Annotated in this window: 49 protein-coding genes (2 of these 49 cut by a window edge); 37 read left to right on the top strand and 12 right to left on the bottom strand. The window is 38.7% G+C overall.

Translation table 11 applies throughout. The annotated features are described in order from the left end of the window. Both INF20_RS01960 and INF20_RS01955 read left to right on the top strand, forming a co-directional pair. Positions 1-182, top strand: partial view of a 4-hydroxybutyrate dehydrogenase gene (locus INF20_RS01960; RefSeq protein ID WP_226384712.1) — the 3' end only. The gene continues 940 nt to the left of window position 1, outside the view; only the last 182 of its 1,122 coding nucleotides appear in the window; the start codon falls outside the window, past its left edge; it ends in the stop codon at positions 180-182. Between the two features lie 166 nt (positions 183-348). Beyond that, positions 349-1,920 carry a sigma-54 interaction domain-containing protein gene (locus INF20_RS01955; protein WP_226384711.1) on the top strand — a complete coding sequence of 524 codons (1,572 nt, stop codon included), beginning with the start codon at positions 349-351 and terminating at the stop codon, positions 1,918-1,920. A gap of 69 nt (positions 1,921-1,989) precedes the next feature. Here INF20_RS01955 and INF20_RS01950 read toward each other — a convergent pair whose 3' ends face one another. The 5 genes from INF20_RS01950 to INF20_RS01930 form a co-directional block, all read right to left on the bottom strand. Further along, complete coding sequence (locus INF20_RS01950; protein WP_226384710.1) at positions 1,990-3,348, bottom strand: PFL family protein; 1,359 nt, start codon at positions 3,346-3,348, stop codon at positions 1,990-1,992. Between the two features lie 18 nt (positions 3,349-3,366). Further along, positions 3,367-3,630: an ACT domain-containing protein gene (locus INF20_RS01945; RefSeq protein WP_226384709.1), complete on the bottom strand. Its 264-nt coding sequence runs from the start codon at positions 3,628-3,630 to the stop codon at positions 3,367-3,369. Positions 3,631-3,708: 78 nt separating this feature from the next. Continuing rightward, entirely contained in the window at positions 3,709-4,731 is a 1,023-nt protein-coding gene (locus INF20_RS01940; RefSeq protein WP_226384708.1) for an elongator complex protein 3, read from the bottom strand. 19 nt (positions 4,732-4,750) lie between these two features. Then, positions 4,751-5,305: a peptide-methionine (S)-S-oxide reductase MsrA gene (gene msrA / locus INF20_RS01935; protein WP_226384707.1), complete on the bottom strand. Its 555-nt coding sequence runs from the start codon at positions 5,303-5,305 to the stop codon at positions 4,751-4,753. Between the two features lie 3 nt (positions 5,306-5,308). Further along, a complete protein-coding gene (locus INF20_RS01930; protein ID WP_226384706.1) occupies positions 5,309-5,941 on the bottom strand; it encodes a DUF6873 family GME fold protein in 633 nt (210 codons plus the stop codon). An 86-nt stretch (positions 5,942-6,027) separates the two neighbouring features. Here INF20_RS01930 and INF20_RS01925 point away from each other — a divergent pair, with 86 nt between their 5' ends. After that, entirely contained in the window at positions 6,028-6,687 is a 660-nt protein-coding gene (locus INF20_RS01925) for a uracil-DNA glycosylase (protein ID WP_226384705.1), read from the top strand. Positions 6,688-6,749: 62 nt separating this feature from the next. Here INF20_RS01925 and nhaC read toward each other — a convergent pair whose 3' ends face one another. Further along, positions 6,750-8,267 carry a Na+/H+ antiporter NhaC gene (nhaC, locus tag INF20_RS01920; RefSeq protein ID WP_226384704.1) on the bottom strand — a complete coding sequence of 506 codons (1,518 nt, stop codon included), beginning with the start codon at positions 8,265-8,267 and terminating at the stop codon, positions 6,750-6,752. Positions 8,268-8,460: 193 nt separating this feature from the next. Between nhaC and INF20_RS01915 the strand changes: the two genes are divergently transcribed. After that, the gene (locus INF20_RS01915; RefSeq protein ID WP_226384703.1) at positions 8,461-9,675 is read left to right on the top strand and encodes an MFS transporter; all 1,215 of its coding nucleotides are present in this window, start codon (positions 8,461-8,463) and stop codon (positions 9,673-9,675) included. A gap of 76 nt (positions 9,676-9,751) precedes the next feature. Here INF20_RS01915 and INF20_RS01910 read toward each other — a convergent pair whose 3' ends face one another. Then, positions 9,752-10,891, bottom strand: coding sequence for a class I SAM-dependent methyltransferase (locus tag INF20_RS01910; protein ID WP_226384702.1), 1,140 nt, complete (start codon positions 10,889-10,891; stop codon positions 9,752-9,754). Between the two features lie 171 nt (positions 10,892-11,062). Here INF20_RS01910 and INF20_RS01905 point away from each other — a divergent pair, with 171 nt between their 5' ends. The 6 genes from INF20_RS01905 (at position 11,063) to INF20_RS01880 (ending at position 21,844) form a co-directional block, all read left to right on the top strand. Continuing rightward, positions 11,063-11,620: a peptidoglycan recognition protein family protein gene (locus INF20_RS01905; RefSeq protein ID WP_226384701.1), complete on the top strand. Its 558-nt coding sequence runs from the start codon at positions 11,063-11,065 to the stop codon at positions 11,618-11,620. 110 nt (positions 11,621-11,730) lie between these two features. Then, positions 11,731-13,605 carry a translational GTPase TypA gene (gene typA, locus INF20_RS01900; protein ID WP_226384700.1) on the top strand — a complete coding sequence of 625 codons (1,875 nt, stop codon included), beginning with the start codon at positions 11,731-11,733 and terminating at the stop codon, positions 13,603-13,605. Next, positions 13,598-13,861 (top strand): cysteine-rich small domain-containing protein, encoded by a 264-nt coding sequence (locus tag INF20_RS01895; protein WP_226384699.1) that lies wholly within the window; start codon positions 13,598-13,600, stop codon positions 13,859-13,861. The genes typA and INF20_RS01895 overlap by 8 nt, the downstream gene beginning before the upstream one ends. 41 nt (positions 13,862-13,902) lie before the next feature. Beyond that, the gene (locus INF20_RS01890) at positions 13,903-17,346 is read left to right on the top strand and encodes a pyruvate carboxylase (RefSeq protein WP_226384698.1); all 3,444 of its coding nucleotides are present in this window, start codon (positions 13,903-13,905) and stop codon (positions 17,344-17,346) included. A 34-nt stretch (positions 17,347-17,380) separates the two neighbouring features. Further along, complete coding sequence (locus INF20_RS01885) at positions 17,381-20,860, top strand: DNA polymerase III subunit alpha (RefSeq protein WP_226384697.1); 3,480 nt, start codon at positions 17,381-17,383, stop codon at positions 20,858-20,860. Positions 20,861-20,881: 21 nt separating this feature from the next. Further along, positions 20,882-21,844, top strand: coding sequence for an ATP-dependent 6-phosphofructokinase (locus INF20_RS01880; protein ID WP_264175457.1), 963 nt, complete (start codon positions 20,882-20,884; stop codon positions 21,842-21,844). 54 nt (positions 21,845-21,898) lie between these two features. Here the strand turns inward: INF20_RS01880 and dinB are convergent, their stop codons facing one another. Then, entirely contained in the window at positions 21,899-23,146 is a 1,248-nt protein-coding gene (dinB, locus tag INF20_RS01875) for a DNA polymerase IV (protein WP_226384696.1), read from the bottom strand. A gap of 24 nt (positions 23,147-23,170) precedes the next feature. Further along, complete coding sequence (locus tag INF20_RS01870) at positions 23,171-25,741, bottom strand: calcium-translocating P-type ATPase, PMCA-type (protein ID WP_226384695.1); 2,571 nt, start codon at positions 25,739-25,741, stop codon at positions 23,171-23,173. A 324-nt stretch (positions 25,742-26,065) separates the two neighbouring features. Here INF20_RS01870 and scfA point away from each other — a divergent pair, with 324 nt between their 5' ends. The 7 genes from scfA to INF20_RS01835 all read left to right on the top strand — a co-directional run bounded on the left by scfA (position 26,066) and on the right by INF20_RS01835 (position 32,623). Further along, positions 26,066-26,215 carry a six-cysteine ranthipeptide SCIFF gene (gene scfA, locus INF20_RS01865; RefSeq protein WP_226384694.1) on the top strand — a complete coding sequence of 50 codons (150 nt, stop codon included), beginning with the start codon at positions 26,066-26,068 and terminating at the stop codon, positions 26,213-26,215. Between the two features lie 129 nt (positions 26,216-26,344). After that, on the top strand, positions 26,345-27,712 hold the full coding sequence (gene scfB / locus INF20_RS01860; protein ID WP_226384693.1) for a thioether cross-link-forming SCIFF peptide maturase: 1,368 nt from the start codon (positions 26,345-26,347) through the stop codon (positions 27,710-27,712). Between the two features lie 64 nt (positions 27,713-27,776). Next, positions 27,777-29,195, top strand: a complete 1,419-nt coding sequence (locus tag INF20_RS01855) for a polysaccharide deacetylase family protein (protein ID WP_226384692.1) — start codon at positions 27,777-27,779, stop codon at positions 29,193-29,195. Positions 29,196-29,306: 111 nt separating this feature from the next. Continuing rightward, the gene (locus tag INF20_RS01850) at positions 29,307-29,690 is read left to right on the top strand and encodes a GntR family transcriptional regulator (protein ID WP_226384691.1); all 384 of its coding nucleotides are present in this window, start codon (positions 29,307-29,309) and stop codon (positions 29,688-29,690) included. Then, a complete protein-coding gene (locus INF20_RS01845; protein ID WP_226384690.1) occupies positions 29,687-30,580 on the top strand; it encodes an ABC transporter ATP-binding protein in 894 nt (297 codons plus the stop codon). Before INF20_RS01850 ends, INF20_RS01845 begins: the two co-directional genes overlap by 4 nt. Continuing rightward, positions 30,561-32,216: a hypothetical protein gene (locus tag INF20_RS01840; RefSeq protein ID WP_226384689.1), complete on the top strand. Its 1,656-nt coding sequence runs from the start codon at positions 30,561-30,563 to the stop codon at positions 32,214-32,216. Before INF20_RS01845 ends, INF20_RS01840 begins: the two co-directional genes overlap by 20 nt. Before the next feature lie 26 nt (positions 32,217-32,242). Further along, positions 32,243-32,623, top strand: a complete 381-nt coding sequence (locus INF20_RS01835; protein ID WP_226384688.1) for a hypothetical protein — start codon at positions 32,243-32,245, stop codon at positions 32,621-32,623. A gap of 20 nt (positions 32,624-32,643) precedes the next feature. On the opposite strand, the gene deoD is transcribed toward INF20_RS01835, so the two are convergent. Continuing rightward, positions 32,644-33,348 (bottom strand): purine-nucleoside phosphorylase, encoded by a 705-nt coding sequence (deoD, locus tag INF20_RS01830; RefSeq protein WP_226384687.1) that lies wholly within the window; start codon positions 33,346-33,348, stop codon positions 32,644-32,646. 95 nt (positions 33,349-33,443) lie between these two features. Between deoD and INF20_RS01825 the strand changes: the two genes are divergently transcribed. Then, positions 33,444-35,153, top strand: coding sequence for an AMP-dependent synthetase/ligase (locus tag INF20_RS01825; protein WP_226384686.1), 1,710 nt, complete (start codon positions 33,444-33,446; stop codon positions 35,151-35,153). A gap of 176 nt (positions 35,154-35,329) precedes the next feature. On the opposite strand, the gene rpsT is transcribed toward INF20_RS01825, so the two are convergent. Continuing rightward, positions 35,330-35,596, bottom strand: a complete 267-nt coding sequence (rpsT, locus tag INF20_RS01820; protein ID WP_226384685.1) for a 30S ribosomal protein S20 — start codon at positions 35,594-35,596, stop codon at positions 35,330-35,332. 146 nt (positions 35,597-35,742) lie between these two features. On the opposite strand from rpsT, the gene lepA reads away from it, so the two are divergent. From lepA to INF20_RS01795, 5 genes are all read left to right on the top strand, one after another. Continuing rightward, positions 35,743-37,554 (top strand): translation elongation factor 4, encoded by a 1,812-nt coding sequence (gene lepA / locus INF20_RS01815; protein WP_226384684.1) that lies wholly within the window; start codon positions 35,743-35,745, stop codon positions 37,552-37,554. Beyond that, complete coding sequence (hemW, locus tag INF20_RS01810; RefSeq protein WP_226384683.1) at positions 37,541-38,707, top strand: radical SAM family heme chaperone HemW; 1,167 nt, start codon at positions 37,541-37,543, stop codon at positions 38,705-38,707. The genes lepA and hemW overlap by 14 nt, the downstream gene beginning before the upstream one ends. A 27-nt stretch (positions 38,708-38,734) precedes the next feature. Then, the gene (gene glpK, locus INF20_RS01805; RefSeq protein WP_226384682.1) at positions 38,735-40,231 is read left to right on the top strand and encodes a glycerol kinase GlpK; all 1,497 of its coding nucleotides are present in this window, start codon (positions 38,735-38,737) and stop codon (positions 40,229-40,231) included. A 220-nt stretch (positions 40,232-40,451) separates the two neighbouring features. Further along, on the top strand, positions 40,452-41,195 hold the full coding sequence (locus INF20_RS01800) for a VUT family protein (protein ID WP_226384681.1): 744 nt from the start codon (positions 40,452-40,454) through the stop codon (positions 41,193-41,195). A 12-nt stretch (positions 41,196-41,207) separates the two neighbouring features. Further along, positions 41,208-41,867 (top strand): SDR family NAD(P)-dependent oxidoreductase, encoded by a 660-nt coding sequence (locus tag INF20_RS01795; RefSeq protein WP_226384680.1) that lies wholly within the window; start codon positions 41,208-41,210, stop codon positions 41,865-41,867. A 68-nt stretch (positions 41,868-41,935) separates the two neighbouring features. Here the strand turns inward: INF20_RS01795 and INF20_RS01790 are convergent, their stop codons facing one another. Next, entirely contained in the window at positions 41,936-43,477 is a 1,542-nt protein-coding gene (locus INF20_RS01790) for a Na+/H+ antiporter NhaC family protein (RefSeq protein ID WP_226384679.1), read from the bottom strand. Positions 43,478-43,702: 225 nt separating this feature from the next. Here INF20_RS01790 and hrcA point away from each other — a divergent pair, with 225 nt between their 5' ends. The 14 genes from hrcA to mutS all read left to right on the top strand — a co-directional run. Then, entirely contained in the window at positions 43,703-44,746 is a 1,044-nt protein-coding gene (gene hrcA / locus INF20_RS01785) for a heat-inducible transcriptional repressor HrcA (RefSeq protein WP_226384678.1), read from the top strand. Then, positions 44,736-45,326, top strand: a complete 591-nt coding sequence (gene grpE, locus INF20_RS01780) for a nucleotide exchange factor GrpE (protein WP_226384677.1) — start codon at positions 44,736-44,738, stop codon at positions 45,324-45,326. The genes hrcA and grpE overlap by 11 nt, the downstream gene beginning before the upstream one ends. Positions 45,327-45,381: 55 nt before the next feature. Continuing rightward, complete coding sequence (dnaK, locus tag INF20_RS01775) at positions 45,382-47,238, top strand: molecular chaperone DnaK (RefSeq protein ID WP_226384676.1); 1,857 nt, start codon at positions 45,382-45,384, stop codon at positions 47,236-47,238. A gap of 2 nt (positions 47,239-47,240) precedes the next feature. After that, the gene (dnaJ, locus tag INF20_RS01770; RefSeq protein ID WP_226384675.1) at positions 47,241-48,386 is read left to right on the top strand and encodes a molecular chaperone DnaJ; all 1,146 of its coding nucleotides are present in this window, start codon (positions 47,241-47,243) and stop codon (positions 48,384-48,386) included. A gap of 88 nt (positions 48,387-48,474) precedes the next feature. After that, positions 48,475-48,837, top strand: coding sequence for an Asp23/Gls24 family envelope stress response protein (locus INF20_RS01765; RefSeq protein WP_226384674.1), 363 nt, complete (start codon positions 48,475-48,477; stop codon positions 48,835-48,837). Between the two features lie 14 nt (positions 48,838-48,851). Next, positions 48,852-49,247 carry a transcription antitermination factor NusB gene (nusB, locus tag INF20_RS01760; RefSeq protein WP_226384673.1) on the top strand — a complete coding sequence of 132 codons (396 nt, stop codon included), beginning with the start codon at positions 48,852-48,854 and terminating at the stop codon, positions 49,245-49,247. Positions 49,248-49,258: 11 nt separating this feature from the next. Beyond that, positions 49,259-50,203, top strand: coding sequence for a tRNA (adenosine(37)-N6)-threonylcarbamoyltransferase complex transferase subunit TsaD (locus tag INF20_RS01755; RefSeq protein WP_226384672.1), 945 nt, complete (start codon positions 49,259-49,261; stop codon positions 50,201-50,203). Continuing rightward, positions 50,166-51,242, top strand: coding sequence for an exodeoxyribonuclease VII large subunit (xseA, locus tag INF20_RS01750; protein WP_226384671.1), 1,077 nt, complete (start codon positions 50,166-50,168; stop codon positions 51,240-51,242). Before INF20_RS01755 ends, xseA begins: the two co-directional genes overlap by 38 nt. 2 nt (positions 51,243-51,244) lie before the next feature. Continuing rightward, positions 51,245-51,445: an exodeoxyribonuclease VII small subunit gene (xseB, locus tag INF20_RS01745; RefSeq protein WP_226384670.1), complete on the top strand. Its 201-nt coding sequence runs from the start codon at positions 51,245-51,247 to the stop codon at positions 51,443-51,445. 1 nt (position 51,446) lies between these two features. Next, positions 51,447-52,337 (top strand): polyprenyl synthetase family protein, encoded by an 891-nt coding sequence (locus tag INF20_RS01740; protein ID WP_226384669.1) that lies wholly within the window; start codon positions 51,447-51,449, stop codon positions 52,335-52,337. Between the two features lie 21 nt (positions 52,338-52,358). After that, on the top strand, positions 52,359-54,224 hold the full coding sequence (gene dxs, locus INF20_RS01735) for a 1-deoxy-D-xylulose-5-phosphate synthase (protein ID WP_226384668.1): 1,866 nt from the start codon (positions 52,359-52,361) through the stop codon (positions 54,222-54,224). Then, positions 54,208-55,005, top strand: coding sequence for a TlyA family RNA methyltransferase (locus tag INF20_RS01730; protein ID WP_226384667.1), 798 nt, complete (start codon positions 54,208-54,210; stop codon positions 55,003-55,005). The genes dxs and INF20_RS01730 overlap by 17 nt, the downstream gene beginning before the upstream one ends. 43 nt (positions 55,006-55,048) lie before the next feature. Continuing rightward, a complete protein-coding gene (locus tag INF20_RS01725; RefSeq protein WP_226384666.1) occupies positions 55,049-56,239 on the top strand; it encodes a pyridoxal phosphate-dependent aminotransferase in 1,191 nt (396 codons plus the stop codon). Positions 56,240-56,283: 44 nt separating this feature from the next. After that, a protein-coding gene (gene mutS, locus INF20_RS01720; protein ID WP_226384665.1) for a DNA mismatch repair protein MutS crosses the window boundary here: on the top strand, positions 56,284-57,671 show its 5' portion. The gene runs 1,084 nt beyond the window's last position; the window shows 1,388 of its 2,472 coding nt (coding positions 1-1,388); it begins with the start codon at positions 56,284-56,286; its stop codon lies beyond the right edge, outside the window.

Genomic DNA, 57,671 nt, shown 5'->3' with positions numbered 1-57,671 from the left:
AGCTTGAAAAGCTCCTTGGTAAGCTCATTGCAAAGAAGCCGCTGAGAGAATACGGCATGACTGAAGCAAACATCGATGAGTTTACAGAATCGACAGTAAAGGAACAGCAGAGACTTCTCGTAAATAACTATGTATACCTCTCAGATGATGAAATAAGAGAAATTTTTGCTGCCCTTTATTAAATAACGATAATCATTTTATCTATATCTATCCTCCAATAATACATACATAAAATCGGCCGACTAAAAAATCGGCCGATTTGAATTATTGGACTATTCAAAAATGGAAAAATATTGTATACTCTAATCAGAAATCGTTAAATAAATAACAATATGGGGAGGTAATGGTATGAGCGTAGACAACAAAGCAGTCTGCGGTTGTATTATTACAGATGTTTCGGGTAATGTCATATTTGCTAACGAAATAATAAAGCAGCTTTCCGGAATGGGTAAAATAGACCACATTGACAGTGTAAAGGAACTTCTTGAAAGCAATAATCCTGTGTGCATAAAGACTCAGGAACATCGTATTTACTGGATAAACGATAATGAAAATGATTTCATATCAAAAACCCTCGAATCTTCCTTTGACGAAATATTTATATGCGATAAGCACGGAAGGGCAATATACTGCAATAAAACCTTTGAAAAGCATTACGGTATCACATGCAGTGAAATGATGGGAAAATATATATGGGAATTTGTAGATGACGGTGTTGTTGATAGAACATTGCTTAGAGATGTTATAGAGCAGAAAGTTCCAATGACATATGAACAGACTACAAGAGTCGGTAAGACAATTTTAAACACTACAACTCCTGTATTAGATGAAAACGATGAAATTCTCTTTATAGTTGAAAACTGCCGCGATATAACGGAAATAAATAAGCTCAAACAAGATCTTTATGACACATCAAAAAAGCTGATGAACGCACAAAAAAATCTCGATATGAGATATGGAGATAATTATAAGGAAGATATTGAGTTTACCAGCGCAAAGATGCAAGAAGTAAACAATCTTGTGGATAATATGGCAAAAAAGGATGTGACAATGCTTGTTTTGGGGAAATCTGGAACTGGCAAGAGCATGCTTGCTAAACGGATTCACGCCATGAGCAATCGCTCTGAAAAACCTTTTATATCCATAAACTGTTCAACGATACCGGAAAATCTCATGGAGTCAGAGCTGTTTGGATATGAAAAGGGCGCATTTACAGGAGCTTCGGACAAGGGTAAAAAGGGCCTTGTAGAAAATGCCGACGGCGGTACATTGTTTTTAGATGAAATAGGTGAAATTCCAATGAGTGTGCAGGCAAAGCTCCTTGAATTTATACAGGAAAAAACCTTCGTTCCTGTGGGAGGTACCCGCTCAAAGAAAATTGATGTCAGAATTATAGCTGCTACAAATCAAAATCTTCCGGATATGATCGAAAAAAAGCTGTTCAGAGAGGATTTGTATTATCGCCTTTCTGTGATTACAGTTAATATACCTTCTCTTTCTGAGAGACCTGAGGACATCAGTTTATTGCTTGACCATTATATGGAATACTTTAACTGTAAACACAGCGTCAATGTTAATATGACTGAAGCAGCAAGAAGAAGTCTTGAAAGGTATTCATATCCCGGCAATATAAGGGAACTTGAGCATCTTGTGGAATTTCTTATACTTAACAGCGAGAAGGGAAAAATACAGCTTTCTGATCTTCCTACCAATGTTTTGGACCATAATGACCTTAAGAGCATAATAAACGACGATATGAGCAATGAGAATTTAACTCTTAAAGAAATGCTAAGTCTAGAAGAGGGAAGAATAGTAAGAAGAGCATACCAAAACTACGGAAGCTCCTACAAGGTGGCAGAAAAATTGGGAATATCCCAGTCAACAGCCCATAGACTTATTAACAAATACTGTAAGCAGTAAGAAAATGAAATAAAAAAGACAGTGCAATTATAGATATCTTTTGCACTGTCTAATATTTTTTAATGATGTTTAGTTTTTAAGGCTCTGTATAGGAGCAGGTATTCTTCCGCCTCTGTTAATCATCTTTGCAGGGGATTTTGTATTCACCTTCATTACAGGACCGTATCCAAGAAGTCCACCGAAGTTTAACTCTTCTCCATCCTTAAGACCGATGGCAGGAATGATTCTTACTGCAGTAGTCTTGGAGTTAACCATGCCGATGGCTGCTTCATCAGCAATTATAGCTGAAAGCACCTCAGGAGTAGTGTCTCCAGGTACGATAATCATATCAAGACCTACGGAGCATACTGCTGTCATAGCCTCAAGCTTTTCGATGATAAGAGATCCTGAACGGGCACCGGCAATCATACCAGCATCTTCGGATACCGGAATAAAAGCTCCGGAAAGTCCGCCGACAGTAGATGAAGCCATAACGCCACCTTTTTTAACTGCATCGTTGAGCATTGCAAGGGCAGCAGTAGTGCCTGCGGCACCGACTTCTTCAAGTCCTATTTCCTCTAAGATATGGGCTACAGAGTCGCCTATGGCAGGGGTAGGAGCCAATGAGAGGTCTATGATACCGAAAGGTACACCAAGGGCCTTTGAAGCCTCTTCTCCGACAAGCTGACCCATTCTAGTAATCTTAAATGCAGTTTTCTTAATTGTATCAGCAACCTTCTGAAGGTCATCTGTATCATCCATTTTTTCTAAAGCTGCTCTTACAACACCTGGACCTGAAACTCCGACATTTATAACGCAGTCAGGTTCACCAGGACCGTGGAATGCACCGGCCATAAACGGATTATCCTCAGGAGCATTACAGAATACCACCAGTTTAGCAGCACCGATACACTGTCTGTCCTTGGTGATTTCGGATGATTCCTTGATAACGCGTCCCATTATCTTTACAGCATCCATATTTATACCGGCCTTTGTACTGCCGACATTTACGGAAGAACATACGAATTCAGTTTCAGAAAGGGCTCTAGGAATTGATTCCATAAGCTCCTTATCTCCTGCGCTGAAGCCTTTCTGTACAAGAGCAGAATATCCGCCGATGAAGTTAACACCGACTGTTTTAGCAGCTCTGTCAAGGGTCTTTGCATATTTAACAGGATCTCCGCCGCTCACTCCTACAAGCATTGCAATAGGTGTTACGGAAATTCTCTTGTTTACAATAGGAATACCGTATTTCTTTTCAATATCCTCACCGGTTTTAACAAGATTTCCTGCAAGTCTGCAAATTTTTTCATATATCTTTTCACAGGATTTATCGATATCCGAATCGGCACAGTCCAGAAGGGAAATGCCCATGGTGATTGTTCTGATATCAAGGTTTTCATCCTGTATCATTTTTATGGTTTCTAGAATATCGCTTGTATTCAGCATTTTTTACCTCCGTTGTGTTTAAATTCTGTGCATGGAATTGAAGATATCTTCATGCATTACATGGATTTCCATACCTTCCACATTTTCCTGCAGATCCTTTTTAAGCTCATCTATTGAGAGCTTGGATTCGGATATATCTACAAGCATAATCATGGCGAAGAAATCCTGAAGCACCGATTGAGTTACTTCAATAATATTAACATTAGCTTTTGCAAGCTCGGCACTTGTGGATGCCAGGATACCAACTGTGTCTTTTCCGATCACTGTTACTACTGCTTTCATATGTCTTTACCTCCGTTAATTTTCAACAATTTCACTAAATTAAATAATATCATATATACGACTTCTTTACAATGAATATCATACTGTTTTCGTAAGAGCATAATGACCGTCTGCAATGGTTTCGTCCATTTCGTATGAAATATTTATGTTTGGGAACTTTTCCTCAAAGTATTTCTTGTTTATACCTTTATGGCCAATCATATTTGAAAAAGACTTAGGACTGGCCGAAAAGGTAATACTGTTTGTGTTTTCAGGCAGTTTTTCAATCTCTTTAAGCATATCTTCCTTAGCTATTTGCCCTTCAACGAGCTGCCTGAAAGCAGGGTGATAGTTTCCACCAAGGTCACTGCTATTTGTTACAAGATCTGTGCTTTTAAGGCCTACACGCATTACTTTTATTCCTGCATCGGTAAGTATTCGGTACATGTCCTTACAGGTGTCTACCGCTTCATCCTCGCTGATGCCATTATATGTGCCGTTTCGGTACATTTCGGCAAGCTGTGTATCCTCGAGTATTACAGTAGGATACAGTCGCGCCAAGGAAGGGGATAGGGCTGCAGCTTTTTGGGCGCTGATAACTGACTTTTCTTTAGTATCTCCAGGAAGTCCTATCATAAGCTGTATTCCCAAAGTGAAACCTTCATCCTTTATCAATTTGCATGCTTTATATACATCATCAATTGTGTGACCGCGTTTTGAAAGCAACAGAACTTCCTCATCAAAGGATTGGACTCCAAGCTCAATAACATCTACATGATGCTTCTTAAGATTTGCAAGTATTTCATTGTCAATATAATCTGGCCTTGTGGAAAGATGTATTTTATCAATAAGTCCTTTCTGCTTGTATTCGTCTGCTATCTTTAAATATGCTGTCTGCTGGTCTATTGGAATCCCGGTAAAACTACCACCAAAGAAAGCAACTTCGATTTCATCAAGACCTCTGTCTGAAAGTGTGGAAAGATAGGTCTCGATTATGCTTCTTACATCATCTGCAGATACCGGTTTGCTTCTTGCGGTTATTATCTTTTGATTGCAAAAGACACAGTCATTTGGACATCCATGATGGGGAATAAATATCGGTATAATTGCGTGTTTTTTCATTGGTTATTTAGTCCTTTAGCTATATTTCTATTTTAAGTATTTCCCTTGCAGGTTTGTTGTATTCTTCGGGGCGTATGTTAAATTTGGCGATTTCAGACATTCTAACAGGGTTTATATGACAATAACCACGGGGATTTTTATCAAGATACTTCTGATGATAATCCTCGGCGGTATAATAGTTTTTAAGGGGTTTAATTTCTACGATAAATTGGTCATAGGACGCTTTTTCAATTTCACTGATGCGGCGCACAGTTTCCTCGGTTTTATCATCGGTATAATAAATGCCAACCTGATATTGAGACCCCTTATCAGGTCCCTGCCTGTTCGGTATTGTGGGGTCAATAACCGAATAGTAGGCGAATAATAAAGCCTCTAATGATGTTTGGCTTTCGTCATAGACCACCTTAACCGTTTCGCGGAAGCCTGTACCGCCGTAACAGACTTTTTCGTAGTTGGGAACTATGTCAGAAAGTCCGTTTGCATAGCCGCATTCTGTTGTTATAACTCCGGGAAGGGAAGCAAAAAGCTTTTCAATTCCCCAAAAGCATCCGCCTGCAAAATATATATCCTTCATTTTTTAATCTCCTATAATAACAGAGCCTATATCTGTTAAAGATGTTCCTTTAAACCACAGACATTTTAAGCCTCTGTTTTCAATATAATCTTTTATTTTTATAAAATCGGGATGCTTACTTAAATCTCCGTTAAAAAAGACTGTATCATTAAGCTTTCCGCTGCAGCCACCGATAAAGCCTGTATTAAAGCCCGGAAGGATTATATTTCCTTCGGATATGAGCAATACATCCATAATGCCCTCACAGGACGAGGCAATTCCTTTATCAGATGTAATAATAGAGTTTTCGTCAACTGTTACAATATTACATTTTGAATAACCTTGCTTTACATTTATTAAAATAAGGCCTTCATTTTCTGCTTTTTTAAGAAGGTCACTATCAGTGTATTTTAAATTGTGAATAAAGTATTTTCCTGTACATGCAGCGTTATACCTAATGTCTGAAGGATAGACTTCAGAAAGTTTATCAGTATCACCTTGATAAATCTCATTTTTTAAACGGCATAACTGTATGTCAGGATGATCCTTTATAGCGTCATGGACGTGGTCGCAATGGGTAAATACAATCTCACAATCATTAGATTTGAGATATTTCAATAATTGTTCAGTTGCATTTTTTGATATATACGCTTTCATAGAAAATATTGTACACTTGAGACATTTAAAAATCAAATGACACAGTTTGATGACTGATGTATAATTTTGTGCAGGAGGAAATATAAATGGTAAATTTGGGAAACGACTGGGATCAAGTTTTAAATGGGGAGTTTGAAAAGAATTATTATCTAAAGCTTAGAGAATTTCTTAAATGTGAATATGCTGCCCATACGGTTTATCCGGATATGCACGATATATTTAATGCTCTTAAATATACACCTTACGAGGATGTTAAGGTGGTTATACTAGGCCAGGATCCATATCATGAGCCGGGACAAGCCCATGGACTGGCGTTTTCAGTGCAAAAAGGTGTAAGAATTCCACCTTCTCTGGTTAATATATATAAGGAGCTTAACGAAGATTTAGGTGTTACAATTCCAAGCCACGGATGTTTAACTCAATGGGCTGAAAGAGGAGTTCTTCTTCTCAATACTGTACTTACTGTAAGAAGAGGGGAAGCTAACAGTCATAGAAATAAGGGATGGGAAAGATTCACCGACACTGTAATAGAAAAGCTCAATGAAAGGGAAAAGGGCATTGTATTTATATTGTGGGGCTCAAATGCTAGAAGCAAAAAATGTCTCATAACAAATCCTTCTCACCATGTTATTGAAAGCGTGCATCCAAGTCCACTGTCTGCTCACAGAGGCTTTTTTGGTGGAAAGTATTTTTCCAAAGCCAATTCATTTTTAGAGGAGCCTATTGACTGGAGCATTGATGAATAAAAAGGATAAAATAAATTAAAAATCCGGAGATCACTTCTCCGGATTTTATATGGTCTAATTTATTATACTAACTCTCCAGCATCGGCTTTTTTCTGTTCTTCAGGTGTCATCTTGGTACATGTAATTCCAAGGAATGCCATTACAAGACTTACAATAGGCATCAAGTAGTTAAATACAGCCCACGGAGCATATACGCCTGCTGAAACACCTAGGGTGGCTAAAATGTATAATCCGCATGTATTCCACGGTATCAGCGGTGATGTAACGGTACCGGCAGCTTCAAGGGCATTGGAAAGGGATTTTGGATGAATTCCAGCCTTTCTAAATGATTCTGCATACATTCTGCCCGGAACGAGTATGGAAATGTACTGTTCAGGCATGGTAGCGTTAGAAACAACACAGGTTGCTTCTGTAGCTGCAATGAGTCCAGGACCGCTTTTAACAAAGCCTGTAATCTTATTTACTATAACCTCAAGCTGATGGGTAAATTCCATAATGCCTCCAAACATCATGGCTATAAGCGTCATTAAGATTGATGAAGCCATGTTCATAAGACCGCCCGATGAAAGAAGCTCATTTAATGCAGGTATATCTGTATTGCACAGATATCCGTTTCGTGCAACGTCTAAAATATCACCGAAGTTTGCGCCTACATGGGTCATAACGGTTTCTCCGGCATCGTTAACTGCAAATATTCCTAGCTCGCTTTGAAAAATCGGAGCAAGCACTGCGCCTACGATAGCGCCAAGTGTTATTCCCGGTATAGCAGGAACTTTTAAAGCTATAGCCAGTATAACGACAACAGGTGGGAGCAGCAGTATAGGATTTATGTTAAAGGTTGACTGCAATCCATCCATAAGGGCAGCTGCCTGAGATGTATCTACATCATTACTGGAGGCATGCATAAATCCGTAAACTCCGAAAAATATAAGAGATATCACATAACACACTATTGTTGAAGAAAACATGTATTTTACATGGGTAAATACATCTGTTCCGGCCATGGCAGGAGCGAGGTTCGTAGTATCTGAAAGAGGAGAAAGCTTATCTCCAAAGTAAGCTCCTGCTAAAATAGCTCCCACTGTAGGACCTATTGGCATATCCATACCTTGAGCTATTCCTATAAGAGCAACACCCATAGTACCCATTGTACCCCAAGAAGTACCTGTGGCTAGTGAAGTGATTGAGCATATAAGTATTGTTGCTATAAGAAATACCGAAGGTGACAAAAGCTTAAGACCGTAATATATCATTGTTGGTATAGTACCTGAAAGCAGCCATACACCAATCATCATACCTACAATGGATAATATAAGAATCGCCTGCATGGCTCTTGATATGCCCTTAATCATCATATCTTCAATCTGTGACCATTTATAACCAAGTCGCAGAGAAACCAAAGCGGCAATTATTACACCTATAAACATCGGAATATGAGGGTCAACCTCGAATATAACAATACCTATAGACATAATCACAATCAGCGAAAGAAAGGATACCATCGCTTCCCAGAAATGGGGCATACGAGGTTCTCTTTCATCAGTTGCCTGTGAAGGTTTAAAACTCAAGTTAAATTTCATTGCTAGCATTCTCCTTAATTAAGAACTGTTAAAATCATATTAAAAATAATCTATCATAAAAAATGAGATTTTTCAATTGATATAAACATGTCCGCTATGGTAAAATTAGAAAGTATTGTATCGAATTAGATACAATAGAGTCATTAAAAAAGGTTTTATACAGACTATACATTTATATTACGGAGGTTTATTTATGGAAAACAAACGTTGGCTTTACGCGGGCGTGGGTACAATCATAATGCTGTTTGCAGGATTGATTTACGCATGGAGCGTACTTGCTTCGCCTATTTCGGCGTTCTTTACTGACTGGACACAGTCACAGATTTCTCTAACATTTACAATCTGTATGTCATTTTTCTGCATCGGCGGACTTTGCGGCGGACTTCTTGCAAAGAAAGTCAATGTAAAGATGAACATGATTCTCAGCGGAATCTTTTTATGTGCAGGCTTCTTGATTTCTTCAAGAACTGACAGTTTAGCAATGCTTTACATCGGTTACGGTATACTTGCAGGATTTGGTTCCGGCTTTGTTTACAACGGAATAATGAGCTGCCTTAACAAGTGGTTTGCTGATAAGCCTGGTCTTATTTCAGGTATTCTGCTGATGGGATTTGGATTCGGAAGTTTTATCATCGGTAAGGTTTATCAGGCCTTTACACCATCAGGTGAGGGAATTGATGCTTGGAGAAATTCATTCTTTATCTTCGGTATAATTCTTATAGTTGTTATGGTTTTAGGAGCTCTAATTATTAAGGCTCCTGGCGCTGACTACAAGGCACCGGCTCCTGTGAAAAAGGAATCCAAGGCTAAGAAGGAAGAGGGTATAGACATTGGTCCTGGACAGATGCTTAAGAGAGCTTCTTTCTGGCTTTATATCGTATGGGCTACAACTCTTTCTGCTGCAGGTCTTATACTTATTTCTCAGGCCAGCGGAGTAGTTGCTGAAATCAATCCACAAGCTTCAGCAAGTACAGTTGCTACAGTTGTAGGACTTATATCTATACTTAACGGCATCGGACGTGTTATCTGCGGAGCACTCTTTGACATAATCGGCAGAAGAGCGACAATGTTCCTCTTTGACATTATTTTCTTTGTTGCAGTAGGACTTTTGATCTTTGCGCTTACTTCACACAGCTTTATAATGATTATAATTGCATTCTGTGTCAGCGGCTTTGCATACGGCGGAGTTACTCCTACAAACTCAGCTTTTGCCAGCGGATTTTACGGTACAACTCATTATCCGGTAAACTATCCTATAATTAACTTAAATCTTTTGATAGCTTCCTTCGGAAGTACAATTGCAGGTGCACTTTATGATGCAAGCGGCTCTTACATGAGCACATTTATGCTTATGCTTGGAACTGTAATCGTTGCAACTGTTGCATCTATATTTATCAGAAGACCATAGGAATCAGATTAGTATAAAAATAATATGAATTTAAAAGGACATCATGTTGCTTTAACGCAACCTGATGTCCTTTACTTTATTTTAGATTATCGATACAAGGCTTTAAATTAAATTCCTTTTTCATTCGTTCATACTCATCTTGAGCCTTTTGCATTTTAGCAGTGGTCTTTTTATCATTTTTCACGGCTTTTATCATAATGTTTTTGGAGGTGTGTTCAAGGCTAGTAAATTCTATCATTGAAACATCATAACCTTTGGATTCAAGCTTAAGGCCTCTTAAACCGTCAGTAATAAGCTCTGTGAATTTGTCCTTTATAATTCCGTGCTTTAGCATAGGATCGAGAGTTTTGTTTTTAACCTGTTTAAAAAGTTCGTGTTGGCAGCATGGAACAGAAAGTATCAGTTTGCTGTTCCAGTTTACTGCGTTAATCAATGCGTAATCGGTTGCAGTATCACAGGCATGAAGGGTAACAACCATATCGCATCCGCTGTCTTTGTAATCGGCAATATCGCCAAGTTCAAATTTTAATTCATCGTAATTTAACTCATTTGATATATTGTTACAAAGGTCAATAACATTCTTTTTTAAATCAAGTCCTGTTATTTGAACCTTTCTGCCTTTTAAAATTTTAAAATAATAGTAAAGTGCAAAGGTGAGGTAGGATTTACCGCAGCCGAAATCTATAATTTTAAGTGTTTTGCTGCTATCAAATATATCTACGCTGTCATCAACGATTTCAAGAAACCGGTTAATCTGTCTGAACTTGCTGTAATGCTTTGGAAAAACCTTTCCGGACTCATCCATAACTCCCAATTTTATCAGAAAGTCGCAAGGTTTTCCTTCGGAAATTAGATATTGCTTTTCTTTATTATGAGTAAGCACTTCACGTGTCATAGAAGGCTTCTTTTTAGTTATTCTCGGAGAAGCAGGCTTATTGGCCAGAATTTGAATATCATTTTCCGTAGTAAATATATTTACCTGTTTAAAGTCAGAATTCACGCTGTCAAAAGTGAAGTCTGCAGCTTCAAAAGAACTCATATTTATATGGGTTACCTTGTTTACAAAATGAAGCTCTGCCTGATACATCATTCCAGTGCCGATAATCACAGGCCTTATAACTATTCGTTTAACCTCCTGACTTTTTCTTCGAGGTGCGCTGAGAACCAGCTTTACAAGTATATCATTATCAAATATATCCTTTAACAGATCAATCATTGGATTTCCTTTCTGTATGATATTATGCGTCTTTATGTGTTCTGTGGGTATAAGTATAACATAATTGTAATAACGATTGTGGTGCTTATATGGTAAAATAATAATATGGGCAGACATGACAGAAGAAAAAATAAGATACATCGCAAAAGAATGCGAAAAAAGACATTTGTAATGGCAGTAGTACTTATAGTTGTTCTTGCCTTTGGATATATGAAATTTTATCATCAGAGCACAGTGACTCAAGATGAAATTCCAAGTTGGGTAACTCAGGATTTAATTTATGAGGCAGATCCTTCTCAAAGAAATCTAAGAAGGGTAAACGACATTGTAATACATTACACAGCAAATCCGAGCTCTACAGCAAAGGCAAATAGAGACTACTTTGCTCAGGATACAACTCAAGTTAATTCTCATTTTGTTGTGGGCCTTGATGGGGAAATCATACAATGTGTGCCACTATATATGCAGTCTGTGGCATCTAACACGAGAAATGACGATACGATTAGCATAGAGGTATGCCATCCGGATAGCACTGGTGAATTTACTTTGACTTCATACAACTCAACTGTAAGGCTTACTGCTTGGCTTTGTGATACCTTTGGCATTTCAAGGACAAATGTAATCAGGCATGGGGATATAACCGGTAAGAAATGTCCGAAATATTTTATGGAAAACCCAGATGCATGGGAAGAATTTAAAATGTACGTAAAAAAATACAATTTTCAGTAAAATGAGTATTTTTTACCATTTCCGTATATGATAGCGGCGCTATTTATGGTATAATCATCGTTGTGTAACAACGATATATATATGTAAGAAAGAGGTAAACGCATACTTAGATGAGCAGACAAAAGATAATTAACATAGCAGTTATAGCCCACGTAGACGCAGGTAAATCCACCTTAGTAGACGCATTTCTTAATCAGAGCGGTGTATTCCGTGATAACGAAGAGGTTGTTGAATGCGTTATGGACAGCGATGATATAGAGCGTGAAAGGGGTATAACAATATATTCAAAGAATTGTTCGGTGATGCATGACGATGTTAAAATAAACATTGTTGACACGCCGGGACACGCTGATTTTAGTTCAGAAGTTGAGAGAATAATTAAAACCGTTGACACGGTAATACTACTTGTGGATAGCAGCGAAGGTCCAATGCCTCAGACAAGATTTGTGCTTCAGAAATCCCTTGAGCAGGGTTTAAATCCTATACTTTTAATAAACAAGATAGACAAAAAGGATGCCCGCATAGATGAAGTGGTTGATGAGGTGTATGAGCTGTTTATGGATCTTGAAGCGAATGATAAGCAGCTGGATTTTCCGATTCTTTACGGTATCGCAAGACAGGGGATAGTAGTTTACGACCCTGAAGATGTTAAGGACGTTAAAGTAGAGGAAAACGGTCATAAGATAAATAAAAATACCGGAGGAGAGGACGGTAGAAATATAAAGCCTCTCTTTGATACGATAATTAAACACTGTGAACCATATCCTGATTTAAGGGATGAGCCGCTTCAGCTGCAGATTTCTTCCCTTGCATATGATGACTATATCGGAAGGCTTGGAATAGGCAGAATTACTCAGGGAACTCTTAAAGAAGGACAGACGGTAGGCGTTGCCAGAGGTAACGACAGCCTAACTCAGAAAAAGATAAATCAGGTCTTTGTATACAGAGGTCTAAAAAGGATGCCTGTTAAAGAGGCAGAATGTGGAGATATCGTAGTTATCTCCGGTATATCCGATATTTCCATAGGTGAAACGGTTACGGATATGAATAATCCGCAGCCTATGGATATGATTCACATAGAAGAGCCTACACTTTCCATGAACTTTATGGTTAACAATTCACCATTTGCTGGAAGAGTGGGAAAATATGTAACCACAAGAAATATCAAGGAAAGACTTGAAAAAGAGCTGGAAGTCAATGTTGGACTCAAGGTTGAGGAAACGGATTCTACAGACAGCTTCAAGGTTTCAGGTAGAGGAGAATTGCATCTTTCAATTCTTATTGAAAATATGAGGAGAGAAGGCTACGAATTGGCAGTATCGAAGCCTGAGGTAATCATGAAAAAAGGTCCAAATGGCGAAAAGCTTGAGCCTGTGGAAGAGGTTATTATTTCCGTTCCAGATGAGTATTCTGGAAGTGTAATCTCTAAGCTCAATGTCAGAAAAGGCATGATGACACAGATGACTAGCGAAAATGGTTATACTCATCTGGAATATATGGTACCTACAAGAGGGCTTTTGGGTTATAGATCCGAGTTTATAAATGACACCAGAGGCGAAGGCACCATGGTAAGACATTTCAGCGACTTCGAACCTTATAAAGGTGAGATTCCTCAGAGAACCAACGGCGTTGGTATAGCACAGGAGCAGGGAGTTGCAACACCTTATGCTCTTGCTAATATAAGCGAAAGAGTTAAGCTCTTCATAGAGCCGGGAACGGAAGTCTATGAGGGAATGATAATAGGAATGAACTCAAGAAGTGATGATATGGTAGTCAATCCGTGCAAGGCTAAAAAGGCTACAAATATGAGAGCCGCCGGTAATGACGAAGCTGTTAAACTGGCTCCACCTACAGTATTTACATTAGAAGAAGCACTGGAGTTCATAAACAGCGATGAGCTTGTAGAGGTTGTTCCTGACGATATAAGATTGAGAAAAAAATATCTTAAAGAGCTTGACAGAAGAAGGAACAGAAACAATGGATAACTGTTTCAAATTTTATAAAAATACGGATTGCGAGTATTTCCCTTGTCATGCTACTGATGATGAGGAAAACTTCAACTGTATGTTTTGCTACTGTCCACTTTATCCTTTGGGCAGTAAATGCGGCGGTGATTTTGGGTATCTTGATGACGGTACAAAGGATTGTAGTAACTGTTTGTTACCTCACCGTCCAGAAGGTTTTGATTATATCATGTCCAAATGGGATATGATTAATAATATAGCGAAAAACAACAGATAACAGTAAAAGTTATATCGTAAGTTTTTATGAAAGGAAAAGAAATGAGCGACATTAAAAAATTCAAGCGTATCCTTGTTGCGAACAGAGGCGAAATCGCCATAAGGATATTCCGTGCCTGCAAGGAGATGGGCATCAGATCCGTTGCCATTTATTCTGAAGAGGATAGAAACACTCTTTTTAGAACAAAGGCTGACGAATCATACCAGATTGGTAAGGGCAAATCCCCTGTAGACGCGTATCTTGCCATCGACGAAATCATTGAGCTGGCTAAGGCTAAAGGTATCGACGCTATCCATCCAGGCTATGGTCTTCTTTCAGAAAACCAGGAATTTGCTAAGGCCTGTGAAGATGCGGGTATAGAATTTATCGGACCTACCAGCGAAATGATGGGTAGAGTAGGTGACAAGATTCAGTCAAAGATTGTTGCCAAGGAAGCAGGAGTTCCTATTATTCCTGGTGTAGAAAAAGCAATTCAGTCCGAAGAGGAAGCTTTGGAAATCGCAAAAATGTGCGGATTTCCTGTAATGCTTAAAGCTGCAGCCGGCGGCGGCGGCAGAGGCATGAGAATTGTAAGAAAAGAAGAAGACCTAGTACAGGAATTCATCAGCGCAAAGAGTGAAGCAAAAAAAGCCTTCGGTATTGACGATGTCTTCATTGAAAAATATGTAGAAAGACCTAAGCATATCGAAGTACAGGTTCTGGGAGACAAATACGGTAACCTTGTTCATCTCTATGAAAGAGACTGCTCTGTACAGAGAAGACATCAGAAGGTAATCGAATTTACACCAGCTCTTTCCATTACAGATGAGCAGAGACAGAAAATTTGTGCCGATGCTCTTAAAATTGCCGGTGCTGTAAACTACAGAAGTGCCGGAACAGTTGAATTCCTTGTTGATAAAGACGGAAATCATTACTTCATCGAAATGAATCCGAGAATTCAGGTAGAACATACAGTTACCGAAATGGTAACAGGTATAGATATTGTTCAGTCTCAGATTCTTATTGCTGAAGGATATTCCCTTGATAGCGATAAAATCGACATTAAGAGTCAGGATGATATTAAAGTAAACGGACATGCAATCCAGTGCCGTATTACAACTGAAGACCCTGTTAACGGCTTTGCCCCTGATACAGGTGTTATTGAAGAATACAAGAGCCCTGCAGGCTTCGGTATCAGACTTGATGGTGGAAACGGATTTACAGGTGCCGTAATTTCTCCATATTATGACAGCTTACTTGTTAAGATTACTGCTTTCGCAAGAACATGGGAAGGTGCTGTAAGAAAGGCGGCAAGAGCACTTACAGAAACACATATTAAGGGTGTTAAGACAAACATTGCATTCTTGATAAATGTACTCAGAAACCCTGAATTCCAGTACGGAAAATGCGATACTACATTCATCGCAAATCATCCTGAACTGTTTAACATCCAGGTGGGTACAGATAAGCAGCTTAAGGTTCTTAACTACCTGGGAGAACAGTTTGTAAACGGTAACAAGGGTATCAAGCCTGAATTTGACATTCCTGTATTCCCTAAAATCAAGCATAGCGAAATCGAAAAACTTAAGGGTACAAAGCAGATACTTGATGAAAAGGGACCTAAGGGACTTGCTGACTGGGTAATGAACCAGAAAGAACTTCTCTTTACAGATACAACTCTCAGAGATGCTCAGCAGTCACTGATGGCAACAAGAGTAAGAACTGTGGATATGGAAAAGATTGCTCCTGCCATCGCTAAATACGAAAAGGACCTGTTCTCACTGGAAATGTGGGGCGGAGCAACATTTGATACTGCATACAGATTCCTTAAGGAAGACCCATGGGAAAGACTGGCTACACTCAGATATCATATTCCTAACGTACTTTTCCAGATGCTTATCAGAGGAGCAAATGCCGTAGGTTATAAGAACTATCCAGACAATGTAATCAGAAGATTTGTTAAGGAAAGTGCAGCCTCCGGAATCGATGTATTCAGAATATTTGACTCTCTGAACTGGATTGAAGGTATGGAAGTTGCCCTTGATGAAGTTCTCAATCAGGGTAAGGTAGCAGAAGCATGCCTCTGCTACACAGGAGATATTCTTGATGACAGCAGAGAAAAGTATAATCTTAAATACTATGTAGAAATGGCTAAGGAGCTGGAAAGAAGAGGCACACACATGATCGGCATTAAGGATATGTCTGGTCTGTGCAAACCTATGGCAGCTAAGAAGCTTATTACAGCTCTTAAGAATGAAGTAAGCGTGCCAATCCACTTCCATACTCACGACACAACAGGTAACGGTGTTGCAGCTATTCTGATGGCAGCAACAGCAGGTGTTGACGTAGTGGATGCAGCTATTTCCTCCATGTCCGGTCTGACTTCTCAGCCAAACCTTAACTCCGTTGTTGCGGCAGTTGAAAATACAGATAGAGAATCAAAGATCAAGACAGAGGAAATCCAGGATATTGCAAACTACTGGACAGCAGTAAGACCTGTATATCATCAGTTCGAATCCGACTTTATGGCTTCCACAACTGAAATATACACATACGAAATTCCTGGCGGACAGTACTCCAACCTGAAGGCTCAGGTAGAAAGCTTCGGTCTTGGACATAAGCTTAAGGAAGTTAAGGAAATGTATAAGGCTGTTAACAAAATGCTTGGTGATATAGTTAAGGTAACACCTTCCTCAAAGGCAGTTGGAGACATGGCTATCTTTATGGTACAGAACGGTCTGACTCCTGAAAATATCATGGAAAAGGGAGCAAATCTGGATTATCCTGACTCAATAGTTTCCTTCTTTGAAGGTATGATGGGTCAGCCTAAGGGTGGATTCCCTAAGGAACTGCAGAAGATAGTTCTTAAGGATAAAGAGCCTATCACATGCAGACCTGGTGAACTGCTTGAACCTGAAGATTTCGACGCTATCAAAAAGCATCTTGTTGAAGATCTGGGCGTTGAAGGAACAGAAAAAGAACTTCTGGCATACGCTATGTATCCAAAGGTATACGAAGACTATGTTGCAGCAGTTAACAGTGGAGATACATTCAGATACATGGGCTCTGATATCTTCTTCCATGGTCTGTCCGAAGGTGAAACTTGCGAGGTTAAAATTGCAGAAGGTAAGGTTCTTGTTATTAGCCTTGTAGATGCAAGCAAGACAGACGAAGAAGGATACAAGTATGTAACATTTGAAGTTAACGGCACAAGAAGTGCAGTAAGAATCCACGATAAAGATGGTTCTGCTGCAATAGCAGGTAATGTAATCGCTTATGCCGATGAAAACGATCCTGCAGAAATCGGTGCTCCAATTCCTGGAAACATTCTCAGAATCCTTGTAGAAGAAGGTGACGAGGTTGAAGAACAGCAGCCGATTGCCGTTATAGAAGCCATGAAGATGGAAACTAATATTCTGGCTTCCATGGCAGGTAAGGTATCCAAGATCTGCGTTAAAGAAGGACAGCAGGTTAAGGCTAACGAGCTTGTAGCTACAATCGAGTAAAAACTAGTTTAAGAATTTAAAGAAGGTATTGCATATGGCATTTACACATTTGCATGTACATACTGAATATAGCCTTCTTGACGGAGCAGCCAGATTGAAAGATCTGGTTGCTTCCGCTAAGGAGCTTGGGATGAATTCCCTTGCAATTACTGACCACGGCGTTATGTTTGGCGTCGTGGATTTTTGGCGTGAGTGCAAAAAACAGGGAATTAAACCGATAATAGGCTGCGAAGTATATATGGCAGCTAGAACAAGACATGACAAGGATCCTGCCCTTGATAAAAAGCAGGCACATCTTATACTTCTTGCAAAGAATAATATCGGATATCACAATCTCGTAAAGATTGTTAGTAGAGGGTTTACAGAAGGATATTATTATAAACCAAGAGTTGATAAGGAAGTTTTAAGAGAATTTAGTGAAGGTATCATATGTCTTTCTGCCTGCCTTGCAGGGGATATACAGCAGCATCTTTTACGCGGAGATTATGAGGGCGCTAAGGATGAAGCGCTGGAATATCTTGATATTTTCGGAGAGGGCAATTATTATCTTGAGCTTCAAGACCAGGGACTTGAAGAAGAAGCTCGTATATATTCCGATATGTTAAGACTCAGCGAAGAAACAGGAATACCGCTGGTTGCAACAAATGATGTTCATTATGTAAAAAGAGAGGATGCAAAGGCCCATGAAGTGCTTTTGTGCATACAAACAGCTACCAGTATTTCTGACGAAAACAGGATGCGCTTTCCCAATGACCAGTTTTATCTCAAAAGTGAAGATGAAATGAGAAAAATCTTTGCTGCTTGTCCTCAGGCAATTGACAATACTCAGGTAATTGCCGATCAGTGCGATGTTGAATTTGAATTTGGCACTTTACATCTTCCTGAATTCGTAGCCCCTGATGGTAAGGACAATAAATCATATCTGAGAGAACTGTGTGAAAAAGGCCTTTCAGAAAGATACCCAAATGGCGGATCCGAATTAAAGGAAAGACTTGATTATGAGCTTTCCATAATAGAACAAATGGGATATGTGGAATACTTTCTCATTGTTTGGGATTTTATTAACTATGCTAGGGAGCAGGGAATTGTTGTTGGACCGGGAAGAGGTTCTGCTGCTGGCAGCATAGTTGCATACACATTGCATATAACGGATATTGATCCGATTAAATACAATCTGATTTTTGAAAGATTTTTAAATCCAGAAAGAGTCAGCATGCCTGATATCGATATAGACTTCTGTTATGAGAGAAGACAGGAAGTTATTGATTATGTTATTTCTAAGTACGGTGCCGATAAGGTTGCTCAGATTATCACCTTTGGTACTCTGAAGGCCAAAGCAGTTGTAAGAGATGTGGGAAGAGCTCTTGATGTAAGTTATGCTGAAACAGATGCCATAGCTAAGGCAATTCCATTTGATCTTAAAATGACCATTGAAAAAGCACTGGAAGTCAGTCCTGAGCTTAAGGAAATGTATGAGTCCAGTGAAACGGTAAGAAAGGTCATTGATACCTCAAAGGCACTTGAAGGCATGCCAAGACATGCATCAACCCATGCAGCAGGTGTAGTTATTTCAAAAAAGGCGATAGATGAATATGTGCCTTTATATCTTGCTGATAAGGGCATATCAACTCAGTTCCCGATGACAACAATTGAGGAGCTGGGTCTGCTTAAAATGGACTTTCTCGGTCTTAGAAACCTAACGGTTATTAGAGATGCCCTTGATCTAATTGAAAGAGAACATGGTGTTAGGATTAATTTTTCAAAGATGGAATATGATGACCCTGCAGTATATGAGCTTATATCTAGCGGTAATACTCAGGGAATATTTCAGCTGGAATCTGCGGGAATGACCCAGTTTATGAAAAATCTTAAGCCTAACTGCTTTGAGGATATTGTAGCGGGAATTGCCCTTTATAGACCGGGTCCAATGGCTTCAATTCCATCATATATCGAAAACAAAAAAAATCCGGACAAGATACAGTATCTCCATCCGCTTCTTGAACCTATTTTGTCCGTTACATACGGCTGCCTTATTTATCAGGAACAGGTTATGCAGATAGTAAGAGACCTGGCAGGATATACATATGGCAGAAGCGATATTTTAAGGCGTGCCATGGGTAAAAAGAAAATGGATGTCATGCTGGCGGAAAAGGAGATATTTATTAAAGGCTGTGCTGAAAAGGGAATCTCAAAGGAAATCGCTGAACAGATATTCAATCAGATGGTTACATTTGCTGAATACGCCTTTAATAAATCCCATGCAGCTGCATATGCAGTTATAGGCTATGAGACTGGATATCTTAAGGCTCATTACGCCACTGAATTTATGGCAGCGCTTATGACCAGTGTAATGAATGACGGCCATCAGATTGCTAAATATATAAGAAACTGCCATGAGATGGGCATAGAGGTATTGCCACCTGACGTTAACGAAAGCGAAAAAAAATTCACTGTTAAAGACGGTAAAATTCGCTACGGCCTTATGGGAATAAAAAATGTCGGTGAAAGCGTAATTGATTCCATAATTGAGACTAGAAATGAGAAAGGTAAAGCCAAGGATATATTCGAATTTATATCTAACCAGGATATCCATAAGATAAATAAAAAAGCTATTGAATCTCTCATTAAAGCAGGAGCCTTTGATTCGATGAATTCAAACAGAGCACAGTACCTGTCTGTTTATGAGGAACTTATCGAATCAGCTCAAAAGGAATCAAAAAAGAATATCGATGGTCAGATGTCTCTCTTTGATCTTAATACTGAGGAAATGGAAGCTGCCGATATAACAATGAGTTTGCCTGATGTTGTTCCTTTTTCTAAGGAAGTTATAAATGCCCTTGAAAAGGAAATGATGGGTGTTTATATTACAGGTCATCCTCTAGAGGACTACGAGGAAAAAATTGAGAAAATCACCTCGGTCAATTCCGATCTTCTTCAAAAGAGTCAGCAGGAGATTTCCGAAGGCCTTACAAGCGAAATAAGAGATGGACAGAAGGTTGTAGTTGCAGGTCTTGTAAGCGGCAGAAAGACACTCCTCACTAAAAAGAATCAGATGATGTGCTTCCTGGATTTGGAGGATTTGTACGGTATGATGGAGGTTATAGTATTTCCTAACACATACGAAAGATATCAGCCTTTAACCATGGAGGACAATATTGTAGTTATTAGCGGTACTTTAAATTTTAAAGAAGATGAGCCACCTAAGATATTGGCTGATTCCATTTCGGCGATATCTGATTATGAGTCTTCAAAACAGCAAATGACAACAGATAACAAAAAAAGGTCAGGCTCACTAATTAAAATTAGACTTGGAAATGAACTGACAGAAAAAGAAGATATGGATATGATTGTTCAGCTTTTACAAAAATACAGCGGCAATACACCGGTTATAATATATACACCGGATGGGAAGGCTATGAAAGCACCGCAAAATATGTGGGTGGACGAAAACAGCCCAATATTACAAGAGGCTGCTGATATAGTCGGCAAAACCAATGTAAAAATTCAAAGCTGAAAATAGCAGGGAGATTATCATATGATAAAGAGAATATGCGTGCTTACCAGCGGAGGAGATGCTCCAGGAATGAATGCGGCCATTAGAGCTGTTACCCGTAAGGGTATAAGAACAGGCATGGAAGTATACGGTATAGGACATGGGTACAAAGGTCTTATTGAGGGTGATATAAGACTTATGAATATTGCCCATGTTGGAGATATAATCCACAGAGGAGGAACTGTTCTTAAAACGGCACGATGTGAAGAATTCAAAACTGATAAAGGTATTGATAAGGCTGTAGAAAATATTAATAAAGCAAAACTGGACTCCATTATAGCCATCGGTGGTGACGGTACCTTAAAGGGAGCCTTAGAACTTGTTAAAAGAGGGATAAATGTTCAGTTTATCCCTGCTACGATTGATAACGATTTAGGCTATTGTGCGTATTCCATAGGTTTTGATACTGCTGTAAACACTGTAGTAAATGCTGCAAATGGAATAAGAGAAACCGGTATGTCCCATGATAAAACAACAATCATAGAGGTTATGGGGCGTAATTGTGGAGATATTGCTCTTATGTCCGGTCTTGCTGGAGGAGCTGATGCTGTGCTGATTCCGGAAGTGAAATCCGATATTGCCAAAATAATAGATAAAATTAAAGAAGGCATCAGTCGTCAGAAAAAGAACAGTATCATAATTAGAGCAGAAGGCGCTGATATTTCGACCGAAGAACTTACAGAAGAAATTAAAATGGGAATCGGTGAAGACGTGCGTACAGTCATCCTTGGATACCTTCAGAGAGGCGGCTCTCCGACAGCTTTAGACAGAAACATGGCAACCCTTATGGGCTCCGAGGCTGTCAGACTTATATCAGAAGATAAACCTAGTACAGCAATTGGCTTTGACGGTCAAAAGGTAACTTTAGTTGATCTTAAAATAGCCGACAATATTGAAAATAAAGTTCGTGCTGATTTACTAGAACTTGTAATGACATTAGCATAAATAAAAAAGCAGCTGATTTAATAATTCAGTTGCTTTTTTATCGGTTAAAATAGCTCAATCATCATCATTATTTTTATTTGGCTCTTTGTATTTGATACCTATATCATTATTTACAGTTCTTCCAAAGCCTATAGAAGAACTTCCGTATTTATCTCTTATCATATCAAGGGTTCGTTCAACGGATTCAGCCCGTTGACGACGCTGTGTGTTTTCAGTATCAAAGAATGAAAGCTGCTGAGCTTCATTTTCATCCACAAGATTTATAGCTGTAACGGTTAATAATCTAATAGGTCTGTCTAAGGGCCAAAATGAGGTTATAAGCTCATATGAAGCAATACTTATATCTTCTGCTGTATTTATTGCCGCATCAAGCTGTTTTTGCTTTGAAACCACATTAAAGTCAGGATCTTTTATATCCACCTTAACTCCCCATGCTCTCATTTTATTTCTTCTAAGTCTGCTGGCTACCTTATCGCAGAGACCAGATAGGGCAGCCTTAATATCTTCACTTCCTGTAATATTTCTTGTAAAAGTCATACCGTGACCAACTGATTTAATTTTTTCTCTGTCTGAATAAAGACTGACAGGTTCTTCATCTAGACCGTTGGAATAATCGTACAACATGCCGCCATGTTTGCCTAGCATTGAAACAAGAAGGGGACGACTGGTGTTTGCAAGATCGCCAATTGTATGGATACCTGCGGTTTTAAGTTTATCAGCGGTTGCTTTCCCGACAAAAAACATCTCTGATATATCCATTGGCCAAATTATATTTTTGTAGTTTTCTCTTGTTATTACGGTGGTGGCATCGGGTTTTTTATACTCGCTGCCCATTTTCGCAAATATTTTATTAAATGAAACTCCAGCAGAAAGTGTAAGTCCTAATTCTTTTTTTACGATTTCTCGTATCTGATCAGCTATTTCCTTACCCGAACCAAATAGGGTGAGGCTAGCCGAAACATCCAGCCAGGATTCGTCTATGGAAAATGGCTCCACCATATCGGTATATCTGAGATAAATCTCATTAATCATTTTACTGTATTTTGAGTATTTATCATGATGGGGAGGTACGCATACCAATGAAGGACATTTCTTTTTAGCCTGCCAAATTGTTTCAGCGGTTTTTATGCCGAATTTCTTTGCTGGCTCATTTTTAGCAAGGATTATTCCATGGCGGCTTTTGGGATCTCCGCATACCGCCATAGGAATATTTTTATACTGTGGATAGTCCAAAAGCTCTACTGATGCGTAAAACCCGTTCATGTCACAGTGCAGTATTGTTCTGTCCTTTTTCCTTTCCATAGTTAATCATCTCACAATATTTGTTTATTTGTTTTCCATATGGTCTACGATAATTTTCTTTATCTGTATCACTACTGTCGGCAGGAAGGCAAGAAGTGCAATCCATCCAATCTGAGCCCATGAGAGCACTGCCACAGAGAATACTTCTTCCAGGAACGGTACAAAGAGTACAAGGCTGAGAAGTATAAGTCCCAGGAAGAATGCTCCTATAGTGTAAACATTAGTGGTTAAACCCAGTTTGAATATGGACTGCTTACCTCTTGAGTTAAAGCCATGCCACAATCTTGCAAGACAAAGAGTTGAAAATGCCATTGTCATTGCAGCCTCAGTGCTTGTTTCATATCCGATATAAAAGGCAGCCATAGTTGCAATTGCAATCAATATACCCTGGAATCCGACTTCACCAACAAAAGCTTTAGTCAGGATAGATTCATCTCTGCTTCTCGGTTTATCTTTTATAAGCTCTTCATTGCTCGGCTCCATGCTGATGGCAAGGGCAGGAAGGCTGTCTGTAAGAAGATTGATAAACAGCAGATGTACAGCGGCAAAAGGTGCCGGAAGTCCTGCCAATGAAGCATACAATACAGAGAAGATACCTGCAGCATTACCTGAAAGCAAGAACTTGATGGCATTCTTTATATTTGCATAGATATTTCTTCCGTTTAAAACAGACTTGATAATCGTAGCAAAGTTATCATCGGTAAGAATCATAGCAGAAGCATCTTTGGATACTTCTGTACCCGTGATACCCATTGCAATACCGATATCAGCCTGTTTTAAAGCAGGGGCATCGTTTACTCCGTCACCGGTCATGGCAACGATATGACCAAGTTCCTGCCATGCGTTAACAATTCTTATCTTGTTATCAGGGGATACTCTAGCATATACAGAAATGTGTGGAAGCTCCTTAGCTAGTGTTTCATCATCCATTTCGTCAAGCTCAGGACCTGTTATAGCTTTATCTCCATCCTGTAAAATACCTATCTTTTTAGCTATTGCAGAGGCTGTTACTTTGTGGTCGCCTGTTATCATAATAGGTTTAATACCGGCTTTAATACAGTCTGCAACAGCAGGAGCTGATTCAACTCTAGGAGGGTCCATTTCTGCTTCAAGACCGATAAAAACAAGATCTTTTTCATCGTCAAAGTTAAGTTCCTTTAAGGCGTCATATGTTTTCATGGCAAAGGCCAGAACTCTTAATCCCCCTGATGAATAATCAAAGTTTTTCTGTTTAATTTTTTCCTTTTCCTCTTCATTAAGAAGTGCAACCTGTCCGTTAGCATCGAGGAAATATCCACATCTTTCTATAAGCACATCCGGAGCACCCTTTGTAAACATAGTGATTTTGCCTTCCATATCGTGAAGGGTACTCATAAGCTTACGCTCAGAATCAAAAGGAAGCTCTCCGATTCTCGGATGAGTTGCCATCATTTCCGTGTAATCGTCGTTGTTGGCCATATAATAATCCACGAAAGCTGTTTCAGTAGGATCACCAAAGGTTTCACCATCAACGATAGCAGTGTCGTTACACATTATGGATGATATCAATAAAGTCTGCTTATTAGTAGGGTAGCAGTATACATCCTCAACAGTCATTTTATTTTGAGTGAGGGTACCTGTCTTATCAGAGCATATGATAGATACACAGCCTAATCCTTCAACGGCTTTAAGCTCTTTTACTATGGCATTTTCCTTCGCCATTCTTGATGTACCTATGGCCAGTGATATTGTAATTATCGAGCTAAGGGCTTCAGGTATTGCTGCAACTGCAAGAGCAACTGCAAAGAGTAGGGCATCCATTATGGTTTCGCCCCTGTATACGCTGAGTCCAAATACGAGCACACAGATTAAAATGATAATAATGGACAGCTTTTTACTGAAGTTATCCATATTAACCTGAAGAGGCGTCTTTCTCTCTGCTGTATTTGAAATAAGGTCGGCAATTTTACCAAGCTCAGTATCATGTCCTACAGCGGTTATAACAGCCAGTCCTCTGCCGTATGTTACAAGTGAGCTCGAAAATACCATATTTTTTTGATCACCTAATGCAACCTTTTCACTGTCAATGACAGAAGGATCTTTTTCAACGGCTTCTGATTCACCTGTTAGGGCACTTTCGTTGATCTTTAATGAGTAAGCCTCAAGCAATCTGCCATCACTTGGAACCACATCGCCGGCCTCAAGCTTAATAATATCTCCTACAACCAATTCAGATGCAGGAATTTCAAGCTGCTGACCGTCACGAATAACTTTGGCCACAGGTGCCGAAAGCTTTTTTAAGCTCTCAAGGGATTTTTCGGCTTTCACATACTGTACTGTACCAAGTATCGCATTGAGAGTAATTACCGCTAAAATTACAACCGTACTTTCCACATCACCGGTGGCAATGGAAATAAGGGCGGCGACAATAAGGATGATTACAAGAAGATCCTTAAACTGCTCTGCAAATACAAGCAAAGTACTTTTCTTTTTCTTTTCCTGAAGCTTGTTTTCACCGTATTTTTCTCTATGGTCGGTGACTTGTGCTTCAGATAGTCCGTCTGTGGAAGATTCAAATTCTTTTAAAACTTCTTCCGAACTTTTGTTGTAAAACATTCTTTCCTCCTTGATATGATGTGTGCATATAAACAAAAAAGACTTCAAACACTGCGGCTAATACGCCTATAAGTGTTTAAAAGTCTCGCCATTTAAAGTGAACGCGGGTTGTTAACCGTATTGACGCGAACACTGCATTATATGCCGGCTACTCCCTTTTAAAGGATAGCATATGATTTTTACTTCTTAATATTACTGCAATTTTTATTAGTTTGCAATATTAAGTTTTTATATGTTTTTGATAAAACTGCTAAATAGTAAAATTGACACAGACAATCTGTTTTGATACAATAATTTAGGAATTTTACAAGGAGGGCAATGACCATGAAAAGAATAAAAACTTTGGATACAAGAGATCTCAGAGCCAGCGTTAAAACAGGCGGCTGCGGTGAATGCCAGACTTCATGTCAGTCTGCAAGCAAGACATCCTGCAGCGTAGCTAATCAGAAATGCGAGCAGTGCAGAGATAAATAAGATCGATAAACAGATCCACAAGGTCGTTGTACTGAAAATGTACAACGATTTTTAATGTGTATAAATTCATATATAGTATGAATAGAATATAGATACTTGGGTAAAAATTACGAAAGGAACGGATTATAAATGATCCATCAGTATAAAAACAACGGATACAATATTATAATTGATGCCAACAGCGGCTGCATCCATTCTGTTGACGATGTTGCCTATGACATTATCAAACTTGTTGATGAAGGTATTGGCGACGCGCAGTTAATTTTTAATGAAATAAAAGATAAATATAATGATATTACCATCGATGATGTAACAGAGACACTAGAGGACATCGAATTGTTAAAAAAGGAAGGAAAACTTTTTAGCGATGACATTTTTAGAGACCTGGCACCTTATATGAAGGATAAACAGTCGGTTTTAAAAGCCATATGTCTTCATGTTGCTCATGATTGTAATATGAACTGTGGATATTGCTTTGCAGGAAAGGGCGAATTCAACGGACCAAAAGGGTTGATGTCCTTTGAAACCGCTAAAAAGGCTATAGATTTTCTAGTTGAGCATAGTCCGGGAAGAAGGAACCTTGAAGTTGACTTTTTTGGCGGAGAGCCCCTCTTAAACTGGGAAGTATGTAAAAAGACAGTTGAATATGCTAGATTAATAGAAAAGGAAAAGAACAAGAACTTTAGATTTACGCTGACAACAAATGGTCTGTTAATAGATGATGATGTTATCGAATTTTCTAATAAAGAAATGGGAAATGTAGTGCTTTCTCTTGACGGAAGGCCTGAAATAAACGATAACATGAGAAAAACTAAAAATGGCAAGGGCACATATGACCTTATAATCGATAAATTCAAGAAATTTGCAGATAGTAGGAATCAAAAAGACTACTACATGCGCGGTACTTACACAAAGTACAATCGTGACTTTGCAAAGGATATAATTCATATGGCTGATTTAGACTTTAAGGAGCTTTCCATGGAGCCCGTTGTATGCTCAACGGATATGCCATATGCTCTTACAGAGGAAGATATACCGGTATTAAAGGAAAATTATGATATTCTTGCAAGAGAAATGATCAAGAGATATAAAGATGGAAACGGATTTAATTTCTATCATTACACTATCGATTTCACAGGTGGCCCATGTATTTCTAAAAGAATTTCCGGTTGCGGCGTAGGTACTGAATATCTTGCTATTACTCCAGAAGGAGATATCTATCCTTGTCATCAGTTTGTAGGGGATGACAAATATAAAATGGGTAATTTAGATGATGGAATAACTAAAGGTGAGATTGTTTCTGAATTTAAAGGATGCAATGTTTATTCAAGAAAAGAATGTGATGATTGCTTTGCAAAGCTCTATTGCAGCGGCGGATGCTCTGCTAATGCATATCATATGAACGGTGATGTAAAAACTGTCTGTGAATTTTCATGTGAACTTCATAAAAAGAGAATAGAATGTGCCGTGATGATGAATATTGCACTTAATGAATAGATATGATAAACTCTTAAAGTCTATTAAAAACAAAAACTTTTATTTAAGTGATGAGGTAGGATGAATGAGAAGCGATACAGCCAGAAGAAGGCCAACAAAAAAGAGAAGGAAGAAAAAATCAGGATTCGGTTGCTTTATATTTGTAGTTGTACTTATTGTGATACTTGCTGCGGGGGGATTTGCAGCATATAAGTATCTAACAGCAAACAACTACGATAATGAAAGCGGTTTTGAAAGATTTGCGGATAGATATTTTTCAGCTAACGTAGAAAGCGATGACATCGGAGATGTTCAGACAGAGTATAACTACGGAGAATATGCTTCAAGTGCAATTCAGTATCCTGAAATAGGACTGGAAAATGTAGACGCAAGAATTTCACAGCTCATACAGGATGAACAGCAGTCCTTCAGATCAAAATACGGCAACAGCGGAGATGGTAAGGTCGCACAGTTAATCTGCTGCGATACATATAAAGGTGATCAAGGTACTGGAAGTGTTGTAGTTAAAACTGCTGTGCAGGAAGCTGATGATAAAGGCGATTTGCAGCAAGTTTCAAATACTGTAAAAACATTTACCTTTAATACTGAAAACGGTGCAGAGGTATTTTCACTTATGGCCTTTGAACCTGGCTACAGAGATCAGCTGGCTGACTTCTTTAAATCAAAGGGATTTGACAAGGCTGCCGCTGCAGATGTAGATTATGACAGATTTGCTCTAAATGGCAAGGATGCAATCTTCTACTTTGATGCAGGACAGGTTGAGGATATGGATTCTTTGACTGAAATCAAAGTAAAGAACGGTGATGTGGAAAATGTATTTAGAGATGAAATAGATTCTAGAGGTTTAGATCCATCAAAGCCTATGGTAGCAATAACCTTCGATGATGGTCCTAAAAAAGGCACAACTAACAGAATTCTAGATGCCCTCGAAAAGAACGGTGCTGTTGCCACATTCTTTGAACTTGGTGAAAATGTTGAAAATTGCAGTGATTCGGAAGAATATCTCAAGAGAATGGAAGAGCTTAATTGTGAAATCGGCTCCCACAGCTATAATCACCCAAATCTCTTCCAGATAAGCGATGCTGCCATAAAAGAACAGAACGATAAGACAGACGAGGCCATAGAAAGCAGATTAGGTAAAAAGCCTACTGTATACAGACCTCCTTATGGTAACGGTAATGAAAAGACAACAGAGATATTTGGCAAACCGGGTATATTGTGGTCAGTGGACACTCTGGACTGGAAATCTAGAAATGCTGCTTCAGTTGTTGAACAGATAAAGGGTTCAGGTAATCTTGATGGTAAGGTTATCTTGATGCACTCTATATATGATTCATCAGCAGAGGCAACTGAACAGATACTTCCATGGCTTCAATCCCAAGGATATCAGACGGTAACTGTTTCGGAACTTCTCATGTATAAATACAATGAAGATCCATCAGCTACTAAGTTCTATGGATATAACTACTTCTATCTTGATTAACTATTATTATATATACAGTGAGATTTAACGCGGCTTAATCAGAGCCGCGTTTTCTTTGTTGACAGTGTACTATTGTATGTAGTACACTTATTAAAGAAAAGGAGGAGCCGGATGTTCCAAATAGATCTAAAGAGTCACAAATCAATACAGGAGCAGATTACGGACAATTTTAAAGAGCTTATGGTTACAGGTGTACTTGCACCTGATGAAAAGTTACCGTCAGTAAGGGAGCTTTCCAAGATGATAACGGTAAATCCAAATACTGTACAAAAAGCGTATACAAAGCTTGAAGAGCAGGGATATATCTATGTAGTCAAGGGAAAGGGTTCCTTTGTTTCCAATGTAAAAAAAATGGATGTGGATGAGAGGGAAGTTGAAAAACTCACCAGAATTCTCAGAGAAGACATTAACAAGCTCTATTATACCGGCATAAGTTTGGAAGATGCTAAAAGAATAATAGAAGACATTTTAAGTGAGAGAGGTGAATGGAAATGATTAAAATCAGGGATCTTGTCAAAAGCTTTGATACAAAGGACAGAGTCCTTGACTGTGTTGACCTTAATGTAGAAAAAGGTTCCATATATGGACTTGTTGGTGTTAACGGTTCAGGAAAAACTACATTGATAAAACATATAATGGGTATTTTAAAACCAGATTCCGGTTCCATAAAAATAATGGGTGAGGAAATTTATGAAAATACTGCCATAAAACAGAAAATGGCATATGTACCTGATGAACTTTTCTTTTATCACGGCTTTTCACTTAAGGATATGTCTAAGCAATATGCATCATTTTACAAGGGATGGTCGTGGGAAAAGTATGACAGCCTAGTTTCTTCCTTTGGTTTAAATGAAAAGGAGAGCTTGCGCAGTTTTTCAAAGGGAATGCAAAAGCAGGCTTATTTTATTTTAGCTGTTTCCACTATGCCTGAAATATTGATCTTGGATGAACCAATTGATGGCCTTGATCCAATTGTGAGAAAAAGAGTTTGGAGCATCATAGTAGATGAGGTTGCAGACCGACAGATGACTGTTTTGGTTTCTTCTCATAACCTGAGGGAAATGGAAGGTGTCTGCGATGCCATAGGAATAATGAAAAATGGCAGAGTTCAGATAGAAAGAGATATAGATACACTTAAAACTGATATACATAAGGTTCAGGTGGCCTTTACATCTGAAGTGTATGATCCTTTTAAAGGCCTTAATGTAATTCATGAGGACAGCAGAGGTTCAGTTAAGCTGATTATCGCTAAAAACAGTTTTGAAGAAATAGAGGATATTATAGGTAGAAATAATCCAGCGGTTTTCGATGTATTGCCGCTTACTTTAGAAGAAATTTTCATTTACGAACTGGGAGGAGGCAAAGATGAACAGATATTCGTCTAACGGTATATTTTCTGCGGCTATACTTAAAAGCTGTTTGAAAAGATATATGCCTGTGATGTTCTTTGCAATCTTGTATTATGTGGTAATATACATCCTTCCGGAAGGTATAAATACAGGAGAACAATCATTTATCGCAGCGGATACAGAGTATGGTACTTTTGCTGGAATTAGAGTATACAGCTTTTTTATGCCGCTAATAGTATCTGTACCATTGTTTGGATTCTTACATAAAAAGAGCGCTACAGTATTTATTCACTCTCTGCCGTTTACAAGAATGCAAATATTTGCAAGCACTATAGTGGCAGGATTGTTGATTATTAATATACCAAATATTGTTCTAGCCCTTTACATTGCTGTAGCAGTAGGCGCCAAGACTGCCTTAAATGCTCTCTTGTTTGCTTTGTTATCATCATTATTTCAACTAGCCATATGTACAATAGCTGCGGTAGTAACTGGAACTTCAACAATGCACGTCGTTATGTCGTTCTGGTTTTCACTGTTGCCACAGAGCATTTACGGCGTAATATTGCTTTTTGCTTCATGTTTTCTAACTGGGTTTATGGCTAACAGCAACATAGGCAGTGTTGTTCTTGCAATGTCACCAATTACAAGTGAAAACTGGAGTTTTGTTTCTTTATCGACTCTTGTATATTTTCTTGTATCACTGATAATATATTTCGTCTCAGCGCTAGCATATAAAAGACTTAAACCCGAAAGATGTGACAATGCTATTACATTCGGTTGGGTTAAATGGGTTCTAAATATACTTGCAGGCATATATATGATGACCGTTATAGGTACCATCTTCTTTGTAGCCTATATTGACAGCTTTGTCATGATTGTCGCAAGCTTCTTTGGACTTATAATCGGAATCATTATAGGTTACATGCTGCTTAACAGAACCTTTAGGATATTTAAGGGCCGTTCGCTGGCTAATATGGCAATAATGACTGCAATAGGTCTGATTTTCCTTCTGTCTTTTGTGGTTGATATTTACGGATATGAGGGCAGAATACCATCTATTAATGAGGTTAAATCCGTAAAGATTGATGCCAGTGGTATCATGATGGACTATCCTATTGAAGATAAAGTTATGAACAAAGACTACAATGTTTTTAACGACAGGGATGTGATTTCCAATGTTGTAAAAATCCAGGAGGGAGTTTTGGATGGTAAATATAATGCTCCGCCTTCTGATAATGCTGATTGGGGAGAATACAGAAGCTTTGATATAACCTATAATCTTAAAGACGGCTCTACAATAAGTAGAAGATATACGCTGCCATATAAGGAAGTTGATGAATTAGGATATATATACGAATCAGGTGAGTTTAAGGATCAACTTTCCTTAAGCAATGCTAAAATGGAGATAACAGAATTTTATGTGACTACTGCAGAAGATGCATATGTTCATAAGAGGGATGTTACAGATCCAAAGCACATAGACGAACTTATCGAATGCATAAGCAAGGATTTTCATAACAGGACATATGAGGAGGAGATTGATTATACTGACAATCTCGGACTGCATATAGAGTATTATGACTTTTACTCGGATTATATAAATGTAAGGGACTGTGATACAAATACTATAGATTTTCTCTTAGAAAAGGGATATATTGAAAAGGTAAAATAATTTAACAATATAAAAAGGAATTAAAGATGACAAATATACTCGTATGTGTAACAAGAAAGCCTGAAGCTGCAATTCTGGCTGATGCCGGCATGGAACTTTTAAATTCCGAAGAGGATAAGCTTTTTATAGTTAATCTCTGTTCATATGAAACCTACTATATGAATCCTGAAACCAGAGACAGCAGCCTCGACCATCTTTACGCAAAGGCAGTGGAAACTGGAGCAGATTTTAGGATGATTAGATCAAATAATATCCTTCGCAGTCTTTATAACTATATTATAGAAAAGGATATAAACGAAGTTATAATCGAGGATGCAGGGGAGTTTAGAGTTTTAAAGGGCCTTGAAAAAAAGCTTTCTGATAACGGATATGATAAAGTAAACTGTAATTTTAAAGGACTGTCTTAAAAAACAGTCCTTTTTCATTGTTATCTCGTTGCCAGTTCCAAAGCAAATCTTATCATTTCATCATTATTTTTAACTCTTTCTTCAGCTGTAGCTTTTTCACCTGTGATGAAGTGATCTGTTATGCACATCATTGCTAGGGCATTTTTGCGATGATAAGCTGCATTCATATAGAGAGCTGCCGCTTCCATTTCCACAGCTAAAACATTCATTTTAGCCCATTTTTTCCACCAGTCAGGCTCCGTTTCATAAAAGACATCGCAGGAAACCACATTACCTGCAGTCATAGATAGATTCATCTCTCTACCTATATCATGGGCTTTAGATAGAAGCTTCCAGCTGGCACATGGTGCATAGGAATTAGGGATATTAAATGCATGCGAATAGTTTGAATCGGTAGATGCTGCAACGGCAAGAACAATATCTCCGTTCTTAATATTTTCGTTAAATGAACCGGCAGTACCGACTCTTATAAAGTTTTCGACACCGTATTCTGTCATAAGCTCCCAAGTATATATGCCTATGGACGGCATACCCATTCCCGTTCCCTGAACTGAAACCGGAACACCTTTATATCTTCCTGTATAACCAAGCATATTTCGCACATCGTTATATAAAACCGGTTCTTCAAGATAATTGTGGGCAATAAATTCGGCTCTCAGTGGGTCTCCCGGAAGGAGAATGCTTTCAGCTATTTTGCCTTTTGTGGCATTTATATGTATACTCAAAATCTCATTTCCTTTCTATGGTTATTTATAGTATAATGGCTTTAGTTATTATACTATAAATTGTGGATATATAACAGACATTTGGAGACGAACAGATGATAAGCGAAACTAAATTACACAAAGTTAGAGAATTAACCACCTTAAGAGAAATGCTGTATCAGTGTGATGAGCTTTTTGGAGAAAAAACTGCCTTTTTGGCTAAAAGAAAAAAGGGTGGAGAATATTTTGAAATCAGTTTTTCCCAGTTTAAAAAGGATGTCGAAGCTCTTGGAGCAAGACTTATAGATTTAGGACTTAAGGATTCAAAGATTGCAATTATGGGCAACAACTGCTATCAGTGGGTAGTGGCATATATGGCCACAGTTTCCGGTGTAGGAGTTGCAGTTCCAATCGATAAGGATTTAAAGCAGGAAGAAATAGTTAACCTTATTAAGGCGGCGGACTGTGAAGCTGTTTTCTTCACTTCCAACTACGGCAACTATTTCGAAAATATTGATATATCCCATAAGTTTGTAATGGATGCTTACCAAAATGATGAAAGTATGACAGCAGAGCATCATATATATAATCTTATTTTCCAGGGAAGAGGTCTTCTTGAAACGGGAAGAGATCAATTTGCCGATGTTACAACAGACCCTGAACAGATGGTTGAAATTCTGTTTACTTCTGGTACAACAGGTACTCCAAAGGGAGTTATGCTTTCAAATAAAAATATTTGTCATGTTATAAGAGGCGCCAATCAGGTAATAAATCTTAAAAAAGATGATAGGGCTCTTTCTGTGCTTCCTATACATCACACACTGGAATCCTCCATGGGTATACTCGCAGTGCTTTTTCAGGGCGGATCTGTGGCCTTCTGCGAGGGACTGAAATATATGCTTAAAAACATGAGAGAGTCAGAAGCAAGTCTTATTGTAGGAGTCCCTCTTATCATAGAGTCCATGTACAGTAAAATATGGAAGGAAGCAGAAAAGAACGGCAGTGAAAATGCAATGCTTAAAGCTGTAAGACTTAACAGAAGACTTATGACTTTCAAAATAGATAAGCGTAAAAAGATATTTAGCGGCGTTAGAAATAGATTTGGAGGTAATTTCCGTTATCTCATAAGTGGGGCAGCAGCAATAGATCCGGCAGTTTTAAGAGGCTTTATAGATCTTGGATTTGATGTTTCTCAGGGTTACGGACTTACTGAAACTGCACCATTGGTAACTGTTATTCCTGATTTTGAAAACGCATATAAAAAATCCGGATCTGTTGGACTTGCAATTCCTGGGGTGGAAATTAAAATAGACCAGCCGGACGAGGATGGTATCGGTGAAATCCTGATTAAAGGCGCTAACGTAATGATGGGTTATTACAATATGCCGGAGGAAACAGCTGAGGTAATAAAAGACGGATGGCTTCATAGCGGTGATTTAGGATTTATGGATCCTGATGGTTGGCTATATATTACTGGACGAAGCAGAAATATCATAGTCACAAAGACAGGTAAGAACATTTACCCTGAAGAAATCGAGGCTGTAATAAGAAACCTTGATTATGTAGTTGACTGTATGGTTTACGGAGTTAAGGAAAAGAACGAAGAAGAATATAGAATAACTGTACAGATTTTCCCTGATTATGAAGCTCTTGAAAAAGCAAAAGGTAATATGACCGATGATGAGATATTTGAGCTGTTTAAAGAGGAAATATATCAAATGAACAGAAAGCTTGCCAGCTATAAGAGGGTAAAAGATATTATCATCAGAAAAACCGACTTTATAAGAACGACTACAAGAAAGATTAAAAGAGGGGAGAATATTTAATAGAGCACTGTAAAATTGCACTGCGGCTAAAGCCGCGCAATTTATGTGCTTGTCCTACCATCAATTTCTCTTCGAGAAATTGGGTTAGGACATAGAAAAAACCGGCCTGAGACAAACGCCGGTTTTCTTCATATAGTGAGTATTTAACTTATACTCTTGTGGGGACGGATGAGATTTTAAGCGTTAGCTTTGTTGAATCTCTGATTGAGTCTCGACACTTTTCTGGAAGCTGCTTTCTTGTGGAAAACACCCTTTGCAGCTGCCTGCATAAGCTTCTTTTCAGCCAAAACAAGCTTTTCCTTAGCAAGAGTCATATCGCCAGCTTCGATAGCCTTATCGAAATCCTTAAGAACTTCTTTGATATGGTTCTTAACTCTCTTGTTTCTTGCTGTTTTTCTGTCGACTACACTGATTCTTTTCTTTGCGGATTTAATATTTGCCATTTAAACTTACCCCACTTTCTTTAATTTAATGCAATTCAATAATAAACTCGCATGTGATATTATATAACAGTTAACAATTGAAATCAACACAAATTTAATGTAAAATATAACACGAAATCCGTAAATTTCAACGAAGAGAGGAACTCATGGATCATTATCAGAAGAATATTAGAAATTTTAGCATTATAGCCCATATAGATCACGGAAAATCAACACTGGCAGACAGAATTTTGGAAAAAACAGGATGTGTTGCCAAGCGTGATATGAAGGAACAATTTTTAGATAATATGGACTTGGAGAGGGAAAGAGGTATTACTATTAAACTTCAGACCAGCAGACTCCTTTATAAAGCAAAGGATGGTCAGGAATACATATTTAACCTCATAGATACTCCGGGTCATGTGGACTTTACTTATGAGGTTTCACGTTCTTTAGCAGCCTGCGAAGGGGCTGTTCTTGTTGTGGACGCGACCCAGGGCGTAGAAGCTCAGACCTTAGCAAATGTTTATCTTGCCTTAGACGAAGATCTGGAGATACTACCTTGTTTAAACAAGATAGACTTGCCAAGCTCAAGACCTGATGAGGTGAAACAGGAAATTGAAGATGTAATAGGAATTGATGCATCAGAAGCACCACTTGTTTCAGCAAAGGAAGGAACCGGTGTGGAAGATCTTCTTGAAAAGATAGTTGAAGTAGTGCCTGCTCCATCTGGTAATCCGGAAGGTAAGCTTAAAGCACTTATTTTCGACTCGTATTATGATAATTATAAAGGCGTTGTAATATATGCAAGAATTTTTGACGGTATTGTAAAGGCAGGAGATACAATTCGCCTTATGAATACCGGCAAGAAATACGAAGTTACTGAGGTTGGAACATACTCTCCGGGACCTGTTCCTTGCAACGAACTTAAAGCAGGTGAAGTAGGGTATATATGTGCAAGCATTAAACAGGTTAGGGATGCAAGAGTAGGAGATACCGTTACATTAGACAACGATCCTGCAGATGCACCGCTTCCTGGCTATAAAAAGGCGCAGTCAATGGTTTACTGCGGAATATATCCTGCTGAAGGTGAAAAATATGAAAATGTAAAGGATGCCCTTGAAAAGCTGCAGGTTAATGATGCCGCTTTCAACTTTGAACCAGAAACTTCTCAGGCGTTGGGTTTTGGCTTTAGGTGCGGATTCCTTGGTCTTTTGCACATGGAAATCATCGTTGAAAGACTTGAAAGAGAGTTTGACCTAGGTGTAATTACAACTTCACCAAGCGTAATATATAAGGTTATCAAAAATGACGGTACTGAAATGATGGTTCAAAATCCAAGCAATCTGCCAGAACCGACATTGGTAAAACAGATAGAGGAACCTATTGTTAAAGCTGACATTATGATTCCAAAGGAATATGTGGGTAACATTATGGAGTTATGTCAGGAACGAAGAGGTAAAATGATCCATATGGAATACATTACCGAAAACAGGGTTCAGCTTCATTATGAAATGCCTTTAAACGAAGTTATTTATGACTTCTTTGATGCGCTGAAATCAAAGACTAGGGGATATGGCTCCCTTGATTATGAATTTATACGCTATGAGCCTTCAAAGCTTGTTAAAATGGATATTTTACTTAACAAGGAGCTTGTGGATGCCTTCTCTATGATAGTTCACGAATCAAAGGCTCAGGCAAGAGGAAAGTTCGTATGTGAAAAACTCAAGGAAGTAATTCCTATGCATCAGTTTGAAGTGCCTATTCAGGCTGCAATTGGACAGAAGGTTATTGCGAGAACAACTGTAAGAGCTTACAGAAAAGATGTAATAGCCAAGTGCTACGGTGGTGACATTTCCCGTAAGAAAAAGCTTCTTGAAAAACAGAAGGAAGGAAAAAAGAGAATGAGGCAGTTCGGTAAGGTGGAGGTTCCTCAGGAGGCCTTTACTGCCGTACTGAAATATGATGATAACAAATAAAAAGAATATCGGATTATACATACATATACCATTCTGTGAAAGAAAGTGCGATTACTGCGGCTTTCTTTCTTTTCCTATGAAGGAAACAGAGCGTAGCACCTGTATAGACTTTCTGCTTAAAGAGCTAAAACAGAGAGGCAATAAGCCATACATCCAGGATAAAATAGTGGATACGGTATTCATCGGAGGAGGTACGCCTTCTCTTTTATCCGGCAGTCAAATGGATCAGCTTCTCACAACAATAAAAGAAAGCTATAATTTAGCTGAGGACACTGAAATAACTTGTGAAGCCAATCCTAATTCACTAACAAATGATAAACTTAAAGATTATAAAAGTTCTGGAATAAACAGATTGAGCATCGGGATTCAGTCCTTTAATGATGAAGTTTTAAAAGCATTGGGCAGACTACATAATAGTGAGCAAGGAATTACAGCCTTTAAAGAAGCAAGAAGGGCAGGATTTAATAATATCAATATCGATATTATGTTTGCTCTTCCTAATCAGGATATGTCACTATGGAAAGATACTTTAAATCAAGCCGTTTCATTGGGGCCTGAGCATATATCCTTTTACGGGCTACAAATTGAAGAAAATACGCCTTTTTACGAGAGATATAAAAATGACAATTTAAATTGTGTCGATGATAAGGAAGCAGACAGGATGTATCTTACTGCTTGTGAAGCTTTAAAAATAAACGGTTTTGAGCATTATGAAATATCCAATGCGGCAAAACCTGGCTACAGATGTAGGCACAACCTTAAATACTGGGATATGTCATATTTTGCAGCAGTAGGTCCTGGAGCATCAGGATATATAGACGGATTTAGATATGAAAATCCTTCGGTTATAAAAACATGGAAAGACAAAATTAAAAACGGACATATTGCTGATTTAAATATCAAAGATAAAGAAAATATTAAAGATGCAATGTCAGTATTTTGTTTCACATCATTGCGCACGTCCGATGGTATAGATACAAAGGAATTTGAAAAAAAGTTTGGATTAAGCATATTCAAAGCATTTCCGAATATTGAAAATATAATATATAATTATGTAAACAATGGTTTGATAAATATTTCTTCAGATGGGCATATCACTCTTACTGAAGAAGGTTTTCTAAAATCAAATGATTTTATGTGTGAATTCGTATAGTTTTAAAATAAAGTAAAGGATGAGCTTATGAAAAAATATGTTATGGCCTTTGATGAAGGTACTACAAGTGCAAGATGTGTGCTTTATGACAGAGAGGGGAATACCGTAAGCACTGCTCAGAAGGAATTTAAGCAGATATTTCCGCAAAATGGTTGGGTAGAACATGATCCTATGGAAATCTGGTCTGTACAGATAGGAGTAGCACAGGAGGCCATGTATAAGATCAACTGTACATTTAAAGATATTGCTGCCATAGGAATAACAAACCAAAGGGAAACAACAGTTGTCTGGGACAAAAATACAGGCGTTCCTATATACAATGCAATAGTATGGCAATGTCGAAGAACAGCTGAATACTGTGATAGTTTAAAAAATGCCGGTAAAACGGATATGATAAAAGAAAAAACAGGCCTGCTAATCGACCCATATTTTTCTGCAACAAAACTCAGATGGATACTAGAAAATGTCCATGGCGCAAGAGAAAAGGCTGCAAAAGGAGAGCTTTTATTTGGAACCATAGAAACATGGCTCATATGGAAGCTGACTTCCGGGCGTGTACATGTTACGGACTACACAAATGCAGCCAGGACAATGATGTTTGATATTCACTCACTTAAATGGGATAAGGAAATATTAGAACTTCTCAATATACCTGAAAGTATGCTGCCACAGCCTGTTCCTTCGTCATCTGTTTACGGATTTACAGATGCACATATTTTCGGCGGAAAAATTCCTATCGCTGGTGCTGCAGGAGATCAGCAAGCTTCTCTATTTGGACTTAACTGTTTTGATGAAGGCGACTGCAAGATGACCTACGGTACAGGCGGATTTATGCTTATGAATACAGGCAACAGACCTGTTAAAAGTGAAAACGGCCTACTCACAACCATAGCATGGGGGATTGAAGACAAAGTAAATTATGCCCTTGAAGGATCTGTGTTTGTAGCAGGTGCAGCTGTTCAGTGGCTTAGAGATGAACTGGGAATAATCAAAAATTCAGCTGAAACGGAGAAAATGGCCATGTCAGTTTCAGATACCAATGGAGCGGTATTTGTACCAGCATTTACAGGTTTAGGAGCACCTTACTGGGACCCATACGCTAGAGGAGCTATATTCGGGTTATCCAGAGGAACAAATAAAAATCATATAGCAAGGGCTGTCCTCGAATCATTAGGCTACCAGACAAAGAATTTGGCCGAAGCTATGGCTTCAGATTGTGGTACCTCCCTTAAGAAAATAAAAATAGACGGAGGGGCGGCCGCTAATAATTTCATTGCAGGCTTTCAGGCTGATATAACAGGCTGCGATATAGTAAGACCGGCATGCATTGAAACAACATCCTTGGGAGCAGCTTACCTTGCAGGCTTGGCAACGGGCTATTGGAAGAATATAGATGATATTAAGGAAAATTTTGCTGTAGACAGGGTATTTCATCCTAATATGAGCGAGGATGAAAGAAATAAATGCATAAGTAAATGGAATGAGGCCGTAAAAAGAACTAAAGGCTGGATAAAATCATTGTAATCCTAAGCGCTTTCATATATAATATGTCAGTGTTAAAAATTAAATTCATCATAAGATGACGACAGTTCGTTTGTACCATCCTGTCGTAAAACAAAACCAGGACTGCTTTTCTAATATAAAACAAAGTGGCTTTGCGTTTTGCAAGGCCATTTTTTATAAAATGTACACCTGTTAATTTTCAGGAAGCTAAAGCAGCTCTGGTAAATAAGGAGAGATTTACATGAGAGAAAAGGTTTCCTGGTTTAAAAGAGAGAGAATAGAAACAGCTTTGCTTTTGCAATGTATTCCTGCAACAACGGTGTCATTATTTGTTGTAAGCGTTATTTGCATGAATCTATTGGCCAATAAAACGCTGATACAAACCCAATGGATTGCCCTTGACGGAGGCATCTTAATATCCTGGCTATCGTTTATGTGTATGGATATAATTACAAAGCACTTCGGTCCCAAGGCTTCCAGTAAAATCGCAATACTAGCATCTTGCATCAATCTAATGACATGCCTAATATTTTATATTGCAAGCGCTATTCCATCAAATGCTGATGATTATTCTGCTTTAGATAGGATTTTGGGAGGAACATGGTTCATACTGCTGGGAAGTACCGTGGCTTTTTTGGCGTCAGCTGTGATAAATAACTTTTTAAATTGGACCATAGGTAAGGCTTTTATCGACAATCCAGACGGAGGAAAGGCCTTTGCCGCTAGATCATATATTTCAACCTTTATAGGGCAGTTTATGGACAATCTGATATTTTCTCTAATCGTTTTTGTGGGATTTGCTCCAATTTTTTGGGACGGTTTTCACTGGACTGTAATTCAGTGTATAACATGTGCTCTTACTGGCGCAGTGGCGGAATTGATAATGGAAATTGCATTTTCACCTATTGGCTATAAAATTACACAGAATTGGAAGAAAAGAAATATCGGTAAGGAATATATAAAATATATGAATAGCACTAGATAAGGAAAGCAGGTAATGAAAATGAAAGTACTTATAACCGGAACTTCCCAAGGAATTGGAAGGGCAATATGCCAACTGTTTTTAGATAAAGGACATGAAGTCATCGGCTTTGACAAAAATGAAGGAAATATAATAAATGATAATTACACCCATTATCAGATAGATATAAGAGATTATGATAAACTTCCAGAAATATCTAGAGTAAATATTTTAATAAACAATGCTGGAACTCAAAATGAAGATGATATAGATACAAATTTAAAAGCTTTAATTCATCTAACTGAAAAATATGGAGTGCAACAGGATATACATTCGATTTTAAACATAGGCTCTGCCAGTGGACATACAGGCTCTGAATTTCCCGAATACTGTGCAAGCAAAGGCGGTGTTATAGCTTACACCAAAAATGTTGCATTAAGAGTCGCTGAGTTTGGTGCAACTTGTAATAGCCTTGATCCTGGCGGTGTTTTAACTCCATTAAATAAACCGGTTATGGAGGACGATAAGCTTTGGGCACAGATTATGAATGAAACCCCATTGGATAGATGGGCAACTCCTGAGGAAATAGCTCAGTGGGCGTACTTTCTCACTATGACCAATTCTTTCTGTACAGGACAAAGCATAGTTGTAGACGGAGGAGAGTCTATAAAGCATAATTTTATATGGGTCTATTAAAATCAAAAACTCGCGGAAATGTCATGATAATCCGCGAGTCTTTTTATAGTTTAAACTATGGTAAGTACCTAATTTTGACCGTTCTTTTTTAATGTAAGCTTATTGATTACAAAGAGCAGTATTGCCAATGTAAGCAGACCTGAACCTAAAGTAGCTACAATGCTAAATCCAGTAAATGCAGATACGAGATATCCAACAGCACAGGATACTGCTACTGTAATCGCATATGGTATCTGCGTTGATACATGATCCATATGATTACAATCTGCACCAGTAGAAGAAAGAATAGTCGTATCTGAAATAGGTGAACAGTGGTCACCGAATACAGAGCCGCCCAATGTAGCTGCAAGAGTAGCTGTCATAAGCGACGGATCTGTAGCCATGGATTCTTCGCAAATGAGAATTACTATAGGAATAAGTATTCCGAATGTGCCCCAGGCCGTACCCATTGAAAATGAAAGGAATGCAGCCACAAGGAAAATAACAACAGGCAGGAATTGCAGAGGGAAGCTGCTTCGTTCAACTACGCCTCCAATGTATTCTCCTGTAGAAAGAAGATCTCCACATACACCTGAAATCGTCCAAGCTAAAACCAAAATTGTAATGGCAGGAACCATCATCTTTATACCGTCGTTAACACTTCCCATGAAATCCTTAAATGTAAGTATTTTTCTCGGCAAATAGAGTACAAAGGTAACAACTATAGCGCCAAAGCCACCAAATACTAAGGACCTGGATGAGTCACAGTTACCGAAAGCCTCAACGATGTTTACACCTTCACCGGAGAAAAATCCGCCAGTATAAAGCATAGCTGCCAGAGAAAGTAAAATAAGAGATATTATAGGTATAAGAAGGTCCTTAACCTGTCCCTTTGAATCATCTGTTTTAGCTACTGCTTCGGAATTAAGAGCACCTAACTCGTTTTCGAGCTCTGCTCTTCTTTCAATTTCTCTCATAGGACCATAGCTTATCTTAGTTACAGCCACTACAACAACCATTGTTATTGTAAGAAGAGCATATAGATTTAAAGGTATTGTGGCGATAAAAGCCATAATATCGCTTTCAAAAATTCCAGCGCCGGAAAGGGTAGAGCCTACCGCTGCCGCCCACGATGAAACAGGGGCTATAATGCAAACCGGAGCTGCCGTTGAATCTATAAGATATGCCAGTTTTGCACGGGCAATACGATATTTGTCGGTTACAGGTTTCATAACAGTACCAACAGTTAAACAGTTAAAATAGTCATCCACAAAGATTATAAAACCCAAAAGACCAGTTGCTAGCTGAGCCATTTTTTTATTTTTAATTTTTGTTGCCGCCCATACACCATAAGCCTGAGAGCCTCCGCCTGCTGTAACCAGTACAACGAGAATTCCCAAAAGTGATAGGAACAAAATCATCATCGCGTTGTCTCCGATTTTCTGAGCCATAAGGGAAAAGGTAGCATTAAGACCTCCCATAAATCCCAGATCTGAGCAGAACGCATATGTGAAGGTTCCAAAGAAAATACCCACAAGTAAGGAAGAAATTACTTCCTTTGTTATAAGCGCCAGTGCAATGGCGATAATAGGGGGCAATATAGATAGTATGCCTACATCAATTGCTTCCATTAGTTAAACTCCTTTCATTTATTACACCTCTTAAACTATACAGTATCTAATCTTTTTATGCAATTTAAAATGTCGTATTAAACACGAAAAGTATATCACAGCAACTTTCATATCTGTCACAAAACTTTTTTCTTATTTTAGTTGACATAGAAATAAATGAGAGTATACTAAATATTGTAGTTAGCACTCGTAGATAATGAGTGCTAATAATAAAGGAGAATGATTATGGAACTGAACGAGAGAAAACTAAAAATACTTCAGGCCATAATAGGCGATTTCATAACGACGGCTGAACCTGTTGGTTCCAGAACACTGTCCAAGAAATACGATTTAGGTGTAAGTCCTGCTACAATCAGAAATGAAATGGCGGATTTGGAGGAAATGGGTTTTCTGACACACCCACATACCTCTGCAGGAAGAGTTCCTTCTCAGAAGGCATACAGACTGTATGTAAATGAGATAATGAAAAAAAGAGAACTTTCCAATGACCAGAAAAAGATAATCGTAAATGAGCTACACGAAAACTTTACAGAGCTGGATAGAACACTGGAAAGAGCAGCAAAGATACTTTCTCAGATTACAAATCTGACATCCTTTGCGATGACACCAAGCGTTGAGAGCGATAAGCTCAAGTGCGTAAATGTCCTTCCATTGGATGAGGATAGCGTAATACTGATGATTGTTGCAGATTCAGGCAAGGTTTCAAATACCGCTTTGAGATTAAAGCATCCATATACTGAGGAAATGCTCAGGATACTTTCAAAATCCATGACTTATTCCTTTAAAGGAAAAACCATTTCCGAAGCATTGAGAAGCGATATAATCTCGTCTTTTGAAACAGATGCTGCCGCCATGAACGCTCTGGCTCAAAATATAATGCCTGATTTTATAAGGACCCTTGAAGAGATGCTTAATGTAAACCTGTATATGGACGGCGTTAAAAATATATTTTCGATGCCTGAATACAGAGATATAAGCAGAGCAAGGGATTTTATGGAAATGATAGACCGTAAGGATGAGCTTGTCAGAAAGCTTGCCACAAGAGATGACGGAATAATCATTACCATAGGTACGGAAAATGATGATGACAGCTTAAACGACTGCAGCCTTATAACAGCTACATACCATGTGGATGGAAAGCTAGTCGGTAAGCTGGGAGTAATAGGACCAACCCGTATGAAATACGGTGAAATCACTTCGGTTATAGAATACCTCACCGAAAACCTCACAAATTCATTTAGACTCACAGGAGGCAAAGATGACGAATAAAACTGAAAAGGATCAGAATGTTCAAATGCCTGAAAATGAAAACATTCAGAATGAAGAACAACTGAAAGAAGAACCTGAAGCAGAAGAACAGGAACCAAAAGACACAAGCGGGGCATATGATGAAGGTTCAGAAGAAAAAGAAGAAACTTGTGAAGAAACAAAGGAAGATGAAGATCTTAACACTAAGTATCTGAGGCTCATGGCTGATTTTCAGAATTACAAAAAGCGCACTGAAAAGCAAAAAAGTGAAATTCATGCCTACGCCAATGAAAAAATCGTCTTAAAGCTAATTGAAGTTATGGACAATTTTGAAAGAGCTCTTGGAGCTGATGCTTCAGAAGGAGACAGTTTCAAACAGGGAATCGAAATGATTTTTAAGCAGCTAAGCGATGTACTTACTGATGCCGGTGTTAAAGAAATTGAAGCAGAAAGCACTGTTTTCGATCCTAACTTCCATAACGCAGTAATGATGGAAGACACAGACAAGGTCGAAAGCGGCATGGTAAGCGAAGTCCTTCAAAAGGGCTACACATTAAACGGCAAGGTCATAAGACCTGCAATGGTAAAAGTCGCTAATTAAAGCGCTTATTAAATAGAAAAAAATACAATAAAAATATAAAAGGAGAAGAAAGAAAATGGGAAAAGTAATAGGTATTGACTTGGGAACAACAAACTCTTGCGTAGCAGTTTTGGAAGGAGGAGATCCTACAGTAATAACCAATGCGGAAGGTAACAGAACAACTCCATCAGTTGTTGGCTTTGCAAAAAATGGTGAAAGACTAGTAGGTGAAACAGCAAAAAGACAGGCTGTAACAAACCCTGACAGAACAATCTCATCCATCAAGAGACATATGGGTGAAGACTACAAGGTAAAAATAGACGGAAAGGAATACACACCTCAGGATATTTCTGCAATGATTCTTACTAAACTTAAGAACGATGCTGAAAGCTATCTCGGTGAAAAGGTTACAGAAGCGGTAATCACCGTACCAGCATACTTTACTGATAGCCAGAAACAGGCTACCAAGGATGCAGGTAAGATTGCAGGTCTTGATGTAAAGAGAATCATCAACGAACCTACTGCCGCAGCTCTGGCATATGGACTTGATAAGGAAGAAGGACATCATAAGATATTAGTATACGACCTGGGCGGCGGTACATTCGATGTATCCGTACTGGAACTGGGCGACGGAGTATTTGAAGTACTGGCAACATCCGGTAACAATAAACTGGGTGGTGACGACTTTGATAACGCTCTGCTCAATTACATGGCAGATGAATTCGCAAAGGAAAACGGCGTTGATCTTAGAGCTGACCAGATGGCACTTCAGAGACTTAAGGAAGCTGCCGAAAAAGCAAAGAAAGAACTTTCAAGCTCAACAACTACAAATGTAAATCTGCCGTTTATCACAGTAAATGAAAATGGTCCGCTTCATCTGAACATGGATATTACAAGAGCTAAATTTGATCAGCTGACAAGCCACCTTGTTGAAGCCACTATCGAACCAATGAAAAAGGCTATGGCAGATGCAGGCGTAACAACAGCCGATTTGGCTAAAATCATCCTGGTTGGTGGTTCTACAAGAATCCCTGCAGTTCAGGAAACAGTAAAGAAAATTGCAGGAAAAGAACCTTTCAAAGGTGTAAATCCTGATGAATGCGTTGCAATCGGTGCTTCTATCCAGGCCGGTGTACTTACAGGCGAAGTAAACGATGTACTTTTGCTTGATGTAACTCCACTTTCACTTTCCATAGAAACACTGGGCGGAGTTGCTACAAAGCTTATCGAAAGAAACACTACTATTCCAACTAAGAAGAGCCAGATATTCTCAACAGCAGCTGATAACCAGTCAGCCGTTGATATCCATGTAATGCAGGGCGAAAGAGAAATGGCTAAGGATAATATCACTTTAGGTAGATTCCAGCTTACAGGAATACCTGCAGCTCCTCGTGGAGTTCCTCAGATTGAAGTTACATTTGATATCGATGCCAACGGTATTGTAAATGTTAGCGCTAAAGACCTTGGAACAGGTAAGGAACAGAGCATAACAATTACTTCTTCCACAAACCTTTCCGAAGAGGAAATTAACGCAAAGGTTAAGGAAGCTGAACAGTATGCTGAAGAGGATAAGAAAAAGAAAGAAGAAATCGAAGTTAGAAACCAGGCTGAAACTCTTATCTATGAAACAGAAAAGAACCTCAAGGAACTTGATGGTAAACTGGATGAAAACGACAAAAATGAAATTACAGCAGCAAAGGATGAACTTCAGAAGGTACTCAACAACGGTACTGTAGAAGAAATCAAAGCAGCAATAGAAAAGCTGACAGAGCAGTATCATAAGATGTCATCAAAGCTTTATGAACAGGCTCAGCAGGCTCAGGGAGCTGCCGGCGCTGGTGCAGATACAGGCGCAGGTGCCGCAGGCAGTGGAGCAGCAGATGACAATGTAGTTGATGCTGACTATGAAGTTGTAGATGAAGAGGATAAGTAATAATGGCAGAGAAAAGAGATTTTTACGAAGTCTTAGGTCTCAAAAAAGGTGCTTCAGAAGATGAAATTAAAAGCGCCTTCAGAAAAATGGCAATGAAATATCACCCGGACAGAAATCCGGGTGATAAAGATGCTGAGGAAAAGTTTAAGGAAGTAAACGAAGCCTACAGCATTTTAAGCGACCCTGAAAAAAAGGCTAGATACGACAAATTCGGACATGCAGGTGTTGATCCTAATGCAGGATTTGGCGGCGGCGGAACATACAGCGGCGGTTTTGGAGGCTTTGAAGATATCTTTGATATGTTCGGCGGAATGTTTGGCGGCGGCGGACGCAGTGGCTTTTCAAGAAGGCGTAACGGTCCTCAGAAGGGAAGAGATATTCAGAAGCATCTTACCATTGAATTTGAAGAAGCGGCTTTCGGAGTTAAAAAGGAAATACACCTTACTAAATATGTAGAATGCGAAACCTGTCACGGAACAGGAGCTGCTGCAGGAAGCGAAAAGAGGACTTGTCCAAAATGCGGAGGCAGTGGTGAAGTATTTACTTCCCAGCAGACACCATTTGGTATGTTCCAAAGCTCAAGCCCATGTTCAGAATGTAAAGGAACAGGCTATATAATCGATAATCCTTGTCCTGATTGTAAAGGTGCCGGAAAGGTTAAGAAAACGATTACAATTTCAGTGAATATACCGGCAGGTGTAGACAATGATTCAATTGTTACTTTAAGAGGACAGGGTGAACCAGGAGAAAATGGCGGTCCTGCAGGTGATCTTTACATCGTAATCGGTGTAAAGCCTCATAAATTCTTTAAGAGGGCAGGTCAGGATATTCAGATTGAAATTCCTATTACCTTTGATCAGGCTGCACTAGGCGACGAAATCGTAGTTCCTACCCTTGAGGAAAAGGTTAAATATAAGATACCGCCGGGAACACAGCCTGGAACTGTATTTAGACTTAAGGGTAAAGGTATCGTAAGCACCAGAAGCTCGCGTAAGGGAGACCTTTATGTAAAAGTAAATCTCGAAGTACCTACTAAGCTGACATCTAAACAGAAAAAAGCTATAAAACGGATGTCAGATGAAGTTGATATCAGCTGCTATTCTAAAAAGAACAGCTTTATGGACAACATAAAGGAAATATTTAAATAAGAACATATGAAAAAGAGGCTGCAACTCTTAAAATGCAGCCTCTTTTCTGTTATAATAATATAAGTATGATTAGAGAAAGGTGGAGCTTATGGATACTCAAGAATATACTCATGCCGAAGACCTTTCCGAAGAGCGGTTTTCAGATCATGTCCTAGCAATTTGTGCCATAAATGCTACATTGCGCACAAAAGGTGTCGTAGGACTTACAGGCGGTATAACCGATAGCCTGTCTGAAAACATACTGGGTAAAGAGTTGCTTTCTAAAGGCGTAAAAGTATCCCAAGGCAAGGATGGTGTAATATTTGACATTTATGTCGTACTGAAATACGGCACTAAGATTCCTACAGCAGCCTGGGATATTCAGGAAAATGTAAAAAAAGAGGTTGAAAGCGTTACCGATACAAAGGTAAAAGCCGTGAATATTCACGTTCAGAAAATAGAACTAAAATAGAAGGGATTATACATATGACAAGAACAGAGGCCAGAGAGCTGCTGATGCAGGCGGTATTTCAGATGGAAGCGCAAAAGGACAGCAGTAACGAACTTTTCGAACAGCTTTTAGCTGAACAGAAGGCGGATAAGGGCAACTTGGCATACCTGAGAACTAACTTTGAAAATCTCAGAAGAAATGCTTTGGAAATTGATGATAGAATAGATAAATTTGCCATAGGCAGAAGTACCAAACGAATGCCTAAAGCTGACCTTGCAATTCTAAGGGTAGCTGTAAGTGAAATGCTTTATTATGATACTCCGGATTCTGTTGTAATAAATGAAGCTGTAGAAATGGCTAAAAAATACTGCAGCGCTGAGTCCGCTGGATTTATAAACGGAGTACTGGGAAGCATACAGAGAAATCTTTAGGTCTACTGCTTATGAATGAATTATATCTAGGGATAGACACAAGTAACTATACAACTTCTGTGGCAGTGACAGATTCGGAAGGCAATGTAATTTCTGATAGACGAAAGCTGCTTCCAGTAAAAAAAGGAGAAAGAGGCTTAAGGCAGCAGGAAGCGCTTTTTCATCACATAAAGAATTTCCCTGAAATCATTAAAAAAGTAAGGGACGATGTTGATATAAGACAAATAAAGTCTATAGGTGTTTCAGCAAGGCCTAGAAATGTAGAAGGCTCATATATGCCATGCTTTGAAGCAGGGAGAAGTTTTGCTATTTCAATGGGCACTGCATTAAATGTACCAATTTATGAATTTTCTCATCAAGAGGGACATATAAGAGCAGCTACAGATATTGATGAATGTATCTGCTTTCATCTTTCCGGAGGCACAACAGAATTTCTTAAAGTCGTTAAAAATGCTGACAAAACAGGCTATAAAGTTGATATCATCGGTCATACCCTTGATATTTCTTTTGGACAACTGATTGATAGAATAGGTGTAGCAATGGGATTTGATTTTCCGGCGGGGAAAGCTATTGACAGTTTGGCATTCAGTTCGGATAGAAATATCATAATTAAAGGATTAAAACCTTTTCATATCAGCGGTAACGATGTAAATCTGTCCGGAGCAGAAACTCAGTTTTGCCGGATTATATCGGATTATAAAAAGGATGAAATTGCAATTACACTTATGAATATGACAGCAGAATGTCTTGATAAAATCATAGCAACATGCAAGAAAAAGTATCCAGACATTCCAATTGTTCTTGCCGGCGGAGTATCACAAAGCCTTTATTTAAAAGAATGTTTAAAAGACAAGGCAATTTTTGCCGAATACGGTGCTGATAATGCAATAGGAATATCTAAACTCGGAGGAATGGCATATGCCACTGAAACCTGTAAGGGTAAGCCAGTTAAATAATTATATATCTAAAATATTAGGAAGCGATCCTCTTATTGGAAATGTAAGAGTCGAAGGAGAAATATCTAATCTGAAATATCATTCTTCAGGACATGTTTTCTTTTCTCTTAAGGATGAATTTAGCACCATACGATGCTTTATGCCTTCAAGTGCTGCTTTGCGGCTTAGATATGAGCTTGATAACGGTATGAATGTCATTGTAGGCGGTTACATTTCCGTTTACGAAAAAGGAGGATATTATTCCCTTAATATAAGAGAACTGGAAGCGGAGGGAAGAGGCGCTCTTGCAATTGCCTTTGATAAAGTAAAGGAAAAGCTTGAAAAGGAAGGCGTATTTTCTTTAGAACACAAAAAGAAAATACCTTCCTTTGCTATGAAAATAGCAATTGTAACTTCACCAACAGGAGCAGCTCTCCAGGATATGCTTAAAATTATAAAAAGCAGAAATGATGTAACAGATGTTTTAATATATCCATCTGCAGTTCAAGGAGATGGCGCTGCATTACAAATAGCATCAGCAATAGATGCCATAAACAGAGAGCATCCAGATGTTGAAATAATAATAGCAGGTAGGGGAGGCGGATCTCAGGAAGATTTATGGGCCTTTAATGAAGAATGTGTTGCTCGTGCAATATTTAATTCTAAAATCCCGGTGATTTCTGCTGTAGGTCACGAAACAGATTTTACCATTGCCGATTTTGCCGCAGATTTAAGGGCTGAAACTCCTACGGCAGCTGCAACCATAGCCGCCTTTGATTCCTATGCTTTAGAAGAGTTAATTGCATCATACAAAGAAGATATGAAGCTGTCAGTACTTCATCTCTTTGATAGATACAAAGAAAGGTTACTTTTCTTAAAAGCGCAACTTGAAAGTCTTGACCCAGCTCGGCTCAAAAAGCTGGGACTTGTTTCCGTAGTAGATAAGGATGGAAAAGGACTAAAAAGCGTTTATGACGCTAAAATAGCAGATACTTTGTATATAAAATTTGAAGATGGCGAAATAGTAGTACAGGTAAAAGAAGTCAGGGAGAAAAAATAGCTATGGGTATTAAATCAGATGATATAGAAAAGGCTTTAGCAGAGCTTCAAAAGACAGTTGAAACACTCAGAAAAGGCGATATGACTGCACAAGAAGCATTTAAGCTATATGAAAAGGGTCTCTCACAGTGTAAAGCCTGTGAGGATATTTTGAATGAAAAACAACAACAAATTGAAACATTCTTAAATCAGGAGGATGCATAAAATGAATCAGATGAATTTTAATGAGTACAAAAAAATTGCTGAGGAACATCTTTTAGATTATCTTCCTCCTGTTGATGAAAGAAGTATAACTATTTACAATGCCATGAAATATAGTCTTGAAGCAGGAGGAAAAAGACTCAGACCAGTTCTTGTCCTTGCCACCTGCGACTTTTGTGGTGGAGATATAAAAGATGCACTGCCATATGCACTTGCCATGGAATATATACATACCTATTCCCTTATTCACGACGACCTGCCTTGCGTTGATAATGACGATCTTAGAAGAGGTAAACCGACAAACCATGTAATGTTTGGTGAGGCCATGGCAACATTAGCAGGAGATGGGCTTCTTAATTCCGCCTTTGAGGCAATGCTTTCTGATATAAAAAACACAGAAAACACTGATTCTCTAATAAGAAAAATTAAAGCAGCTGATGCTATCGGAAATGCAGCAGGATGTCTGGGTATGATAGCAGGTCAAGTAGCCGATATCGAAGCTGAAGGTAAAAGTATTTCCGTTGAACATCTCGATTACATAAACAAAAACAAAACTGGAGCAATTATCAGAGCGGCAGTGCAAGCAGGAGCCTATCTTGGAGGTGCCGATGAAGATCTTTTTAATGATCTTACAGAATATGCCGAAGATCTCGGTTTGGCTTTTCAGATAAGAGACGATATTCTTGATATTACGGGTACAGTTGAAGAACTGGGTAAAAATGTAGGTCATGATGAAGAAACAAATAAATCAACATATCCTGCAATCTTTGGTCTTGAAGAGTCTGAAAAACGCCTTGAAGAAGTAAACAACCATGCTTTAAAGGTTATCGAAAAATATGATAATGCCGAATTTTACAGAGAACTTGTTGAAATGATGGCAAACAGAAGAAAATAAACTTACAGTTACGGAGTTAACATGAAGAATTTACTAGATTACAGTCTGCCAGAAGATTTAAAGTTTATGGACACAAAAGAGCTTGAACTATTGGCAGTCCAAATTAGAGAATTTCTCGTTGAAAATGTATCTAAAACCGGAGGACATTTAGCTTCCAATCTCGGAGCAGTTGAACTCACAATAGCTTTGCACAAAGCATTTAACAGTCCTTTAGATAAAATAATATGGGACGTAGGACATCAGGCTTATGTTCATAAGATTCTCACCGGCAGAGCGGACAATTTCGGAAGTCTGCGCAAATTTGGCGGTCTGAGCGGCTTTCCAAAGGGCGGTGAAAGCGAGCACGATGTATTTGACACCGGTCACAGCAGCAATTCCATTTCTATAGCTGCCGGATTTGCTGCCGCCAGAGATTTATCCGGTGATAATTATGATGTTGTTGCTGTTATAGGTGACGGTTCTCTTACAGGTGGTCTTTCCTATGAGGGCATGAATAATTTAAGCGACCTAAAATCAAAGGCAATAATAATATTAAATGACAACGGGATGTCCATAGGTCTTAACACAGGCGGTCTTTCAAAGCATCTTAATAAACTTAGAGTTTCAAAGGGGTACAGCAGCTTTAAAAAAGGCTTTGGCACTGCTCTTAAAAAAATTCCAGCCATAGGGGATGGCCTTTATAACGGCGTTTCAAGAGCTAGAGATCATTTAAAATATTCAATAGTTGAAGGAGTAATGTTTGAAAAACTTGGTTTTACATACATTGGTCCTATTGACGGTCATAATATCGATGCGATTTTACACAACCTTGAACTGGCAAAGACATCCGATCATTCGGTGATTATGCATGTAATTACACAAAAAGGAAAAGGGTATCGCAATGCAGAAAAGGATCCAAGCAAGTTTCATGGTATCGGTGCCTTTGATAAAAGTACCGGTGAATTGTTAAATAAGTCCGAAAGGCCGTCATATTCAGAGGTTTTTGGTAAAAAGCTAACTGACATGGCGCGTCAAAATGACCGCATTGTAGCTGTATCAGCTGCGATGATAGATGGCACAGGGCTTAGAGAATTTGCACGACTGTTTCCAGAAAGAACCTTTGATGTGGGAATAGCAGAAGGTCACGGAGTAACATTTGCAGGAGCTTTGGCAAAATCCGGATACAAGCCTTTTGTAACAATATATTCAACATTCTTACAGAGAGGTTACGATAATATTATTATGGATACTTGTCTTCAGGACGTTCCAGTTGTATTTGCCATAGACAGAGCCGGATGCGTAGGTTCCGATGGAGAAACTCACCACGGACTTTTTGATATATCGTACCTGAAAAACATTCCAAATATGACTGTATTAGCGCCCGCTTCAGATATTGAATTAGAAATGATGATGGAATTTGCTTCAGTTTATGAACACCCTATAGCAATACGATATCCACGGGGAAGCGCTTCTGAAGCTGTAACGATCCCTAAATCTTTATCTGAAGGGGCACAGGTTATTTCCGAAGGTAAGGACGTTATAATATGGTCTGTAGGTAATATGCTTAAGAACGCTGAAAAAGCTGCGGAAATTCTTAATAATTCTGGCATTGACACAGGAGTTATAAATGCAAGGTTTATTATGCCTCCGGACAGGGAAAAAATATTACAGAGTGCAAATAAATGTAAATTGCTCGTTACAGTTGAAGACGGTATGAAAATCGGTGGTTTTGGTGAAACTGTAGTATCGTTACTGGCCGAAAACTCACTAAATAAAGAAGTTATGATTTTAGGCTGGCCTGAAAAATTTATTGAACACGGTAATACCGATCAACTTATGGATAAATATGGTCTTAGCGGTGAAAAAATAGCTGAAAGGATTAAAGATAAAATTGAAGGAAAGAATTGATGTACTGCTGACAGAAAAAGGTTTTTTCACTTCCAGAGAAAAGGCAAGAACTGCTCTTATGGCTGGTCTTGTCTTTGTAGATGGACAGAGAGTAGATAAAGCAGGAACTAAAATAGATACAGAAGCTCAAATCCAGGTAAGAGGGGATACTTGTCCATATGTTAGCAGAGGTGGTCTTAAACTTGAAAAGGCCATGGAATTATTCGGATTTGATTTAAATAATTGTATATGCGTCGATATGGGAGCTTCCACAGGAGGATTTACTGACTGTATGCTTCAGAAAGGTGCTCGTAAAGTATATGCCATTGATGTGGGATATGGGCAGCTTGACTATAAACTGAGAATAGACGACAGAGTAGTAAATATGGAAAAAACAAATATCAGATATATGGATGCCGAATTAATTGAAGAACCGGCTGATCTGATAAGTATCGATGTATCATTTATTTCTCTTTCGTTGATTTTCCCTAAGGCAGCAGAGGTATTATCAGAAAATGGAAGCGTTGTATGCCTTGTTAAACCGCAATTTGAAGCGGGAAGAGAGCAGGTAGGCAAAAAAGGCATTGTAAGGGATAAAAAGGTTCACGAGGAAGTTATTGAAAAAGTTATTGGCTATGCTGCCGACAACGGACTTTACCCAAAAGGACTTACATTTTCCCCTGTAACTGGAGCAAAGGGTAATATAGAATATCTTATGTATTTAACAAGGGAACATCAAACACTTACAAAAGAAACAATACACAATGTGGTTGAAAGTTCACACGCTGAACTCGACAGATAGATTAACCAGTTATTATTCACACAACCAAAAGGAGAAAGGCATCATGGAATTATCAAAAAGAGTACAAGAAATGCAGTTTTCACCTATTAGGAAATTTAATCCTATAGCGCAGAAAGCGAAGGAAGACGGCAAAAAGGTTTATCATCTGAACATCGGACAGCCGGATGTAGAAACACCGGCATGCTTTATGGAAGCCATAAGAAGCTTCGATGAAAAGGTTATTGCATACGCAGAATCAGGTGGAATAACCGTACTGCAGGATGCAATTATCGACTATTTTAAAATGTACGGAATGGATTATAAAAGAGAAAATATCATGATAACTTCAGGTGGCTCTGAAGCTCTTACTATGACATTCCTTTCTATAATCAATGAAGGCGATGAAATACTTATGCCAGAGCCTTTTTACACTAACTACCATACCTTTGCCACAGAAGCCGGCGGAAAACTGGTACCTATCACAACAAAGGCTGAGGAAGGCTATCATTATGCAACTAAAGAAAAAATAGAGGCTGTTATAACACCTAAAACTAAGGCAATCTGCTGTATTTCACCGGGAAATCCTACTGGAAATGTTCTTACTTTAGATGAAATGAAGCTCATCGGCGAGATAGCAAAAGAACACGATCTTTATATAATCGCAGATGAAGTGTATAGAGAATTTGCATATGACGGAAGAAAGGTAACTTCCTTCGGAATGCTTGATGAAATAGCTGACAGAGTGATTATTGTTGACTCAGTTTCCAAGAGATTTTCAGCATGCGGAGCTAGAGTAGGATGTGTTGTTTCTAAGAATGCCGACTTTATGGAAGGTATGATGAAAATTGCTCAGGGTAGACTTTGTGTTCCTACAGTTGATCAGATAGGTGCTGCTGCCTTGTATCGACTTCCGGCTTCCTATTATGATGAAATGCGTGAGGAATATTGTGGCAGAAGGGATGCTGCCTATGAAGAACTGATGAAAATACCAGGAGTTATATGTCAGAAACCGGGCGGTTCGTTTTACATTACCGTAAAACTTCCAGTTGATGATATGGAGGATTTCCTCATGTTCCTTCTGACAGAATTTGAAGATAACGGCGAAACAGTTATGTTTGCCCCTGCGGAAGGCTTTTACATCACACCAGGTCTCGGAAAGGACGAGCTGAGAATTGCCTATGTATTAAATCAGAAGGATATGAGAAGAGGCGCAGAACTTATAAGACTTGGACTTGAAGCTTATAAAAACAAATAGAACTTTAATTTGAATCGGAAAGAAAGAAAAGAAAGGATTACATTATGGCATTATCACCTATGATGCAGCAATACATGGAAATAAAGGAAAACTATAAGGACTGTATTCTGTTTTTCAGACTCGGAGACTTTTACGAGATGTTCTTTGATGATGCCAAAACAGCTTCAGCGGAACTGGAGCTGACTTTAACAGGTAAAAACTGTGGTTTGGAAGAAAGGGCTCCCATGTGTGGAGTTCCTTTCCATTCCGCAGATACATATGTTGCCCGACTTGTTGAAAAAGGATACAAGGTTGCTATATGCGAGCAAACAGAAGATCCACAGACAGCAAAGGGCATAGTGAAACGAGAGGTTATAAGAATAGTAACCCCGGGTACAGTTACCAGTGAAAATATACTGAAGGATTCGGAAAATAATTTCCTCGCTTCAGCTTACATATATAAGGACAATGTGGGATTATCCTTTTGTGATATTTCCACAGGTGAAATAAATGTTACTCAAATGTGCGGTGATGCTGCATACAGTAACTTCCTAAACGAAATGGTGAGAATTGCACCTAAAGAGCTAATTATAAATCAAGGTGCTGATATATGGTTTGATATAGATGAAATTCAAAGAAATCTTGATATTTATACAGGTTTTATAGAGGATGAAAGGTATAACAAGAACTCTGCAATATCTGCCGTTAACCGTCAGTTTGGAGTTCGCTCACCGGAAGCTCTTGGAATAGGTGACGATGAGTATTTAATCTATGCCCTCGGCATGCAGCTTAATTATCTCTTTGAAACGCAAAAACAAAATCTCGCCAATATCACTGAGTTAAATTTTTATAGCGTCGGTGAATCAATGGCTCTCGATAAAGCAACTATCAAGAACCTGGAAATCACTGAAACACTTTTTGAAAAGAAAAAGCAAGGCTCACTTTTAGGAGTCTTAGATAGAACACGAACTGCCATGGGAGGCAGAAAAATAAAACAGTGGCTCAGAAGTCCGTTAAATGACCTTAAACAGATTGAAAACAGACTTGATGCTGTAGAATATTTGGTGGATGAGGCTATGATTAGAAATAACCTCAGAGAGAGCCTCAGACAAATTTACGACTTTGAAAGGCTTGCTGGTCGTATCGTTTATGGTACAGCAAACGGCAAAGATATGATTGCTTTGAGAAATTCTTTAGCCGTGCTGCCTGAAATAAAATTTGATCTTGAAGATACCGATGTATATCTTCTTGACGGATTATATCATCAGATTGACACTCTAGAAGATATATATACTATGATAAGTCGAGCAATAGTTGATGAACCACCTTTTTCTTTAAGGGAGGGCAATCTTATCCGAGACGGCTTTAGTAAAGAACTTGATGATTTAAAGGCGTCCATAAAGGATGCAAAAGAATGGATTTTAGGCCTCGAGAGTGCAGAAAGAGAACGTAC

The sequence above is a fragment of the Gallibacter intestinalis genome (assembly GCF_014982745.1).
In the GTDB taxonomy this organism is placed as follows: domain Bacteria; phylum Bacillota; class Clostridia; order Peptostreptococcales; family Anaerovoracaceae; genus Gallibacter; species Gallibacter intestinalis.
This window is presented reverse-complemented; position numbering and strand designations above follow the sequence as displayed.

Coding starts and splice junctions, on each gene's coding strand:
- hrcA (WP_226384678.1), top strand. CDS start 43,703: ATGGAACTGAACGAGAGAAAACTAAAAATACTTCAGGCCATAATAGGC.
- INF20_RS01885 (WP_226384697.1), top strand. CDS start 17,381: ATGGCATTTACACATTTGCATGTACATACTGAATATAGCCTTCTTGAC.
- INF20_RS01790 (WP_226384679.1), bottom strand. CDS start 43,477: ATGGAAGCAATTGATGTAGGCATACTATCTATATTGCCCCCTATTATC.
- INF20_RS01940 (WP_226384708.1), bottom strand. CDS start 4,731: ATGAAAAAACACGCAATTATACCGATATTTATTCCCCATCATGGATGT.
- INF20_RS01930 (WP_226384706.1), bottom strand. CDS start 5,941: ATGAAAGCGTATATATCAAAAAATGCAACTGAACAATTATTGAAATAT.
- INF20_RS01725 (WP_226384666.1), top strand. CDS start 55,049: ATGGAATTATCAAAAAGAGTACAAGAAATGCAGTTTTCACCTATTAGG.
- INF20_RS01890 (WP_226384698.1), top strand. CDS start 13,903: ATGAGCGACATTAAAAAATTCAAGCGTATCCTTGTTGCGAACAGAGGC.
- INF20_RS01845 (WP_226384690.1), top strand. CDS start 29,687: ATGATTAAAATCAGGGATCTTGTCAAAAGCTTTGATACAAAGGACAGA.
- INF20_RS01905 (WP_226384701.1), top strand. CDS start 11,063: ATGGCAGTAGTACTTATAGTTGTTCTTGCCTTTGGATATATGAAATTT.
- dxs (WP_226384668.1), top strand. CDS start 52,359: ATGAAGAATTTACTAGATTACAGTCTGCCAGAAGATTTAAAGTTTATG.
- INF20_RS01870 (WP_226384695.1), bottom strand. CDS start 25,741: ATGTTTTACAACAAAAGTTCGGAAGAAGTTTTAAAAGAATTTGAATCT.
- nhaC (WP_226384704.1), bottom strand. CDS start 8,267: ATGAAATTTAACTTGAGTTTTAAACCTTCACAGGCAACTGATGAAAGA.
- INF20_RS01740 (WP_226384669.1), top strand. CDS start 51,447: ATGAATCAGATGAATTTTAATGAGTACAAAAAAATTGCTGAGGAACAT.
- INF20_RS01915 (WP_226384703.1), top strand. CDS start 8,461: ATGGAAAACAAACGTTGGCTTTACGCGGGCGTGGGTACAATCATAATG.
- INF20_RS01795 (WP_226384680.1), top strand. CDS start 41,208: ATGAAAATGAAAGTACTTATAACCGGAACTTCCCAAGGAATTGGAAGG.
- INF20_RS01895 (WP_226384699.1), top strand. CDS start 13,598: ATGGATAACTGTTTCAAATTTTATAAAAATACGGATTGCGAGTATTTC.
- INF20_RS01825 (WP_226384686.1), top strand. CDS start 33,444: ATGATAAGCGAAACTAAATTACACAAAGTTAGAGAATTAACCACCTTA.
- INF20_RS01855 (WP_226384692.1), top strand. CDS start 27,777: ATGAGAAGCGATACAGCCAGAAGAAGGCCAACAAAAAAGAGAAGGAAG.
- INF20_RS01950 (WP_226384710.1), bottom strand. CDS start 3,348: ATGCTGAATACAAGCGATATTCTAGAAACCATAAAAATGATACAGGAT.
- INF20_RS01955 (WP_226384711.1), top strand. CDS start 349: ATGAGCGTAGACAACAAAGCAGTCTGCGGTTGTATTATTACAGATGTT.
- INF20_RS01840 (WP_226384689.1), top strand. CDS start 30,561: ATGAACAGATATTCGTCTAACGGTATATTTTCTGCGGCTATACTTAAA.
- typA (WP_226384700.1), top strand. CDS start 11,731: ATGAGCAGACAAAAGATAATTAACATAGCAGTTATAGCCCACGTAGAC.
- glpK (WP_226384682.1), top strand. CDS start 38,735: ATGAAAAAATATGTTATGGCCTTTGATGAAGGTACTACAAGTGCAAGA.
- msrA (WP_226384707.1), bottom strand. CDS start 5,305: ATGAAGGATATATATTTTGCAGGCGGATGCTTTTGGGGAATTGAAAAG.
- INF20_RS01755 (WP_226384672.1), top strand. CDS start 49,259: ATGAATGAATTATATCTAGGGATAGACACAAGTAACTATACAACTTCT.
- dnaJ (WP_226384675.1), top strand. CDS start 47,241: ATGGCAGAGAAAAGAGATTTTTACGAAGTCTTAGGTCTCAAAAAAGGT.
- grpE (WP_226384677.1), top strand. CDS start 44,736: ATGACGAATAAAACTGAAAAGGATCAGAATGTTCAAATGCCTGAAAAT.
- INF20_RS01850 (WP_226384691.1), top strand. CDS start 29,307: ATGTTCCAAATAGATCTAAAGAGTCACAAATCAATACAGGAGCAGATT.
- xseB (WP_226384670.1), top strand. CDS start 51,245: ATGGGTATTAAATCAGATGATATAGAAAAGGCTTTAGCAGAGCTTCAA.
- scfB (WP_226384693.1), top strand. CDS start 26,345: ATGATCCATCAGTATAAAAACAACGGATACAATATTATAATTGATGCC.
- lepA (WP_226384684.1), top strand. CDS start 35,743: ATGGATCATTATCAGAAGAATATTAGAAATTTTAGCATTATAGCCCAT.
- rpsT (WP_226384685.1), bottom strand. CDS start 35,596: ATGGCAAATATTAAATCCGCAAAGAAAAGAATCAGTGTAGTCGACAGA.
- INF20_RS01945 (WP_226384709.1), bottom strand. CDS start 3,630: ATGAAAGCAGTAGTAACAGTGATCGGAAAAGACACAGTTGGTATCCTG.
- nusB (WP_226384673.1), top strand. CDS start 48,852: ATGACAAGAACAGAGGCCAGAGAGCTGCTGATGCAGGCGGTATTTCAG.
- hemW (WP_226384683.1), top strand. CDS start 37,541: ATGATAACAAATAAAAAGAATATCGGATTATACATACATATACCATTC.
- dinB (WP_226384696.1), bottom strand. CDS start 23,146: ATGGAAAGGAAAAAGGACAGAACAATACTGCACTGTGACATGAACGGG.
- dnaK (WP_226384676.1), top strand. CDS start 45,382: ATGGGAAAAGTAATAGGTATTGACTTGGGAACAACAAACTCTTGCGTA.
- INF20_RS01925 (WP_226384705.1), top strand. CDS start 6,028: ATGGTAAATTTGGGAAACGACTGGGATCAAGTTTTAAATGGGGAGTTT.
- xseA (WP_226384671.1), top strand. CDS start 50,166: ATGCCACTGAAACCTGTAAGGGTAAGCCAGTTAAATAATTATATATCT.
- INF20_RS01880 (WP_264175457.1), top strand. CDS start 20,882: ATGATAAAGAGAATATGCGTGCTTACCAGCGGAGGAGATGCTCCAGGA.
- INF20_RS01835 (WP_226384688.1), top strand. CDS start 32,243: ATGACAAATATACTCGTATGTGTAACAAGAAAGCCTGAAGCTGCAATT.
- INF20_RS01765 (WP_226384674.1), top strand. CDS start 48,475: ATGGATACTCAAGAATATACTCATGCCGAAGACCTTTCCGAAGAGCGG.
- INF20_RS01910 (WP_226384702.1), bottom strand. CDS start 10,891: ATGATTGATCTGTTAAAGGATATATTTGATAATGATATACTTGTAAAG.
- scfA (WP_226384694.1), top strand. CDS start 26,066: ATGAAAAGAATAAAAACTTTGGATACAAGAGATCTCAGAGCCAGCGTT.
- INF20_RS01800 (WP_226384681.1), top strand. CDS start 40,452: ATGAGAGAAAAGGTTTCCTGGTTTAAAAGAGAGAGAATAGAAACAGCT.